Raw genomic sequence first — 47,383 nt, 5'->3', positions numbered from 1 at the left:
GTAGTGTAGTTACAAAGAATGAGCTGGTAGCCGGCAGGAATTATCTCCGGAGGGCATGACCCTGATGAATAGCTAAGCTGGCACCCTGGTTATGGATAGGCAGAACGAAGGAAGTGAGGACTCCCCTTGTTGGGATGATCCTGTTGGACATGAGAGGTGAGCTGCCATATAGGGATGGGTATTACATCGAGGCCATTTAAAATAGTTTAGTGATGACGTTTTATTTGGTATACCCATTAACACTATATATCTGCCCTGTATGAGGTGAAGATCACTCCATAACCTTAGCTTCATTCATTATGAGGACTCAAAGAAGTATTGATTTTACTGAAGAAAACACTTGACTATATGGAGAGGAAATGGCAAAGAAGCAACTTACACTGGAAGAAAAAATACAAAATGCTCTGGTTCCGGAGGAAGAACAGCCTTTTAAAGTACCGGAAAACTGGTGTTGGGCAAGATTGGGAAGCGTTGGCAGCATAATATTGGGACAGTATCCAAAGCGTGAAGATGCCACGGATGATGATACATTTATTCCTGTGATAAGCGGTGTGGCGGAGCTGGATGATAATTCAATTACCGTAAAAAAATACACCAAGACAGCAACCAAGGTATCTCAGACCGGAGATTTGGTTATCTCAATGAAAAATAATATTGGCAAGTCTGTAATTGCTGATAAGGAGTATTGCCTTGGACGTGGTGTAGCAGCTTTTAGAAGCGATTGTGTCGATATATCATACACAAGACAGCTGCTTTCCAATTTCAAGGATTATCTATATGAAAATGCCACTGGGACAGCAACTATTCAAATTGCCGGCAAAGTATTGCAGAATATGCCAATTCCTTTACCACCACTGGAGGAACAAAAGCGTATAGTTTCTGTTTTGGAGTCCTCATGTGCTGATCTGGACAGAGCAGGGGAATTAATAGAAGGTGTACTGGCCGGGACTGAGATACGGAAAAAAGCCATTATCAATGGAGGCGTTAACGGAAAGTTAACCTCTTTTTGGCGAAAGATTAAAGGCATCAGCAGAGATAGCTGGTGTACCAAGCCTTTGGATTCTTCTGATATACATGAGTCCTTTGGACAGTGGCTGAAGCAATCACAGTGTGTAAGTAATCAGAGTGAGAATATGCAGGATGTACAGGTGAGCGTTCCCACCCTTCCGGAGCAGCAGGAAATCGCATCCATAATCCGTAATCTGCTGGCCAAGGAGAACACCGTTATTACAAATTGTCAGAATGTGCTTTCCTCTATTGAAACCATAAAGAAATCCATTCTTGACAGAGCCTTCCGTGGGGAACTGGGAACGAATGATACTACAGAGGAATACACATTAAATATTTTGAAGGAAGAATTACAGAATCAATAATTACTCTAAAAAACGACTGCTGTATAGCTTTTTATACGGCAGTTATTTTTTTGTAAATCTTCATATTGGACAATAAATATGGTATAATCTTAAAGTTAGTGTGAATACTTATATGATTTATATATTCTTGGAGGTAGATTGTTTTGAAGAAAATGACAGGTAATGAGCTTAGAGAAGCTTATCTTACTTTCTTTGCTGAAAAGAAAGGTCACTTGCGTTTGCCAAGTGCTTCTCTGATTCCTGAAAATGACCCTACTTTGTTAATGATTGGTGCCGGCATGGCGCCATTTAAAGCATATTTTACTGGCAAGGTAAAGCCACCTCGCCCTCGTATTACCACCAGCCAGCGTTGTGTGCGTACCGGTGATATTGAAAATGTAGGCCATACTGCCCGTCATCAGACCTACTTCGAGATGCTGGGTAACTTCTCTTTTGGCGATTATTTCAAGAAGGAAGCTATTCCTTGGGCATGGGAGTTCCTTACCGAGGTTTTGGAGATGCCAAAGGACAAGCTGTGGGTTACCATTTATCCAAAGGATGACGAGGCACGGAAGATTTGGGAGGAGCAGCCAGGCTTTGACCCATCTCATATCGTTCCTTTGGAGGACAATTTCTGGGAAATCGGCCCTGGCCCATGTGGTCCTGATACCGAGATTTACTTTGATCTGGGTGAGGAGCGTGGCTGTGGCAAGCCTGATTGTGCAGTAGGCTGTGACTGTGATCGCTATCTGGAAATCTGGAACAACGTATTTACCCAATTTGATCGTACTGAGGATGGCAAGTACAACGATTTGGAAAACAAGAATATTGATACTGGTATGGGCCTGGAGCGTATTGCTTCCGTAATTCAGGGTGTTCCAAGCAATTTTGAGACTGATTTGCTGTTCCCTATCATTGAGTACGCTTCCAAGGTTTCCGGCGTAAAGTATGGTGAGGATGCTGATAAGGATGTTTCCTTGAAGGTTATTGCTGACCATGCCCGTTCCATGAGTATCATGATTATGGATGGTATTCTTCCTTCCAATGAGGGTCGTGGTTATGTACTGCGCCGCATTCTTCGCCGTGCTATCCGTCATGGCCGTATGCTGGGCATCAAGGACAAGTTCCTTGAGGGTGCAGTGGATGCAGTTTGCAAGATTTATGACGGTGCCAGCGACTTTGAGGCACTGGCTCAGAAACAGGACTACATCAAGAAGGTTATTTCTCTGGAGGAGGATCGTTTCTCCGCTACCTTGGAGCAGGGTCTGGAGTTGTTGGATGGCTATATGTCTGAGGCCAAGAAGGCTGGCAAGAAGGTTCTTGACAGTGAGCTGAGCTTCAAGCTTTATGATACCTTTGGCTTCCCTTGGGAGCTTACTGAGGAGATTCTTCAGGAAAATGGTATGAATATCGACAAGGAAGGCTTTGACAAGGAGATGCAGGAGCAGCGTGACCGCGCCCGTGCAGCCCGTGCTGAGAACCAGCGCTTTGCCGTTCCTGATTTAAAGAATATTGATACTGCTGCCTTAAAACACGACGAAAAGGCTACAGAGGCTGAGGTCGTGGCTATCTGGAAGGATGGCGTTCTGGTGGATTCCCTTCAGGACGGTGAGGAAGCTGGTATTATTCTGTCTGTTACCCCGTTCTATGCGGAGGGTGGCGGCCAGGTTGGTGACACTGGTCTGTTCGTTAGTGAATTGGGCCGTATCAAGGCTACTAATGCCAAGAAGCTGCCAGATGGCACTATTTACCATGAGTCCTATGTGGAGGAGGGTCAGCTGAAGGTTGGCGACAAGGTTCAGATTAAGCTGGACAAGGTTGAAAAGCTTTCCTCCGCCCGTAACCATACTGCAACCCATCTTCTTCAGGCTGCTCTGAAGAAGGTTGTTGGTGACCAGATTAATCAGGCTGGTTCCTCTGTAAATGGTGACCGTCTCCGCTTTGACTTCACCAACTTTGAGCCTGTAAGTGCTCAGCAGCTGGCTGATGTTGAGGAGCTGGTCAACGATGAAATTCTTAAGGGCACAGATGTTGTTATTGAGGAGATGTCCAAGGATGCTGCTGTGGAAAAGGGTGCTATGGCTCTCTTCGGCGAGAAGTACGGTGACGTGGTCCGGGTTGTAAGTGTTCCAGGATTTTCCATGGAGCTTTGCGGTGGTTCCCATGTAAAGAATGTGGGGCAGATTGGTCTCTTTAAGATTGTATCTGAAACTGGTGTGGCTGCTGGTGTACGCCGTATTGAGGCCATCACTGGCCGTAAGGCTCTGGAATATGCCAACGCCAAGGCTCAGCAGGTCGCTGATGCTGCTGCTGCCCTGAAGTGCCGTGAGGATGAGCTGGTATCCCATGTTGAGACTCTGGCTGCCCAGGCCAAGGATCTCCAGAAGCAGTTGGATGCTGTTAATGCCGAAAAGGCCAAGGCAGATGCTGCTGCTCTCACCGATCAGGTGAAGACCGTGGGCGAGGTCAGCGTAATTGCTGCTTCTGTCAATGCTGCTGATATGGATGATCTGAGAAGCATTGCAGATATGACCTGTGGCAAGATTACCAACGGCGTTGTGGTTCTTGGTACTGTTAATGGCGACAAGGTTAACCTTGTGGTTAAGGCTTCCAAGGAAGCTGTGGCCAAGGGTGCTCATTCTGGTAAGATTATCAAGGAAGCTGCTGCTGTTGTTGGTGGTGGCGGCGGCGGCCGTCCGGATATGGCCCAGGCTGGCGGCAAGAAGCCTGAAAATCTGGATTCTGCACTGGAAAAGGCTGTGGAGGTTTTGACTGCTCAGGTTGGTTAATTAATAGCATATATGATTTAAAAGGCTGGAAGCTTTGATATTTCAAAGTGTTCCAGCTTTTTGGTTCGCCCAGTATGGGTGATTTAAAATGGGTGAAAGTATTTTCAAAAAAAATAATTATTTAAAGGGTTTACAACTATAATGTCGAAATAAAAAGGAGAAATAATATTTTATTGTCTGTGGCTAAGTTAAATTATTATTACTAGAGAGGTGTTTATCCATGAGACTAAAACAAAAATTTGTATTGTTGGCGGTAGGCTGTGGCTTGCTGATGGCGATTATCTCCATTATTGGTTTAGTTTCTTCCAACAATACTGTAGAGGAGAGTGTAGAAGCAGAGCTGGTGGCTGTTGTTCAGTCAGAAAAAGGCGAGATTGGCGAGTGGGTTGAGGGCCGTAAGTCCATGTCGAAGGCTGCAGGTCAGGTTCTGACAAATGCCGGTGGAACCCATGAGGCAGTTATGACCCGTAGCAACCTTGCTATGGGTGGTGATGATCCTACTATCCTGGGTATGATTGCAGCCCACAAGGATGGCGCATTGATGAGCTTTAAGGATGGCGATAAACCAGCTCACGGATATTGATACCGCCAAGCAAAATGTGGATATGGTATACAGTGATATCAACAGCATGGCCGAAAAGGCAAAGAAGGTTACAGAAGCTACCAATTCTACGGCAGAGGCTGCAGAAAAGGGCGAAAAGCTGATGGAGGATGCTGTATCCAAAATGAACAACATTGAGCAAAGCGTGACCCAGTCTGCATCTGTTGTAGCTCAGTTGGGTGAGAAGTCCCAGCAGATTGGTGAAATCGTAGATGCTATAACTGCTATTTCAGAGCAGACGAACCTTCTGGCACTGAATGCGGCTATAGAGGCTGCCCGTGCCGGCGAGGCAGGACGCGGCTTTGCAGTAGTAGCAGAGGAAGTCCGTAAGTTGGCTGAACAGTCTCAGGAATCTGCGGAGGAAATCAGAACACGTATTGGTGGTATCCAGGGAGAGACAGAAAAGGCTGTTAAGACCATGGAAACTGGTACTAACGATGTTAAGGAAGGTATTGAAGCCATTCGTAATGTTGGTGAGCAGTTCCGGGCTATCATGAGCAAGGTAGGCAACATTAGTGACCAGATGACGGAAATTGATTCTTCTGTTAGTACTGTATCCAGTGGAGCCAATAGCATTGTAGAGGCTGTTGATTCCATTGATAAGGTTAGCCGTGATACCTCCCGTCAGATTCAGACTATTTCGGCTGCTACGGAGGAGCAATCTGCTTCCAACGAAGAAATTGCCGCTGCAGCCCATTCTTTGGCTGAATTGGCAGAGGAGCTGAATGTAGAAGCCCGTAAGTTTAAATATTAATAGTGTATATTTTGATATTTTATACCAGGCTGTGGTTATGGCCTGGTATTTTTTTTACAGGATACAAACTCGCTTTTATCGTAGAATAATTACTTATTTTATTGTAAAATTATACTAAGAGTAAAAGCTGGGGATGATGATTTGCAGAAGTACGTTTTATACGCAGTTATGATAACGTCTTTCATAGGCTCCATGGTGGGCAGTGGAATAAATGTGGCTTTGCCGTCCATAGGGCGGGATTTTGAGGCCATGACAGGTGACCTTAGTTGGGTTGCAGCGGCCTATTTATTTGGTTCCGCCATATTTAATCTGCCTTTGGGCAAGGCTGCTGATATTTTGGGACGTAAGCGTTTATATAAAATTGGTATAGTCATGTTCTCCATTACTCTTTTGATTGCAGGCTTTGCCACCTCTATAGATTTTCTTATGGATATACGATTTATACAGGGAGGGCTAATGGCCATGGTTTTTGGTCCCGGAATGGCAGTGCTGGCCTCTGTCTTTGACAAGAAGGAGCGGGGACGCATTTTGGGGTATCAGACAGCGTCGGTTTATGTGGGACTTACCTGTGGCCCGGCTCTTGGTGGCTTCATTTGTGAATATCTTGGCTGGCGCTGGTTCTTCTTTATTACGGGAATGGTGGCAGCTTCGGGCTTGATTTTTATGCTGAAGGTAAAGGAAGAATGGTATGGAGACAGGGGGGCTCCCTTTGATTACATAGGAAGTCTTTGCTATATGATTACCATCCCCCTTATTTTGTATGGCTTTTCAAAAATTACGGATACCTTTGGGGGTTGTCTCTTTGTCACCGGCTTGGTGTCTTTGGGGGTATTTATATATGTGGAGCGTCAAAATCAGCATCCTATTTTGGATGTAAATATGTTTATTGGAAACCGGGTATTTACGTGCAGTAATCTGGCGGCCATGCTCCATTATGCTGCAACCTTTGCCATCAGCTTTTTGGTGTCCATGTATTTACAGGTTATTTGTGGCCTTAGTGCAGCTGTGGCAGGCAGTATTATTCTTTTGCAGTTCCTTATGATGGCTATATTGTCACCAAAGGCGGGAGCTTTATCTGACAGAATTGATCCGGGGGTAGTTGCCTCCGTGGGTATGGCGATTAACAGTGTGGGGCTGTTTGCCCTGTCGTGGCTTCACAAAGACAGCTCGTTGGTGATTGTAGGATTTATACTGATGATTATTGGCATAGGCTTTGCATTATTTTCATCGCCAAACAATAATGCGATTTTGGGAGCCTGTCAGCCTAAGTATTATGGTACTGCATCTTCATTGCTGGCTACCATGCGGCTTATTGGTCAGGCCTTTTCCATGGCCATAGTAACTATTGTTATGGATGTAAATGCGGTTAAATCGGTAACTGGAGCAGATAATGAGGCCTTGTTGGAGGCCATTCAGATGATATTCAGAATTTTCTCATTGATTTGTGCTTTCGGTATAATGGCCTCGCTGGCCAGAAAAAAGAAGGAGGGGCAAACTTCCTATGAGTAAGATAGCTATGCAACGAAGCAATATAATAATTGTATTGGCCGTTATCACCAGTATGGGGCTTTTTGCTCTCAGCAATTATATGGAATTTCAGCTGATGTCTGTTTTGCCAAAGGCTGAATCACTGGCAATAGCCAATTATTTGAACAAGGGTCTGGTGGCCATATTTTTGCTGGTGGCTATTAGTGCAGGATATTCCATACTGGTGGAGAAAAAGAGAATACATGAATATCATGAGCGTAACATAAAGGATAATGTTACGCAGCTGCCAAGTATAGTTGGGTACAATAAGGACTTTTTGGAGCTTCTTTCTGACAGCAAAAATGAGCAGGATTACATTATGGTGACTCTGGATATTGACAAGTTCAAGGCGGTAAATGATGTTTTTGGCTTTGCCTGCGGAACCAAGATTATCAGGATGGTAGGTGAAATGCTTTCCAATAATCTTAAGGAAGGGGAGCAGTGCTACCGTATAAATGGTGATGTTTTCTATATGCTTTTAAAAAGCCAGGAAAGGAGCAAGGATTACAGACGTATTCGCAACATACTGGACAATGTGTCCATGGAGCTGGTTTCCACAAATGATGAGGACATTCAAAGTAATTTGCATGGCGGAATCTACAACCACATGATTTCCTTCTCTGCCGGTGGTATGCGTATATGTGCCAAGGAGTTGCGTGAGGATTTGGAGGGGTGCACCCCTGACGAGCTTCAGGAAAGGTGCCGGGAACTGGCAGCCAGATTTGCTGACAATGCAAATATTGCCCGAAAAAGAGGCAAATCTGAAAATGTTAATACAGTTTATCTTTTTGATGAGAGTATGCGTCGGGAGATTTTTGAGGAAAAGAAAATTGAGGACGCCTTCCTTATTGGCATAGAACGAGGGGAATTTATGATGTATTATCAGCCTAAGTTCTGTATTGGCGGTGATGAGGCTGTGCATGGAGGAGCTGAGGCTCTGATTCGTTGGAATAGTGATGAAATGGGCTTTATGCCACCAGGGAAATTTATTCCTCTCTTTGAACGGGATGGTAATGCAGTGCGTCTTGATATGCATGTAATGGATTTGGTGTGCCAGAATATTTGCGAATGGCGTTCCAAGGGCTTGGAGATTTATCCTATTTCTGTAAACGTGACCCGTCCAACCATGCAAAATGGTGCCGGGTATCTGCAGTTTGTAAAGGAAAAATTGTTTCTGTACGACATACCTCAGGATTTGATTGAATTTGAAGTTTTGGAAAGCTCAACCGGAACCGATGAGGATGTTGTAATAGATTTCATTAATGAGATACATAAGCTTGGCTTCAAGATAGCCATGGATGATTTTGGAACTGGTTGTTCCTCCTTGGGTCTTCTAAACAGGATTCCGCTGGATATTTTGAAATTTGATAAGAGTTTCTTTGATTCCATGACCATTAATATGTCAAATCAGGATATTGCTGTTGTTCGTTATATGATGATGATGGCAAAGGATTTGGGTATCAAGACTGTGGCCGAGGGTATCGAGGAAAAATTCCAGGTGGATATTTTGAAGGATTTGGGCTGCGATATGATTCAGGGCTACTACTTCAGCCGTCCTCTTTGCGTGGAGGATTACGAGAAGATGTTGAAGCCGGCGCAATGAAAATAAAAATAAGACAAGTGTTGGTCTGTGGTATAGACCCGCACTTGTCTTTTTTATTAGTTGCCTTCCCCTTGAGGGGAAGGTCCCCGCAGGGGGGGTGAGGTGTCTCCGTACATGTAGCTGTAATAGGCCTTTTGCATTTCCTTGCGGTTTTTGGCAGCGGGCCACAGTTCACCTACGGCATTTTCTCTCATGGCAGAGGCCAGATGAGGATAGAGCTGGGGATTGTCCTTGCTCATGGAAGCTATAAGCTCCTTTACGGTTTGGCGGATGGTGTGACCATCATAAGGACAAGGGGAGGTCACAGGCTGGAAGCCATGGTACTCGATGGCATCAATGATTTCCTGCTCCCTAAAATACACCAGAGGACGTATTACAGTAACATCCATCTTGTCCAAGTAGGTCTTTGGCGTAAAGGTATGAATTTGGCCGGAATAAAGCAGGCTCATAAAAAAAGTTTCCACCGCATCGTCATGGTGGTGGGCGTAGGCAACTTTATTACAGCCATGCTCCTTGGCAAAACGGTTCACGGCACCCCTGCGGAAAAAGGCACAGGAATAGCATGGGTCCTTTCCATTTTGAGCTTCAATGGTACCTGCAATATCCACGTCAATTGTATCGAAGGGGATGTCCAGCTCCTTCATAAATGCTCTGATGCGTTCCACACCTTCACCAAAATTCTCGGAAAACATGGGATTTATGGTAATAGCCTTTAAGGAGAAGTCCTTTTTTAAACGCATTTTCATCATAGCCATGGCATAGGCCAGAAAGATGCTGTCCTTGCCACCGGACACACCAATCATTATATTATCCCCGTTTTCAATAAGCTCAAATTCTGTAATGGCTCGCATCAGCTTGCTGAAATACAGCTGGGGAAGATTAATTTTCAAGCTTTACTCCACCTTTCTTTATTAGTAAGTCCTTAAATACATAAAATAGTGTAACTTGAATTGCGTATTTATAGACATATGTATATTGTGAATGGAAAAATACAAAAAATTTCTTGCCAAACAGTATTATTGTATATAAAATAATATGTGATGTCTATATGCGTCAGTAGTGGACAATCATAATTTACGGAGGGGTTTGCGTTGATAAAGGTATTAGTAAACGGCGCTTACGGTCGCATGGGTCAGGCTGTTGTAAAGGCTGTTCTTGAGGATAAGGACCTTGATCTGGTGGGCGCTGTTGATATAGTTGGTGAAGGAGATGCGGGGGAGACTGTAGGCCTTCCTAAATGCGGCGTCAGCTTTACCAGAGATTTACAGACTACTATAGATAGTGTAAAGCCACAGGTAATGGTGGACTTTACTATTCCCGATGTGGTATTTGGCAGTGCCCAGGTGGCTCTGAAGAATAAGGTGGCTCCAGTTATTGGTACCACCGGCCTTTCCGATGATCAGAAGCAGGAGCTGGCTAAATTGGCTGAGGCCAATGACACCCCAGTGTTTATTGCTCCTAATTTTGCTATTGGTGCCGTTTTGATGATGCAGATGGCCAAACAGGCAGCCAAATATATGCCGGAGGTGGAGATTATAGAGCTTCACCACGACAAGAAGCTGGATGCACCATCTGGTACTGCACTTCAGACGGCAGCCCTCATTTCCGAGGTTCGCAAGGCCCATGTTCAGGGTAATCCTAACGAGAAGGAAAAGGTTGCTGGTGCCCGTGGTGCAGATGTGGACGGTATGCACATTCACAGTGTACGCCTGCCGGGCTATGTGGCCCACCAAGAGGTTATTTTCGGAGGTCTTGGTCAGACACTGACTATTCGTCACGATTCACTGAACCGTGAGTCCTTTATGCCAGGTGTATGCCTTGCTGCCAAGAGTATTTTAGGTCACAAGGGCCTTATTATTGGCTTGGATAAGTTCATGGACTAAACTCAGAAGCGTTTATGGATTAAGCCGGAACGAGTTTTATAGACTAAGCTTTGATAATTTATTGACTGTTTATTGATATATTACATTTAAAGGGGAGACAAAACATGAAGAAGTATAATGTTGCCATTCTTGGTGCTACCGGTGCTGTTGGTCAGGAGTTTCTGAATCTTATAGAGGAGCGCAAGTTCCCATTTGCAAATCTTAAATTGCTTGCTTCCAAGCGTTCTGCTGGCAAGAAAATCCAGTTTATGGGCAAGGAGTACACCGTGGAGGAAGCCACTGAAAATTCCTTTAACGACGTGGATATTGCTCTTTTTGCAGGCGGCTCCATCAGTAAGACTCTTGGTCCTGCTGCTGCCAAGGCTGGTGCTGTGGTTATTGATAATTCCAGTACCTTCCGTATGGACCCTGAGGTGCCTCTTATTGTTCCAGAGGTAAATCCAGAGGATATTTCCTGGCATAAGGGCATCATTGCCAACCCTAATTGTTCCACCATTATTATGGTAATGGCCTTAAAGCCTCTTTATGATGTTTCCAAGATTAAGCGCGTGGTTGTTTCCACCTATCAGGCAGTTTCCGGCGGTGGCAAGGAAGCTATGGCTGAGCTGGAGCAGCAGGTGAAGGATATTAATGATGGCAAGGAGGTTGTTGCCAACATTCTCCCTGGTGCAGCCCTTAAGAAGCACTATCAGATTGCCTTTAATCTGATTCCTCAGATTGATGTCTTCAAGGAAAATCTCTACACTAAGGAAGAGATGAAGATGATTGACGAGACCAAGAAAATTATGAACGATCAGGATATGCGCATTACTGCAACCACTATACGCGTTCCTGTATATCGCAGCCATGCTGAGTCCGTAAATGTTGAGTTTGAGGACGAGGTTTCCGTGGAGAAGGCCCGTGAGGTTCTTGCCAAGTTCCCTGGTGTTATTCTGAGAGATAACCCTGATGAGCAGGAATATCCTATGCCTCTTGAGACCTCCGGCAAGGATGATGTAGAGGTTGGACGTATCCGTAAGGATTATTCCATTGACCATGGTCTTAACTTCTGGGTATGTGGTGACCAGATTCGCAAGGGTGCAGCCCTGAATGCTCTCCAGATTGCGGAATACATGATGGAGCATGACATGATCAAGAAATAAAAATGTATAATTGCGTGGCTGTTGCTTGTGGTGTATCATTATGAGCAGCAGCCATTTTGTTTTAAACGCGGAGGGAAACATTTTCGGATTCACAAAACATTTTAAAAATGGCTGATACTCATTGGAGTGTGTGTATCGAATGAAGAGAGAACGATTGATTGTGGTTTTGGGGCCTACTGCCTCAGGCAAGACAGGGCTTTCCATAGAGCTGGCAAAGCAATTTGATACAGAAATTATATCCGGGGATTCCCAGCTGGTATATAAGGGCTTTGATATTGGTTCAGCCAAGCCGGATAAGAAGGAACGGGATGGAGTGGTTCATCACATGATAGATATACTGCCACCGGATGCATCCTTTAATGTGGCTGATTTTATTGATAGAGTAAAGCCCATTATTACGGACCTCAATAACAGAGGAAAGCTGCCAATTTTGGCAGGTGGGACAGGACTCTACATAAAGTCATTGCTGGAGGGCTATCAGTTTAATGATACTGCCGGAGATGATGAATACAGGCTTAAGCTGGAGAAGCTGTCAGAGGAAAAGGGAAAGCAGTACCTTCACGATATGCTGCGGGAAATAAATCCAGAGGCGGCAGAACGGATCCATGTAAATAATTTAAGAAGGGTTATGCGGGCTCTGGAGGTCTATCATTTGGGAGGAGAGCAGATTTCCACACAAAAGGAAAAGGGCCTTGTTTATGATGTGTATGTGGCGGGTCTGATTTGGCACCGTTCGGAGCTTTATGATAGAATAAACAGAAGAGTCCACATGATGCTGCAGCAGGGACTGGCAGAAGAAGTCCGTAATTTGCTAAACAGTGGTGTGTCTCCTGAAAGTCAGTCCATGCGTGGTATTGGCTACAAGGAAATGGTTAATTATGTTCGGGGAACAGGCACCCTGGAGCAGGCAGTGGATGATATAAAAAAGGGAACCAGACACTTTGCCAAACGGCAGCTGACCTGGTATAGAAAAATGCCTTATGTGCATTGGTATCATCCGGCCCTCTATAGGGAACGGGGACTTGTAGATAATGTTTCCTGGAATATAGCTAGATTTTTTAAAGGATAATGGGGGTAATTTTTATGACAGCAAAGGTTATTAATTTGCAGGACAGTATTTTAAATCAGGTTCGTAAGGAAAATATCCAGGTTTCTATTCATTTGGTGAATGGCTTTCAGATAAAAGGCTTTGTAAAGGGCTTTGATAATTTTACGGTTATTATTGATTCCATGGGCAAACAGCAGATGGTATATAAGCATGCCATTTCTACCATTACTATGGGACGTCCTGTGGAAAATATTACTGATGAAAAGAAAGACTGAGTTTTTTACAAATGACAGATAAGATTAGAGGCTTTCAGATTGTAAGTGCCTATGAAGGCAAGGGTATAAAATTGCCTGGCAGAAAAACTGGCTCCAGTGCCGGCTATGATATTGAGGCCGCTGAGAATGTGACTCTGGTGCCCCATAAGGTGGTATTGGTGCCTACGGGCCTCAAAGCATATATGCAAAATGATGAGTATCTGGGGATTCATGTGCGTTCCGGCATTTCCATCAAGAATTCTGTTTCCTGTGTGAACAGCCAGGGGATTATTGACGCGGATTATTATAACAATCCTGAAAATGAGGGGCATATTATGGTGCCTCTCATTAATCATGGGGAAAAGAATTTTTTTATTGCCAAAGGAACCAGAGTAGCCCAGGGAATTTTTTATAAGTATCTCACAGTAGATGGTGATTCTGCCGGCGTGGGGGCTGAAAGAACAGGTGGCTTTGGTTCGACGGGAAAGTAAGTGAACGATATGGATTTAGGTATGGATTTGTTTGCTACGGCAGAAAAAAACGACAGCAAAAAATACGAGCCATTGGCCCAGCGTATGCGTCCCCGGAATTTTGACGAGTTTATAGGTCAGGAGGAGGCCGTAGGCAAGGGCAAGTATCTGAGAAAAATGATTGAGAGGGACCAGCTTCCTTCCATGATTCTTTATGGGCCACCGGGAACGGGAAAGACTACTCTGGCCCAAATGGTGGCATCCCTTACCAACAGCAATTTCAAAAAGCTCAATGCTGTATCTGCTGGTATAGGGGATATCAGAAAAATCGTGGATGAGGCGGCGGAAGCTCGTCGCTTTTATCAGAAACGAACCATTGTGTTTGTTGACGAGATTCATCGATTTAACAAGAGTCAGCAGGATGTGCTTCTTCCCTATGTGGAGGACGGACGCCTTATTTTGATTGGAGCCACCACCGAGAACCCATTTTTTGAGGTTAATCATGCTCTGCTGAGTCGTGTCAGAATCGTACGACTTAGTTCCCTTTCCGATAGGGACTTGATGCGTATGCTTAAGCAGGCCATGGAGGATAAGGAACGGGGACTTGGCTCCAGGAACCTTAACATTACTGATGAGTCTGTGGAGGCCATTGCCCAGTTATCAGGCGGGGATGGGCGTATGGCACTGAATCTTTTGGAACAGGCAGCTGCCATGATTGATGATGGCAGTGAAATTAATATTGAGCTTCTCCATACTATTTTGGGGGAGAGAATCCAGACTTACGATAAAAAGGGAGATAACCATTATGACACGGTGTCCGCCTTTATAAAGAGTATGCGGGGCAGTGATCCGGATGCGGCTATTCATTATTTGGCAAGAATGCTGGCAGCGGGAGAGGACCTTAATTTTATTGCCCGCAGGGTGGCTATTTGCGCCGCTGAGGATGTGGGCAATGCGGATCCCTTCGCCCTGGTAGTAGCCATGGCGGCTGTGCAGGCAGTACAGTTTGTGGGGATGCCGGAGGCCCGGATTCCTTTGGCTGAGGCCGTAACCTATGTGGCTTCAGCTCCTAAGAGCAATGCGGCCTATATGGCTATAGATGCTGCTTTGGCAGATGTGCGTCATCGTAACTGTGGACCAGTGCCGGAACACCTTAGGGATGCACATTACAAGGGGGCAGCCAAGCTTGGGCATGGTATTAATTACAAATATGCCCATGATTTCCCATATCATTTTGTGAAGCAGCAATATCTTCCTAATGCTCTTAAGGGAACCACATATTATCATCCCACTGCTAACGGCAGGGAAGGAAGAATCGGTGAATATCTGAAGGCCTGTTGGCCGGAACGATACAAATAAAAGGCTTATAGGGCGGTCTGAGGGCCGTCCTTTTGAATGTGATAATATTATTCATAAAATGGAAAAAATGGGCTATCTGCGGTATAATATTTTAGTTAGACATTGATGTGAAAAACAGTTTTTTAGATTGGATTGAGATTTTTGAAACGATTAATTGTTAATGCTGACGATTTTGGTCGGCATGAGCTTATAAATAAAGCGGTGGAGCAGGCTGTGGAAAAGGGGATTTTGCGTTCTGCCACCTTGATGCCAGGAGCCAAAGCCTTTGACTCCGCGGTGGAAATAGGTAAAAGCCATCCTCAGCTTGGAGTGGGAATACATTTTACCTTGGTAAATGGATACCCGGTATTGCCACCATCTGAAATCCCTTCTCTGGTAACAGAGGAAGGGGTATTTGTAGAAGACCATACTGCTTTTGTGAAGAAGCTGGTTTCTGGTCATGTCAATATGCAGGAGGTTCGTGCAGAGCTAAGTGCCCAGTTGAGAAAGATGCAAAATACGGGGCTTAATCTGACTCACGTGGATAGTCACCAGCACATGCACACACTGCCCGGCGTGATTAATGTGGTTTTGGATTTGGCTAAGGAAGCTGGCATTAGGGCAGTCCGTATACCTAAGGCACCTCTTTTCAGCGGTGAGTTTGGAGGTATAGGACAGCTTATTGGCCGCGTTGGCCTGGGCACCTTGGCCATGATAGCAGGTGGCAAGGCAAAAAGCAGAAATATTGCTTTTCCTGATTATTTTGCCGGTATTGTGGCCGGTGAAGCAGTATCTGAGGATAACCTTTTGGGAGTGATTAAGAGTCTGAAGCCTGGAACCACCGAGGTAATGATGCACCCGGGTATTGATAATAAGCAGCTGATTCCTGATACTGGCTGGGACCATGATTTTGAGGCGGAATTTGGCGCCATGATTTCACCTGCTGTAATGGAGCTGATTAAAGCCCAGAAGGTGGAAATAACCAATTTTAGTTCACTGGGAACAGAGAATTAAGGAGACAAAGGAACCTATGGATAAAATAACAATCATAGTTCCCTGCTATAATGAGCAGGAGGGCGTGGAACAATTTTATACGGCGGTAACTGATGTCTTAAAGGATATAAAGGACTGTGAGTTTCGTTATCTCTTTATAAATGATGGCAGTACCGATGATACCTTGCTAAAAATCAGGGAACTGGCGGCTGACCATGAGGATGTGTCCTATATTGGCCTTTCCAGAAACTTTGGCAAGGAGCCTGCCATGATGGCGGGACTTGATTATGCAGAGGGTGACGCTGTTATTATTATGGATGCGGATCTACAGCATCCACCACAGCTCATCCCGGAAATGATTGACTGGTGGCGCAAGGGCTATGATGATGTATGTGCCAAGCGTACCGGCCGTGATGATGAGGCGTGGCTTAAAAGAACGGCGGCTAATCTGTTTTATTTGGGAATGGACTCTGTTTCAAAGATTAAGCTTCAGCGGGATGTGGGAGATTTCCGCCTTTTGGACAAGCGTTGCGTGGCAGCTTTGCGCCTTATGCGTGAGAATCAGCGGTTTACCAAGGGAATGTACACTTGGGTGGGCTATAGAAAAAAGGAAATCCCTTTCCATGTTCAACCAAGAGCCTATGGCAAAACCACCTGGAACTATCTGTCATTGTGCAATTTAGCCATAGAGGGTATAACTTCCTTTACTACAGCACCTCTGAGAATGACAACCATGCTGGGTATGGGGGTTTCCGTTTTGGCGTTGGGGTATATGTGCTTTGTGCTGTTTAACGCTCTGTGCTATGGTGACCCGGTGGCAGGATATCCCACCTTGATAACTGTAATGCTGTTTTTAGGGGGCGTGCAGCTTCTGTCCTTGGGAATCATTGGTGAATATCTGGGCAGAGTATTTACTGAGAGCAAGCATCGTCCGGCGTATTTGGTGGATGAATATAACGGGATTAAGGTTATATATGATAGTCCGGTAAAAAAGCCGGAGGTAACTAAAAGTTAAGGAGTGTAAGGTTTTGTCTCAGGATAAAAATAATATTTGGCAGGTTGGCTTAATATTGGCAGGGCTGTTTTTACTGATGCTGATGCTTAATATATTGATGCCTCTCCATCGTGATGATTATGATTATTCAATGATTTATACCACGGCTGAACATATCGTAAATTTTAATGATGTGCTCCGCTCCTGCTATGTGCATTATATGCTGCACGGGGGCCGTATGTTTACTGTATTTTGTCTTGATTTGTTCCTGTGGCTGGGGAAAATCTGGTTTGATATTGCCAATGCCTTGATGTTTGTGGCTTTGGTGGTGCTGATATATTTCCATGCCCGCCGTGAAATCAAGCTCTCCGGGGAGCCGATTATGGTGGCCATTGCCAGCCTTTTGGCGTGGTTGTCCTTCCCACATTTCGGCGAGGTGGCAATCTGGAAAAGTGGTTCCACAGTGTATTTGTGGTCTGCAGTACCAGTGGCCCTGTTCTTGCTTCCGTATAATCTCTCATTAAAAAAGGGAGAGTCTGTACTTAAAGGCTGGATGTTAGTTCCTATGCTTTTGCTGGGAGTGATTGCCGGTTGGTCAGTGGAAAATCTGGCGGTTACTGTGGTGGGTGTCACTGCTCTTATAAGCTGGTGCTTCCACAAAAAGCATAATCTCCTTTGTTGGATGCCTGCTGGCTGCTTTGGTGCCTTGATTGGACTGATCGGCTTGGTGGCAGCTCCAGGAAATTTTGTCCGTTATGATGATCAGGGAAAGGGCAAAGGCATTCTCACCCATATAGGCAATCAGTTTGCCGGCAATGGTGAAATGGTGCTCTACATTTTGCCTATTATATTGGCTCTCCTTATTGCCTGGAGAATTTTTAAAATAGTGTTGGCGGAAAAGAAGGGGGTTACCCTGAAAGCCGTTGACAGCAAGGTAACTGTGGGCCAGTGGATTCTTCTGGGACTCATTGTGCTTTTGGTTATTTCTTATTTCAATGGCAGCTTTGTGGCTTGGGCCATAAGGGATGTGCTCTATTCTCTGGTAATGGTTCCTGCGGGACTTACAGATCCGGGGGTAGTGGATAAGGTGAATAACATCTTCCGTGGTTTTGAGGAAATGGCCATTTACTGGTTTATCATTTTCTTTATTTATGCCATTGCCAAGAAGAAACTGGGGCTTTCCAAGGAGAATATTAAGCTCCTTACTGCAAATGTTAAGGCAAAAGAAATCTGGGATGCCTATGAATCTGTAAGGTATGCAGGAGTAATGCTGGTACTGGCATTGTTAAATAATATGGTAATGATGGCGGCACCAACCTTCCCGGCCAGAGCAACCTTCAGCTCCGTGGTTATGATTATTATTGCGGCCATTGCGGTATTCAGGGAGCCTGTTATTCGTCAGTATTATGAAAAATATACTGCAAAGCTCCTGTACGCCGGTGCCTTTGGTATAGGCCTGTTCACAATTTCTGCGGCAACCATGGTGATGTACACCATGCAGCAGGAGCATGAGGCCCGTATTGCCATTGTGGAAGAAACTGCTGCCAATGGTGAGGCTATTGCCTACATGGAGCCTATCAAGATGACAAACAGAGCACTGCGTCATGTGTTCTTTGTGGATTTTGATAACGGCGTGACCAAGCATGGGCTGTGCATGTTCTATGGTATTGAAGATATTAAGGTCTTAAAGGACGAAAAGAAATAAGGCCGCTTTCATAATTTAGGCATTAACGGTATTTTAAAAGGACAGTTGATTCATCATCATTGATGAATCGGCTGTCCTTTTTAGCATTGAGAATATGTTTTTTACGTTATTCTTTTGCCTGCAGAAGAATTGGAGTAAGAACCTCATCCTCTGGGGTTACATACAGGGTGTTTTGGTTGGTAAAAATTACAAAGCCAGGCTTTGCCCCAGCAGGCTTCTTTACAAAACGGCAACGGGTGTAGTCCACCGGCACCTTTGAAGAATTGGCCGCCTGGGAAAAATGAACTGCCAGATAGGAGGCCAGCAGCAGTGTATCCTCAGATGGCTCATCCCCGTCACAGCGGATAATTACATGGGAGCCTGGAATCTCTTGAGTGTGGAGCCAAATGTCTCCTGGATTGCTTACCTTGAAGGTAAGACGGTCATTCTGGTAATTGTTCTTGCCCACCAGGATAGTGGTACCGTCAGGGGCTGTAAATTTAAATGGCTGGGACTGCTTCACAGAGGCATGCTTCTTTAGATTTTCCCTTAAGATGTTATTGGTGATAAGCTCTGTTTTTATATCATTTATCTCTGCAAGGGAAGTGGATGCCTCAAGGGAGGTTTCAATTGAAGCCAGATACTTGATATCATCAAGACATTTTTCCAGCTGCTTTTCCAAAAGCTCCTTGCCTCGCTTCAGCTTATCGTATTTTTTGTAATAGGCCTGAACATTTTCACTGACGGAAAGACGCTGATCCATGGCGATGGAGATGCTTTCTCCGGATTCGCTGTATATGTTCGTAACCGTAACTGTGGCATCCTCCCGGTCCTTCAGCTGATACTGATATGTCATAAGGTTATCTGCCTTTATGCGGTATTCCTCAGCATTGTCTGCAGCGGCAATATCGTCCTTCAGCTTATCTACCTTGTGCTGGGCACGGCTCAGCTCATTTTTTATGAGTTTTTTGAAACGGTCCCGATCTGGTAGCTGGAAGCTGCCGGCAATACTGGAGGCCTTGGCCAGCATTTCACTTATAGTTGGAAATTTTACAACTGTGTCGTTAATGTAGTAGTGCAGCGGGAAGGAGGCAGTGGCCAACAGCTTCTGATTGGCGTCCACCACAAGACAGGCTTCACCACAGGGCTCCTTGAAGGCAACACTAATTTCCGCCAAAGCACTTTTTAGGGAAGAAAAATCACTATCATCCAGCTCGCTTACCAATTGGTTGTGGGGAAGTCCTGCCAAATAGGCGGCTTCCTTTGCTGTAACAGGGCCAAAGCCAAGGCAGGTGTCGAGAATAGCCTTGCTGAGCTTCAGTTCCCCCTTGGATTTAATGGATGCAACCACATCATCCATAGAACACTCTAAAATATCCATTTTATTCTGTATTGGTGGCAGAATATATGGGTCTCCCGGCAAAACCGTTCTGATGCGGCTGGAGTTGGCTCCAACTCTGCGCAGTACATCAATGATGTTCTCATCCTGCACCAGAATAATGTTGCTGTACTTGCCCATAAGCTCAACCACCAGGGATTTTGTAACGATTTGTCCCCCGGCAGCCAGCACATCCATGTCCAGTATGATGATACGGTCAAGACTATGCTGATATACCCGGGCTATACGGGCGGTTTCTATATGCTTGCGGAGAACCATGCAGAACATAGGTGGCTCCGGTGGATTATCTGGTGCCTTTTCGATAATATGAACCGCAGGGTTCTGGGGATTTATTGAAATATGAACCAAATAATTTTTGCCTGGCTGTCTAACGGAAAGAATTACAGACTGCTTATTTGGTTGATTTATCTTGTCTATGCGTCCGCCTGTAATGGCCCTGTCCAACTCGATAGCCAGTGGATGCATTGAAATACCATCTAAACTCATACGAGAATACCTCCATAGAAAACTAAGTAAAGAATATCATCTCAGCCTAGCATGGTCAAATGGGGGGCATTAATCAATAAAAATATACTAAAATATATATAAAATTTTAAAAGAAATTTTTACATCAAAATTGTAGACGAATAAAACCATTTAACGTTTACCTATTGATTGATACTGAAAACAAGTAAAACATACCCAATACATACCCAAAAAGCGGGTAAATAATAAAAAATCATGCGTAATTTACTAAAATTTTATTGAAAAATTTATATACTCAATGCTATAATGAGAATGTAATAAAAGAGATCGTTGTACAGGGTTAGGAAGATACCCATAAGGTGAAAACTAAAATTTTATATTATAAATGATGTGTTATTTTATTTAGGGGGAAATGACATGGTTAAAATCAAGTTGGGCTACGCGCCTACCAGACGCAGTATCTTCAGTGCTCCAGATGCAGTTAAGTATCGTGGATTAACCCGTCAGCGCCTTGAGGAGTTGGGCGTTGAATTCGTTGATATTGATGATATTAACGAGGAGGGGCTTCTCTACGATGAGAACGATCGCTTAAAGATTGTAGAGAAATTTAAGAAAGAAAAGATCGACGGACTATTTTTGCCTCATTGCAATTTTGGTACTGAGTATTTATGTGCACGTCTTGCCAAGGACATGGGGGTACCGGTTCTTCTTTGGGGACCTCTTGATGAGCGTCCTGAGCCAAACGGCGTAAGACTTCGTGATACCCAGTGCGGTTTGTTTGCAACAGGCAAGGTGCTCCGTCGTTTTCAGGTGCCATTTACTTATATGACCAACTGCCGCCTCAGTGATCCTGTTTTTGAGCGGGGCATCAGAGATTTCCTGGCAGTATGTAATATAGTAAAGACCTTTAGACATATCCGTATTCTCCAGATTGCACCGCGTCCATATGATTTCTGGACCACCATGTGCAACGAGGGCGAGCTTTTGGAGAAGTTCAATATTCAGCTTTCTCCAATCCCAATGCCTGAACTGATGGATGCCGTGAAGGCTGCCAAGGAAGAGGGCACAGAGGTTCAGAAGGTAGTAGCTTACTGCCGTGAGAAAATGGAAATCAAGGTTAAGGACGATGAGCTTGAGAATGTGGCAGCTCTCAAGGTGGGTATGTCCAACCTTATTAAGAAATACGGCTGTAATGCAGCAGCAATTCAGTGCTGGAACGCTCTCCAGTCTGAGCTGGGCATTATGCCATGTGCAGCCAATGCACTGTTGAATGATGAGGGTATTCCTGTAGTTTGCGAAACTGATATCCATGGTGCCATTACCGCACTTCTGGTGGAGGCAGCTGGCATGGGTGAGACCCGTTCCTTCTTCGCTGACTGGACTATCCGTCATCCTGATATTGAAAATGGCGAGCTTTTACAGCATTGTGGCCCTTGGCCAATTTCCATTGCCAAGGAAAAAGCTCAGCTCACATATCCATTAGCATTTGACCATCCGGGTTCCCTTACTGCTGAGGCGCGTCATGGTGATGTTACACTTTGCCGCTTCGACGGCGACAACGGCGAATACTCCATGCTTCTTGGCAATGCCAAGGGCGTTGAGGGGCCACGCTGCATGGGAACTTATCTCTGGATTGAGGTTGAAAACATTAAACGCTTGGAGGCTAAAGTGGTTGAAGGACCATATATCCACCATTGCGTAGGTATTCACAAGAATGTTGTGCCTGTACTTTACGAGGCATGTAAATATATTGGGGTAAAGCCGGATCTTTACGACCCAATAGAGGAAGAGGTTAAGGCGTATTTGAGAGGTGAGTAAGCTATGAATCTTGAAGCAAAGGCTTTGGATATCCGCAAGGATATTATCGAGCTGATTTATAGCGCAGGATGCGGCCATATTGGTGGCGACCTTAGTGTTACTGACATTTTGGTAGACCTGTACTATAAGCAGATGAATGTGGCTCCGGACAAGATGGACGATCCAAACAGGGACCGTTTTGTTCTGAGCAAAGGACATTCTGTGGAGGCCCTTTACTGTGTACTGGCTGACAGGGGATTCTTCGACAAGAAGGAGCTTTTTGATACTTATTCCAAGTATCTGTCAAAGTATATTGGCCATCCAAACAACAAGATTAACGGTGTTGAAATGAATACTGGTTCTCTGGGACACGGATTGTCCGTGGCTGTGGGAATGGCTTTGGCCGGCAAGATGGACAAGCGTGATTATCGTGTTTATGCCGTAATGGGCGATGGTGAAATGGCAGAGGGCTCCAACTGGGAGGCTGTTACTGCCGGTGCGCACTACGGACTGGATAATCTGACTGCCTTTGTTGACCGCAACAGACTTCAGATCTCCGGCACTACCGAGGAAGTTATGACCGCAGATGATCAGGAGGAGCGTTGGGCCGCATTTGGCTGGAATGTAATTTCCATTCCTGGTAACAATATGGAAGCAATTGACGATGCAGTGGAGGAGGCAAAAAAGACCAAGGGCAAGCCTACGGTTATTATTGCCAACACCACAAAGGGCTGTGGCGTTTCCTTCATTGAAAACAAGGCAGCATGGCATCACAAGGTTCCTACTGAGGCTGAATATCAGCAGGCCCTTAAGGAGCTTGATGAAAGGAGGGCCCAGTTATGAACAAGATAGCTAATAAGCAGGTTATTAATGATGTTCTTTTGGAAGAATCTGCAAAGGATAAGGATATTATTGTTCTGTGCAGTGACTCCAGAGGCTCTGCAGGAATGAAATCCTACGCTGAGCAGCGTCCGGAGCAGTTCGTGGAAGTAGGTATTGCCGAGCAGAATCTGGTGGGCATCTCAGCTGGCTTGGCGGCATGTGGCAAGAAGCCTTTTGCTGTATCGCCAGCCAGCTTCCTTTCTACAAGAAGTATGGAACAGGCCAAGGTGGATGTGGCTTATTCCAATACCAATGTTAAGCTGATTGGCATCAGTGGCGGCGTAAGCTACGGAGCGTTGGGAATGACCCATCATTCCGCAACTGATATTGCAACTATGGGCTCCATGCCTAATATGCGTGTATATCTTCCAAGCGACCGCTTCCAGACTGAGGCTTTGATAAGAAGCGTATTGAAGGATGAAAAGCCTGCATACATCCGCATTGGCCGTAATGCTGTTGAGGATGTATACGAAGAAGGCAATGTTCCTTTTGAACTGGATAAGGCTACCCTGGTCAAGGACGGTACAGATGTTACCATTATAGCCTGCGGTGAACTGGTGGGGGATGCCAAGGCTGCAGCTGAGGAGTTGGCAGGCAAGGGCATTTCCGTGAGAGTTCTTGATATGTACTGCGTAAAGCCAATAGATAAGGAGGCAATTATCAAGGCTGCCAAGGAAACCAAGCTGATAGTTACTGTGGAGGAGCACACCATGTATGGTGGCATGGGTTCCATGGTGGCACAGATTACTGCAGCCAATGCTCCTGTTAAGGTTATAAATCTGACTTTGCCGGATGCCCCGGTGGTAACTGGTAAATCAAGAGAAATATTTAAGTATTATGGCCTTGATGCAGAAGGTATTGTTAAAACAGTAACGGAGCAGCTGTGATATGGCCAAATACATTTTAGGAATAGATCAGAGTACCCAGGGCACCAAGGTTCTGCTCTTTGATGAGAAGGGCAAGGCTGTATGCCGTGTGGACAAGGGCCATCGTCAGATAGTAGATGAACGGGGCTGGGTAGAGCATGATCCTGAAGAAATATGGAAAAATCTTTTGGAGGTTACCAAAGAGCTGTTGACCGAAACCAAGGTGGACAGCAAGGATATCGCTGCTGTTGGTATCAGTAATCAGCGGGAAACCTCCGTGGCCTGGAATAAGGAAAGCGGTAAACCGGTGTACAACGCCATCGTGTGGCAGTGTGCCAGAGGTGCTGCTATCTGCCAGCGACTGGATAAGGATGGCTTTGGTGAAAAGGTTAAGGCCCATACGGGTCTTGCCTTATCCCCATATTTTTCGGCGGCCAAGCTGGCCTGGATTATAGAAAATGTAGGCGAGGCAAAATCCTTAATGGATGAGGATAAATTGGCAGTGGGAACCATGGACAGCTGGCTGGTGTACAAGCTGACTGGCGGTAAGATGCACAAAACAGATTTTTCCAATGCTTCCCGTACGGAGCTGTTCAACATTAACAGTTTAAAATGGGATGAGGAAATATGTAATGCCTTTGGGATTAAGGCTTCGGCGTTGCCTGAGGTTTGTGATTCCAATGCTTTATATGGAACCACGGATTTCGGGGGACTTTTTGAAACGGCGGTGCCAATTCACGGCGTATTTGGTGATTCCCATGCGGCCTTATATGGACAAGGATGCCATTTGCCAGGCATGATTAAGGCCACCTATGGTACTGGTTCCTCTGTAATGATGAATATTGGTGAAAAGCCAATAAGCAGTCAAAAGGGACTGGTTACTTCCCTGGCCTGGAGCCTTGATGGCAAGCCGGAGTATGTGCTTGAAGGTAATATCAATTATACTGGAGCCTCCATTACATGGCTCAAGGATAATGTTGAGCTTATCGAAAGTGCGGCGGAAACAGCGGCTTTGGCCAAGAAGGCAAATCCAGTGGATAAAACATATTTCGTTCCGGCTTTTTCCGGCCTGGGAGCCCCTTATTGGGACAGCGAGGCCACGGGCCTGTTTACGGGCATTACCCGTGTAACAGGGAAAGCAGAGCTGGTAAGGGCTGTGGTGGATTCCATAGCTTATCAGATTTCCGATATAGCCACCCTTATGGAGGAAGAATCGGGTAAGACATTGAAGGGACTTCGTGTTGATGGAGGTCCTACCCGAAATGATTATCTGATGCAATTCCAGGCTGATATCCTTGATAGGCCGGTGGAGGTTCCAGATTCTGAGGAGCTTTCTGCCATGGGAGCAGCCTATGCGGCGGGAATATCTGTAGGAATTTATGAAAATAAGAAGGTTTTTGACGGAATATCTCGAATTAGTTATGTGTCGGGTATGAGTCAGGACCGTAGAGACCAACTGAAATCGGGTTGGGAGAGTTCAATAAGGAGAACATTGGCTCGTACATAACATTATTGGATTTAGCAGGGAGCCTAAACCTGATAAATCATAAACGTTTTCCAATTATATCTTAAAGGAGGAAAAAAACAAGATGGGTAAGTTCAAGAAAGTTTTGGCATTAGTAGCATCTCTCTGCATGATGATGATGCTGATTGCCGGCTGCGGTGCAGACAAGAAAGCTGCTGATGGAGGGGATAAGGCTGCTCTTAAGGGAGGCGGCTCCAATATTATTTATATCATCACTCCATCTCATTCCAATCCATTCTTCAAGACTGAGGCTGATGCAGCAGCTGCCAAGGCAAAGGCTCTTGGTTATGAAGTAAAGATGGTATCTCATGATGACGACGCAACTAAGCAGTCTGAGCTGTTCGAGAATGCAATTTCCGATAAGGCTGCAGCAATCATCTGCGACAACGCAGGTGCTGATGCAACTGTAGCTGCTGTAAAGAAGGCTCGTGAGGCTGGTATCCCTACTTTCCTGATTGACCGCGAGATCAATGCTAGCGGTGTTGCAATCTCCCAGATTGTAGCAAACAACTATCAGGGTGCAAAGGCTATTGCTGAAGCATTCGTTGAGAAGATGGGTGAGAAGGGCGAATATGCTGAGTTACTCGGTAAGGAGTCCGATACTAACGCAGGTGTTCGTTCCAAGGCATTCCATGAAGTTATTGACCAGTATAAAGACATGAAGATGGTTGCTCAGCAGACTGCAAACTGGGAGCAGACTGAAGGCTTCCAGAAGACTGAGACCATTCTCCAGTCCAACCCTAACATTAAGGGTATCATCTGCGGTAACGACACCATGGCTGTTGGTGCTGTAGCTGCTGTTAAGAACGCAGGTCTCCAGGGCAAGATCGCTATCATCGGCGTTGACGGTTCTGACGAGGCTGCTGCTGCAATCAAGGCTGGCGATATGACCGGTACTGCACTGCAGCAGGCTGCAAAGATTGCTGAAATGGCAGTTGAGCAGGCTGATAAGTATCTGAAGACTGGTTCCACTGGCCTCGATGAGAAGCAGCTTGTAGACTGCATTGCTATCACTGCAAAGAATGTTGACAAGCTCAAGGCTTTCGTATACAAAGAGTAATTCTTAAGGTATAAAGAGCAAAGGTGAGGGTGGACAATAGGCGGTTCACCCTCTTTCCTTAGAAAATTGGAAAACGAGGAGTACACAATTATGAAGAAGAGAATTAGTTTAATTTTAATGATCTGTCTGGTAATGGTATTTTCTCTTACTGGCTGCGTAAAGGTTGTGCAGATCGGTCATGAGGATGAAGTTACCGGCAACAAGGCATTTAACGCTGCTGAGTCTGTTGAGGCTATTTGGGAGTCCCAGGCTGTTCCAGAGTTGAAGGAAAAGGCAGTAGAGCTGCCAAAGCTTCTTACTGAGGCAAATGGCACTTTGAAGTCCGTAGCAAGCAAGTACGGCAAATATTCCATGGGTGATTCCGGTGAGCTGAGCTTTGTTGTAAAGGGCAAGGGACAGGTTACTGAAGTAAACACCGAAAAGAAAGCTGGTTATATGACTGTTCAGTTGGATGGATACAACGGTCCTATGGTGGTTAAAATCCAGATCGGCAGTGTATTCAAGGGCGCAGCTATCCGTGACAGCCTCAGCTTTATTAAATATGAAGATTACACCAATCAGGTAGATTGGGCTAAGATATCCCAGAGCATCCATGATGTTGTGGCAAAGGATGTAATTGCCCCTGCAAAGGTTACTGAGCTTAAGGGCAAGAACATCGAATTCACTGGTGCATTCACTGTTGATAAGCCAGATGAAATTCTCGTTACCCCAGCAGAATTAATTGTTAAGTAAAGGAGGCAACTGCAAATGGCAGTCAATATAACAAATGGGCCTGATGTTTGCCTTCACGCTGAAAAAATCAGCAAGATTTATCCTGGTACCAAAGCCTTGGATGAGGTTTCCTTCAATGTGTACAAGGGCAAGGTAAATGTACTTATTGGCGAGAATGGTGCTGGTAAATCCACCCTTATGAAAATCATAGCCGGAATTGAGCAAGAGTCTGAAGGCGAGCTGTTCATGGGTGAGGAGAAGGTTCATTTTGATGATGTAACTGAGGCCAGAGAGCATGGTATCGGCATTATTCATCAGGAGCTGAATCTGTTCCCTAACCTTGCGGTATATCAGAATATTTTCATGGCCAAGGAGCGCAAAAAGGGCACTGTTGGTCTGGATAATGAATATCACATTAAGGAAACAAAACGGATAATGGAAAAGCTCCAGCATCCGCTTGATCCTCATACTATCGTAGGTGACCTGCGTGTAGGTCAGCAGCAGATGATCGAGATTGCCCGTAATCTGATCCAGGATGATCTGAAGATTTTGATTATGGACGAGCCTACCTCCTCTCTTAGTGAGCAGGAGGTACAGGTACTTTTCAAGATTATGCGTGAGCTGACAGCCGAAGGTATTTCCATCGTTTATATCTCCCATCGTCTGGAAGAAATCATGCAGATCGGTGACTATGTAACCGTTCTCCGTGATGGTAAGCTGGTAGACAGCGCAGCCGTTGAGGATATTGATATTTCCTGGATCGTACAGAAGATGGTTGGTAAAGGCAAGAGCTACCCTAAGCGTGCTGGCAATATTGATTGGTCCGCCAGAGAAACAGTTCTGGAGGTTAAGGATTTGTCACTGCCTAAGAAGGGCGGCGGCTGGCTCCTTGATAAGGTCAGCTTCCAGCTTAAGAAGGGCGAAATCCTTGGTATTTACGGACTTATGGGTGCCGGCCGTACTGAGATATTTGAGTGCATTATGGGCCTTCGTCCAGAGCACACCGGTGAGGTTATCCTTAACGGTGAAACCTTGAATATCAAGAGTATCACCGAGCAGATTGACCGCGGCTTTGCTCTTATCCCAGAGGACAGACAGCGTGAAGGTCTGGTTCAGACCATGGATATTGGTAAGAATCTGTCCTTGTCCAGCTTGAAAAATTATGCCAAGGGCATTTTCCTCAAGAGTAAAGAGGAAGAGGCCAACATTGACGAGATTATCGATGAAATCCACATTAAGGTTGCTGATAAGCGCCTGCCAATCCTTTCCCTGTCTGGTGGTAACCAGCAGAAGGTAGTTATTGGTAAGGGTATCATGACTAATCCAAAGATTCTTCTTCTGGATGAGCCATCCCGTGGTATCGATATCGGTGCCAAGACCGATGTATTTGAAATAATGAATCATTTCGCTGATGCAGGTCTTTCACTGCTGGTTGTTTCCTCTGAGCTGGAGGAGATCAAATCCATTGCAGACCGCATCATTGTCCTCTCCAACGGTATCAAGACTGCAGAGCTTGCAGGAGATGAAATCACTGAGGACAGACTGGTTATGGCTTCCTATGAGGGGCATAACTCTGGGAAGAAGAATTAAAGAAGGGTGGATAACTTAAAATGTTTAAAGATAAAACATCATTGATGATGACCCTCCTGAAGGGCCGTACCTTGATTGTATTGGTGCTCCTGCTGATTTTCTTCAGCGTTGCAAATGATAATTTCCTGTCTACTAATACCTTGCTGCTGCTTGCAAAGCACGTAGCGCTTTATGGTATTCTGGCTATCGGCATGACCTATGTAATTATTACGGGCGGTATCGATTTGTCGGTGGGTGCCGTGGTTGGTCTGGCCGGCATGATTGCCGGCGGTATGATTCAGAATGGTGTAACTCTCCAGTTCGCCGGAGTAACCCTTTACTTCAGCGTTCCTATGGTAGTTATTCTCACCATCATCGTTGGTGCCTTTATTGGTTGGCTCAACGGTATCATCATTACCAAGTTTGGCGTAGCTCCATTTATCGCAACTCTGGGTACAATGTACATGGCCCGTGGTTGGGCAATGCTTCATTCCAACGGTGCAACTTATTCCAGCTTGGCTGGTAATGAGGCTCTGGGAAATACTGGCTTCAGCTTCTTCGGCAGCCGTATTGCTGAGATTCCTGTTGGTGCTTTGATTTTGGTGGTAATTGCCATTATCGCCCATATCCTTTTGAAGAAGACCGTATTTGGCTGGCACATCTTTGCCATCGGTGGTAACGAGAAGGCTGCAAAGCTTTCTGGTGTAAAGGTTGATAAGGTTAAAATTTTGGTATACATTTTCTCCGCAGTATGCGCCGCTATCGTAGGTCTTATTACTGCATCCCAGCTGGAGGCAGCACATCCTGCCACTGGTGAGACGTGGGAAATGAACGCCATCGCTGCGGCTGTACTTGGTGGTACTTCCATGGCCGGTGGTATTGGTACTATTGGCGGAACCATCGTCGGTGCTTTCGTTATCGGTGTTATTTCCGATGGTATGGTTATGTGCGGTGTATCCGAGTTCTGGCAGATGATTATCAAGGGCCTTGTTATTATTTTGGCCGTAATCATTGACCAGTTCCAGCGCAACATGGAGGCTAAGATGGCTCTCCAGGCCCGCAACGAGTCCAAGGACTAATTTGACAGCAGAAAGCTACGAGGCGATTATTATGAAAAAGACTGGTATTTTAAATGCTGACCTTTCCTATCTTGTTGCAGGCTTAGGTCATAAGGATTTGGTTATGATTGGTGATGCCGGAATGCCTATTCCAGAGGGCGTTACCATTGTAGATATGGCACTGGTTCCTGGTATTCCAACCTTTAAGCAGACCCTTGATGCTCTGCTTACTGAGATGGAAGTAGAATACTATTTTCTTGCTGACGAAATGGATGACAAAAATCCTCAGCTTAAGGCTTATGTGGGAGAGAAGCTTCCTGGCATTGAGCATGAATCCATGCCTCACGATGCTTTAAAGGATTTTTCCGCACAGGTGAAGTTTGCCATTCGTACTGGTGAGTTTAGTCCATATGCCAATGTTATTTTGAGGGCTGGAGTAGTATTTTAAAGGGGACCGCTATGAAGGTAAATATAAAGAAAATCAGTGAATTATCTGGGTTTTCTGTAGCAACGGTTTCCAACGCCCTTAGTAACAAGCGGGGAGTAAATAAGGATACGGCTGAGAAAATCATTAAAATAGCCCGGGAAAACGGCTATATCAAGGATGAAAAAATCAAGCGTATCAAAATGGTTACTTACCGTGACAGTGGAGAGGTTTTTAACGAATCACCATTTTTTTCCACCCTGCTGGACAGCATTGAGGCTGAAAGCAGGCGCTCGGGCTACGATGTTTCTATTGTCAATCTTTACCGACATCATAGCGATTTTGAGGACAATGTCCGTGAACTTTTAAATGACACAGCATCGGCGGTATTGCTGGTGGGCACCGAAATGAGCGAGGAGGATGCCCGTATCTTCCAGGATGCTAGCATACCACTGGTAATGGTGGATAATTATTTTGAATCCCTGAAATTTGATACTGTTCTCATGGATAATGAGGATTCTGTAGCAAAGGCAGTAAAGTATCTTTTGGAGAATGGTCACACAAAGATTGGCTATCTCCAGGGGGATACCCGGATTAGAAACTTCGTTGCCAGAGGTCGAAGCTTTAATCGGACATTGTGGGAAAATGGTTTTACTGTGGACAAGAATCTGGTGTTCAACGTAAAACCCAATGTGGTGGGAGCCTTTGAGGGGCTAAACCGTTACATTGCAGAAGGCAGAGAAATGCCAACCGCTTTTTTTGCCGATAATGATATGATTGCTTTGGGGGCCATGCAGGCATTACAGAAAAATGGGTTTTCCATCCCCGAAGACGTATCAATAATCGGCTTCGATGATATTACATTGGGAGAGGCCTTCTCTCCTGGACTGACTACCATAAGTGTGGATATTAAGGCCATGGGACGCCTTGCTGTTCGCCGCTTGGTGGAGCAGATCCAAAACCGCGACGAGGCCCATTCCTGTACCAGGCTATATAATAATTTGGTTATCAGGGGCAGCGTGGGTAAATTGAAAAAATAAGGTGATTATATGAAGATTGCAGTTATTGGTTCAACTAATATGGATGTTGTATCCTACACTGATAAAATTCCCGAGGCTGGCGAAACCAGGGAAGCCACTGGCTTTCATACTGCTTGCGGCGGCAAGGGGGCCAATCAGGCTGTGGCTGCCGGCAAATTAGGTGCTGATGTTATGATGGTTACCGCCATTGGCGATGATCTCTTCGGTGAAAAGTCCATGGACAACTTCCTGGAGAATAACATCAATACTGATTATGTGTGGACTGCCACTGGTGTGGCCAATGGTGTAGCCACTATTTTGGTGGATGAGTCTTCCCAGAACCGTATCCTCATTCATAAGGGGGCAAATGCCTGCCTTACTCCTGAGGTTATTGAGGATGCTGAGGATGCCTTGAAGGAATGTGGACTCATTGTACTGCAGCTGGAGGTTCCACTGGAAACTGTTTATGCTGCCATTGATATGGGCAAGAAGCATAATGTGCCGGTTCTCTTAAATCCGGCTCCTGCCAGCAAGGAGCTGTCCATTGAGAAGGCTTGCCTGTGCGATTTCTTCGTACCAAACGAGACTGAGCTTTCCATTCTTACCGGTATGCCAACAAATTCCCTTGAGGAGATTAAGGCTGCTGCCCAGACTTTGGTGGACAAGGGCTTGAAGAATGTAATTGTTACTATGGGTTCCAAGGGCTCTATGTGGCTTACCAAGGATGACTATCTGGTAGTTCCTGCGGTAAAGGTGGATGCTGTTGACACCACTGGTGCCGGGGATTCCTTTATTGGCTGCTTCGTGGAGAACTACTCCCGTACTCAGAATATCCCAGAAGCAATGAAAGAGGCTTCCCAGTACGCTTCCTTAAGCGTAACTCGTAAGGGTACCCAGGATTCCTATCTCACCAGAGAAGAATTCGATAAGCTGAAGAAATAACATAATATACGCAGACTCCCGGATGGTTGTAAATCATCTGGGAGTTTTTTAAATTTTATATGCAGCTGAAGCAGGCTTGGACTTTTGAAGTGAGAAAAACTCAGTGATAATAAATGTAGATAAATTATCGAAAAGAACTAAAAAACTTGGAAAATATAATATTTTTTTTATAATATTAGGAAGGGCTTTTATATAAAAAAAGACTGTAGACACTTAATAGCGTTCACAGTCCTTTATTAATGTTTTTGCCAATTTATTCAAAATGGATTACAAAGTTTTTTTCGTAATTATATGATTCATTGGATTATGACCGCCAGCGGCTGCTAATTCATCCAGCTCTTCCCAAGATAGTTCCCTCTTTTGCTTGCGCATTTCATGGAGATGGGCCTTGAGACTGGTCTTAACATTGCTGAGGTGTGAAAAATCCGTATTCAATAATTCATCTTGGATACTCATAATATTCACTCCCATCTTTTTAGTAGTTCTTATTTTACCATAACATACGGCTTATTAGCAGGAGTATTACAAAAAAAATAAAAATTGTGGGGATTTACAATGAAAATTTACTTCTACTTAGGGGTAGGCATTATTATTACGTTGATTGTGACATTATTTGGCTATAGTGCTTATTTAAATAGCCGCGGTGAAAACCAGATTGCTGAGCGTATGTCAAACCACCATTTGCCACTGACTGGTGTTAAAGTTCAGGAACGAAGTTTAATGCCTGTTGTTGAATTGGATTTGGTGAATCTGTACTCAAAGAATATGACAGATGTGGTGGCTTTGGAAAATGGCCGGGTCATACAGCTATTTGTTGAAAAAAATAGTCATGTTGATAGGGGAAATCCCATCATAAAGCTGCTTGATGAGGATATACCACTTAAAATACGACAGACTGACAGTGATATTTTTGAAGCAGAAGCCCAGCTTGTAAAGGCGAGAAATACCTATAACCGTTATAGTCAATTACTTGAAAACAATGCCATTTCCCTTGAGAGATTCGACGAGGCGGAGGCTGCATACAAGGCCGCTCAGGCACGACTGGCCAATTTTGAGGCCCAACGGGAGCAGCTTTTGATAAGACAGTCACGGGAAATCATAAATTCTCCTATTGAAGGAGAAGTATTAAGTCTTTATCAGACGGTGGGGGCCTATGTTAAGGCTGGTACCCCTGTAGCTCTGGTGGGTGATTTCTCAAATCTTAATTTTACATCTACACTGAAGGATATTTATACCCAGCGTCTCTATGTGGGAAGGGAATTTGATCTGACCATAAGCGAAGGGGAGGGTATTCAAAAATCTTATGGAGCTAATTTTTCCTCGGGAAATTTAGGCGATGACCAGATTTTCCGTGCAAAGGTTGAAAAAATTACCCCTGATTTAAGTGAACCTGCCTCAATGCGACAGGTGGTATGGAGTATAGATAACAGGGTGGGTTTACTGGAGCCGGGAGCATACAGCAAATTGCGTCTCCATTCAAATTTGCTACATAAATGTCTGGCTGTACCAGTGGATGCCTTTATAAATGAAAATAAAACCCAAGTGGCTGTTATGGTTGATGGCCGTTTGGCTATACGGAACGTTGAAACTGGTATAACTGACGGAAAATATATTGAAGTAAAATCGGGACTTCAGGCTGGAGATATAGTTATTACTTCAGATACAGAGGGGATAGAGGAAGGAACACAGATTGATATTGTATTGGAGGATAACTAATCATGGCAGATGGTAGCAAATTATTTAGCCGGGCGGCTTTAGATAAGCTCCGTTCCCCGGACAGACTGGACACCCTTTTGCCCATAACCACCCCCATTGGATGGATGGGATTGTTGGCTGTGGGCTTATTGCTGTTGTCCATTGTAATATGGTCGATTTTTGGTTCTCTTACTGTCAGAGCTGATGGTATGGGTATGATTCTTGATTATGGCGGCGTTGCCAATGTTACCCATGTAGCCGGGGGCAAAGTGTCCAATGTTTATGTGCGGGAAGGTTCCCAGATTAAGAAGGGGGATTTGATTGCCCGTTTGGAGCAGTCAGATCAGTCTGCAGATACCAATATTGCAAAATTTGAATCAGAGTTGGCCAGCAATATGCGTGATACGTCCAGTCAGGTATATCAATATCGGGCTAAGCTTTACAAACAGCAAATGGCTCGGGATGTGACCAGTGATTATGACGGTATAGTAGATGAAGTTATGGTTCGCAAGGGAAGTATTATTGGCAGCGGCAGTCCTATCTGTACTGTTCGGCTTACCCAAAAAAATGCTGATTTAATGGGAGTGCTCTATGTTCCAGTGGACAAGGGCAAACGTATAGAAACCGGCCAGACTATTCAGATAGTACCAAGTGGCGTTGATGCACAGGAATCTGGCAGTTTGGTAGGCGTAGTGCGTACTGTATCCAGTTATCCTGTATCTTTAAAGTCCGTTGAACAGCAGGTTGGCAATCCGGAATTATCTCAGCGTCTTATGACCAGTGGTCAGGGGGCAGTAATGGAGGTGCGCTTTATATTGGTAAGGGATGAAAATTCCCCATCAGGGTATTTGTGGACCTCTGTGGTGGGACCTCACAAACCAGTTTCTGCAGGTAGTTTTTGCACAGGTTCTATTATTATTGAGCGTCGTCCTCCTATTGAAAAAGTATTTTATAAAATCAGCCAATGGCTGCGGAACAGGTGAGTCATATGGCTTTTGAATTCTTAAATAAACTTCATATTGGACAGGGAAATCGGGTAAAGGTTCCTACCATATTGCAGATGGAGGCCACCGAGTGTGGGGCTGCATGCTTGGCCATGGTATTGGCTCATTATGGTTTATGGATTCCCCTTGAAAAGCTGCGTGCGGAATGTGGCGTAAATCGTGATGGCAGTAAGGCCAGCAATATGTTACGGGCGGCAAAGAGACGTAATTGCGAGGTTCACGGTTATAGTTGGGACGCGGAAAACATACGGGAAGAGCCGGAGTATCCCCTGATTATTCATTGGGAATTTAATCATTTTGTGGTTCTGGAGGGAATCATTAATGACAGGGTATATTTGAATGACCCTGCCCTGGGGCGCCGTACTGTAGATTGGGAGGAATTTCTTTACTCGTATACAGGTGTTGCCCTTACCGTTAGACCAGGTCCGGATTTTAAGCCAGAGGGCCATAGATACAATGTATTTAAGGCTGTGGGGGAAAAGCTGTGGCAGGATAAATGGGGAATGTGCTTCCTCATTTTGCTGGGACTATTTATGATTATTCCGGGCCTGGCATCTCCAGTTTTCAGTCAGATATTTTTGGATGAGATTTTAACTAACAAACACCCTGATTGGATGCCTAATTTGTGCTTGGCCATGACCATATCCTTTGTGGTGTCGGCGGTATTGACATGGCTTCGCTCCGTGCTTTTGACTCGTTGGCAGCGGAAATTGACCTTGGCAGATTCATCCAGCTTTTTCTGGCATTTATTGAGATTGCCTATGCAGTTCTTTCATCAGCGATATGCTGCGGAGGTGGCAGGGCGCATCAGTATGAATGAGTCTGTGGCAGGTGTTTTGTCCGGCAGTGCAGCTACTGCTGTATTGGATGGATTTGTAGCCCTGTTCTTTTTGCTGTTGCTATTGCAATACAACTTTACTCTTACTCTTATTGGTATTGCCTTTCTGATGATGAATATTGGTGTCCTTCTGTTGACACGGCGCCACTTAACGGATTTGAGTATGCGTATACAGCAGGATGCGGGCAAGGAGTATGGTGTAAGTATAAATGGCCTCACCATGATTGACAGTATCAAGGCCAATGGCAATGAGGGCGATTTCTTCATGAAATGGGCCGGATACAGGGCAAAGGTGCTGACCGGTATGCAGGAGACCCAAATCTGGATGCTGTCTGTGACTATGCTGCCAACTCTGTTATCCGGGCTGAATGGTGCTCTTATAATGACCTTTGGTGGCTTTTCCATTATGGATGGAGCCATGACGGCAGGTATGTTTGTGGCCTTCCAGCATTTAATGACGAATTTCCAGGCTCCTGTCAATAATCTGACGAGCCTTTTTACCAGCCTTCAGACTACTGAAATGCAGATGCAGCGACTTAATGATGTGCGGTGCTATGGCGTTGATACTCTAAACTATCCGGAGGAAGCATCAGATAATGTTCCTCAAAAGCGGTTGTCCGGTGAACTGACCATGGAGCATGTATCCTTTGGTTATAGCCCGTTGGAGCCTCCTTTGTTACAGGATTTTAACCTTCATTTAAAGCCGGGGCACTGGGTGGCTATAGTAGGCTCCTCCGGCAGTGGTAAATCTACGGTGGCCAAGATTATTACGGGACTGTATGAAGAATGGGATGGGAAAGTGCTGTTTGATGGCAAGCCTCGTCGCCAGATTCCTCGTAGTGTAATAACCTCATCTCTGGCTGCTGTGGATCAGGACATTTTTCAGATAACCGGGACAGTGTCCCAGAATATATCTCTGTTTGATGATTCTCTGCGGCAGATCGACATTATTCATGGAGCTATGGATGCCTGCATTCATGATGATATTCTCCAGTTGGATGGAGGCTATGACGCCAAGGTGGCAGAGAGTGGACTGAATTTCAGCGGTGGACAGCGTCAGCGTTTGGAAATAGCCCGTGCATTGGCAGTTAATCCATCTTTGATTATATTAGATGAAGCCACCAGCGCTCTGGACCCAGTTGTTGAGGAGCAGGTGCTTACCAATATCCGGCATCGGGGCTGTGCCTGTGTAATTATTGCCCATCGTCTTTCCACCATTAGGGATGCAGATGAAATTATTGTTTTGGAAAATGGTAAAGTGGTGGAGCGGGGACGGCATCGTGACATGATGAAGCATGATGGTCCTTATAGTAGGCTGATTGAAGAACGAGACAGTAAATAGTATTTTTAGTGAGTTGTGATGGTATGGAACTACAAGCGGGAAAACGCTGGCGATTGAAAAATGCAGATGAATACTTGCTGGTGCAGCAGGGCATGATAGAAGTCTATGCCGTTACTGCAAGGCAGGAATCCTATCGCCAGGAATACCTTTTTTCATTAAAGGTGGGACAGGCAGTATTTCCAGCATTTGATGAATTTGGTGAAATAGATATACTCATATATGCTCTGGAGGACTGTCAGCTTCAAGTAGAGAAATTAGCTAACTCTTCCAAGGAAAATTTGTACCCTCAAATGCAGGAATGGTTTAAGCAGCTTTCCTGTATTAGATGGGTAAAAAGCCTGGCTGATTTAGGCGATAACAGTCTGGATCAGAATGGCATGATGCTGGATGAGGATATTGCTTCTTGCAGCGATTTATTAAAATGTTTTGAAGAAAAGCAGCGAATTTTTTCAATGCTTCAAGGTATTCGCTTCTTGTCTGCTGACAAGCGGCTGGAGCGGCGACAGGCTATTATTAACCAACAAAAAAAGAGGTTGGTTGATGATGCTATTGATAACCTGTTGGGGGAAGAAGAAATATTTTATGAGGAACGGAATACAGAGCAGCGCACCAAAAATTTGGAGGAAGCCACCTTTATAATTCATTTGGTGCAAAAATCCCTGCGTATGGGACAGTCTGATATAAGTATTCCAAGTGAAAGAGTGAAGAAGCTGGATAGTATCGGTCTTATTCGCCGGGTGGCCCAAAAGGCCAATATTCAGTTACGCCTCATAAAGCTGGAGAGAGACTGGTATGCCAAGGATTGTGGCACCATGATTGGATATTATGGTGAACAAAAGGAAATGGCGGCTATACTACCCCAGGCACCTGGCACTTACAGACTGATTACCAGATCTATGCCGGAGGGGATTGAACTAACTGCAGAAGAAGCAAATAAGCTGGATATGGATGCATTTTTGTGCTATGCCGGTTTTCCAAGGCGCAAGCTGCGTCTTAGGGATTTGTTTAGGTTTATGTTCCGTCAGTGCTGGCGTGTAGACTATCGGATCATCGTTATGGTGAGCTTTTTCGCTGGCATTGTTCCATTGATAACTCCTGTTATAACGGAAACAGTTTTCCAAAATATTATCCCCATAATGGACAGAGAGGGACTGGTATCCGTTACCCAGGTCCTTATGGTAAGCAGCTTTACCTTGGCGGCACTGAGTATGATTCGGGCTGTATCAGTAATACGCATTGGTTCACGGCTGGATATGTCCGTGGAGGCTGCCTTGTGGGGACGGCTTTTGGATATGCCGGAGAAATTTTTCCGCAGATTTACCACTGGTGAGCTGGCCAGTCGTATGCGAGGCTTTGAATCCATCAAGGAAGTTCTCAGCGGAACTTTTGTGGCCACAGTTTTCAATACATTGTTCTCCTTTTGGAGCCTTTTGTTAATGTGCTGGTACAGCATGAAGCTAACGGCTGTGGCTGTTGTGATTTGGCTCATTTGGTGCGTTATTACTGTGGCGATTTACTGGCGTGTATTGAGCTATCAGCGTAAGCTGATTTCTGCCACAAATGCTGAGGCTGGACTGGTTCAGCAGATATTTGCAGGATTGAGCAAATTCCGCGTTCATGGAGCAGAGGAACAGGCCTATAACCTTTGGAGCAAAGTTTTTGGTGAGACTTGGCGTTGGAATCTAGCTTTAAGATGGCAGAACAATTATAATAGTATCATAGGTGCAGCCCAGCCTTTTATCCTTACCATGGTCTTGTATTATTTCGCAGTTTATGGACTTCAGGATTCATCCCATGCTGCTGTAGATACTGAGAAAGTGATCATTGGCATTGGGTATGCCCAGTTTTTGGCCTTTGAGGCTGCCTTTACGGCGTTTAATGCCACATTAAATTCTGTGATTCCACTAATAGGAACATTTTTCTCCATACAGCCTCATATAGAAAATTTGCGGCCTATATTGGAGGAAGTTCCGGAAAATACCACTGACAAGGTGGAGGCTGATCCATTATCAGGGGCTATCGATGTAAGCCATTTATCCTTTGCCTACGGGGAGGATAAGAATGATGTACTCCACGATATAAGCTTCCAGATTGCAGCAGGTGAAAATGTGGCCATTGTGGGCCATTCCGGCTGTGGAAAATCAACATTGGTCCGTTTGCTGCTTGGCTTTGAGAAGCCTAGAAGCGGTGCCATATATTATGATGGTCAGTCCTTGGCAGAGTTGTCACTGACTTCTGTTCGTTCCCAAATGGGTGTGGTATTGCAAAATGGTCAGCTTATGTCCGGAGATATTTTCACGAATATTGTGGGGCAAGCAGCCCTTACTCAGGATGATGCCTGGGCAGCTGCGGAAGCGGCGGGTATAGCCGATGATATTCGTGCTATGCCTATGGGGATGCAGACAGTGATCAGTGAAGGCTCCGATAATATTTCCGGAGGACAGCGCCAACGAATTATGATTGCCAGAGCTTTGGCGGCCAAGCCTGCCATATTAATATTTGATGAAGCCACCAGTGCTTTGGACAACCGCACTCAGGCCATTGTTACGGACAGTCTGAATAAACTGAAAACCACACGGCTGGTAATTGCTCATCGCCTGTCCACCATTAAAGAGTGTGACCGAATTCTGGTAATGGATAAGGGCTCTTTGGTGGAAAGTGGCACTTATGAGGAATTGGTAGCCAAAAATGGAATTTTTGCTCAGCTGGTAAGACGGCAAGTGGCGTAGGAGAAAGATAGTATGGAAGAAAAGGATTGGAATATAATAGCCCAGGAAGCTCTGCATGATGATGGGGCTTTTGATGAGCTATATGAACATTTTTTTCCCCGGATATATAATTTAATATATGCTCGGGTAAAGAATGTTGCCACTGCCGATGATATTGTCAGTGATGTTTTTGAAAAGATGGTAACTCATTTGGATACCTTTGACAGCACCAAGGCTTCCTTTGCCACTTGGTTGAGTCGCATTGCCACCCGTACCTTGACGGATTATTACCGTTGGCAGAGCCATCGGCAAAATGTGGAGTGGGATGATGTATTCTCCCCAAAGGTGGATGACAAGGAACATCCAGATGGACAGCTATTGGAGCAGGAAGGAAAAAAAGAGCTGTTGCTGGCCCTTGGAAAGCTTTCTGAAAGGGAGCAGCAAATTATTGAGTTAAAATTTTGGGGAGACATGAATAATAAGGAAATAGCTGAAACTATTGGAATATCTTCGGCTAATGTAGGTGTCATTCTTTTTAGGGCAATGGGCACCCTGCGACAGATTTTGGGGCGTGAATAATTGTCACGAATTTTACGATATTATAGAAAACTGTAATAGATACAATGCTCAATCGTATATATAAATGTAGTAGGGGTTGTATGGAAAGGTAATTTCCATAGTTAATTTGTCGTTTATTTTTTATATATATAGGGAGGAAAAAACATGAGGGTATTAAATGTATTAAAGGTTTTCTTGGTAGCTGTAGTTATGGCAGTTGGTATTCAGGGGACAGCCTTTGCCGGGAGTCAGGATTTTACTCTGATAAATGGCACTGGTAGGGTTATAACCTACATTTATTTGAGTCCAACTCATGAAAACGAATGGATTTATCAGGATGAGCTGGGACCTAACAGCGTTCTCTATCCAGGTCAGGACATCTTTATTGGCTTCAGCCCAAGAGACGGTGTACAGTATTGGGATGTAAAGGTAGTGTATGACAACAATGCTGAGGACTACTGGATTGGTTTAGACCTCTTTAGGGTATACTCATTAACCATTCGCCCTGGCGGAGCTTCCAGTATTGAAATGATATAATATGGTTTGATTGTTATTGACCCACACCTCCGACTAATTTATAATTGAACTATAAATTAGTCGGAGGTGTTTGTTTTGTCCTATATAAAACGCCATATTGAGCAAAGTCTTTTAAAAGCAAATAAATCATTCAAGGCTTTATTAGTTACAGGCTCACGACAGGTCGGAAAATCAACTCTACTAAAGGAAGTTTTTCCAGACCAAAATTACATAACTTTTGATAATCCATTGCTTTTATCTCAAGCTCAGAATGAGCCGGGGATGTTTTTTCTTAATCATCGTTGTCCTATTACTTTGGATGAAGTGCAATATATACAGGAGCTATTTCCTTATATCAAAATAGAATGTGACAAAAGCAATGAAAAGGGATTATTTGCCTTGACTGGCTCTCAGTCGTTCCAACTGATGAAGCATGTATCAGAATCATTAGCTGGACGGATTGCCATTTTCGAGCTTTCTGGACTATCTCTCCGGGAAATAGATGGAATAGATTTTAATCAACCTTTTATACCTAATAAGGAATATATTTCTAGTCGCAGCCATTCACGGAAAAGTCATTCCAATATATGGCAGCTAATACACAGAGGGAGTTATCCTGCTCTTTATGAAAATGATGTGGATTGGCAGATGTTCTATTCTTCTTATGTACAAACTTATCTTAGCCGTGATGTCAATGATTTAACTAAAATTAAGGATCACATGAAATTTATGAGGTTTTTGACTGCCATGGCAGCACGTACTGGTCAAATGCTTAATTACAGCAAGGTTGCTGAACAAGCTGATATCACTGCTGCTACTGCCAAAGAATGGACATCAATTCTCGAAGCATCTGGACTTATATACATATTGCAACCATTCTCTAATTCTGCTTTGAGAAGAGCTATTAAAACACCTAAGCTCTATTTCCGTGACACAGGACTGGTATGCTTCCTCACCAAATATCAAAGTCCGGAAACAGCCATGAATGGAGCTATGGCAGGAGAACTGTTTGAAACCTTCGTGGTATCGGAAATCCTAAAATCATTTACTAATAGCGGTCTGGACTATCGGATGCAAGTTACCTATTATCGTGGTAAAGACAAATCAGCCAGCCGTGAATCCGAAATTGATCTGTTGATTGAGGATGGGGATGTTATATATCCTATAGAGATAAAAATGTCTGCAAACCCAAAACTAAGTATGACCAACATCTTTGATGTTATTGATAAAATAAAAGGTCGCCAACGCGGCTTGGGAACAATCCTCTGTATGTATGAACAGCCCTTATGGCTAAATGAACGAACCATAGCTTTGCCTATTGATTACATATAATTATTCATAGGCGTTTTATGGATCTTGATGAATAAACAGCCACCATCCTAGCGGGGGGCTGTTTTTTTATCCTCAGTACCTTTATGTGCAAAATTTTGGACATCAAAATTTGATATATTATTTTCAAGGAACGATAATTAGTACAAGAAATGAAGTTTTGATGTGGCATCAAATGACGACTCAGAATAATAAAAGTAGGTGATAATATGTATGGCAGCAAGAAAAAAGTGAATATGTGTATCCTCAATATATTGCGGGAATATACGGATAAAGATCATGCCCTGACTCAAAAAGGAATAATTGAAAAATTGGAACGGGATTATAGCATTACTTGTGACCGGCGCACTGTTAAGTCATATATTGATGATTTAATTGATATGGGCTGGGAAATTGACTATAAAAAAGGTTACAAGCTTGTAAAAAGGGAATTTGATGATGCGGAATTGCGCATTTTGATTGACAGTATACTCTTTTCCAAAATAATACCCACCAAAAGGGCAAAGAGGCTGATTAACAAGTTTAAGGACTTTGGCAGCAATTATTTTAAGAAAAAGATTAAGCATATATGCAATTTGCCGAAGCTTAACCATACCATAAATGAACAGGTAATGGAGTCATTGGATGTGATACTTGATGCTATAGCCACGGAAAAGAAAATTCAGTGTGTCTATAATGAAGTGGGGACTGATTTTAAATTACACCCTAAAAATGATGGTAATCCATATACCATAAATCCCTACCAGATGGTGGAAAATAACGGGAAATTTTATCTTGTGGGAAACATGGATCAATTTAATTATGTGATACATTTACGCATAGACAAAATGACCGATGTTAAACTTTTGGATGAAAGACGCAAGGATTCAAAGGAGCTGGAGGAATTTGACGCCAATGGCTTTTATTTGCCCCAGTACATGGCGGAGCATATATCAATGTTCAGCGGGAAAAGTGATTGGGTTGAAATTAAGACAAGTACTAAAATGATGACAACTTTGGTGGACTGGTTTGGGAAAGAATTCACCATAGAACAGAAGGATAAGGACTATGTTGTAATCAGGGTTAAATGCAATCTAAAGGCCGTGAAGTACTGGGCAATCCAATACGGTCCCAAGGTGGAGCTGCTGAAACCTGAGAAGTTGCGTAAGGAAATAAAAATAGAAATAGACAGAATGTGGAGGAAGTATAAGGATTAGCATTATCTGAAACAGCTGAAGTTAAAAAGCATAAGATTTGAGGAAATCTCTGGTGGTTAAAAACATCACCAGAGATTTTTTATTATGTACAAAATTGTGCACATCGATTTTGTTATGCTTTATTCAATCCTAAAAGAATCTGTTTTATGTTTGGGAGGAGGGCATTATGGATTTAAAAGATTTCCATGTTCAGGTAAAAAAGGTGCGCCTGCGGCTTTTAAAGAATGCTCCTTATTTTGGCATGGCTTTAATAAAGCTGGCTAGAGTAAGAGAGTCATCAATACAGGACACTGCCTGGACAGATGGCAGGAGCATAGTTTTTTCAGAAGAGTTTATTAAAGAAATAACCCCGGAGCAATGTAATTTTGTTTTGCTCCATGAGCTGTATCATATTATTCTTCTTCATGTCTTTAGATTAAAGGACAGGGATCCGTTTTTCTGGAATTTGGCTGCGGATTTAAAGGTAAACAGAATTTTGGAAATAGATTCGGATTATTACGAGAAAATTGGTATACCACTGGATTTAAAGAAGGAATTTGGAATATTTGAACTGCCTGATATCTATAATGTTGAGGATTTCTCAGTGGAAGAAATATATTCCCTGTTGGAAAATAACCCCAATATATCAAAATTCTTAAGGGATGATAAAGACGCTTATTATCAGGATATTAAAAAGTTTAAAGGAACATTGAAGGAATGGCAGATAAAAGAAGGACTGCGGGGGCTGGAGTCATATAAAGGTCACTCTCCTATTGGTCAGTATATGTTTGAAGAGGTATCAGCCTTGTTATCCACCAAAGTACCCTGGTACAAGCTGGTTAAAAGATTTCTGTCTTCTGCAATATCAGATGATACATCCTTTGCATCTCCCCTGCGGACCACTCTTTACAGAAAAATGATCCTTCCTGGGGAATATTTGGAAGAATGCAGGCTGGCGGATGTGGTAGTGGCAGTTGATACATCGGGTTCAATATCTAAGGCGGATTTGGCAGATTTCTTTGGTCATATCAATAAAATGATAAAGGATTTTGAGATGACAGGAGTGATTATACAATGGTCACATGAAGTATATCCACCAATACCTATAAAAGAGTATAAGAACATAAAAATATCAGGCAGAGGTGGGACCTCACCGGACAGGGCTCAGTACTATATAAGAAATAATTACAGCAATGCTAAATTAGTTATTTATCTCACAGATGGGGATTTTGAAAAGATAAAGGCTGAGAAAAATTCAATTTGGGTAATAACCCCTAATGGAACTACTGAAAATATTATCAACGGAATCGTTTCTCAAATGAAAAGGATTTAAAGGTTTGTATATGTGAATAGTGTTGCTGACGGAGGAGGAATTTGTTATGGATTTAAATATTCATGATTTTGCTGAGGTAATCAACTTCAATATAGATAATGGGATAAAGCGTTCTATTTTGGGCCTTGGTCCTTCTGGTATTGGTAAGTCAGCCATTGCCTATGATATAGCGCAGTCAAGAAATATGGGATTTATTGATTTAAGACTTCTTCTTTTTACGGAAACGGAGCTGAAGGGTATACCATTTCCTTCTGAGGATAATTTGCATACTATGTGGCTGCATAATGACATTCTTCCAAGGGAAGATAGGGATGGGGAAAGGGGAATTCTCTTGATTGAGGAAATTACCTCTGCTTCAAAGAGAGTGCAGGCCGCGGCTTATCAGCTGATCCATGACAGAAAGCTGGGCTCATATACCCTGCCTGAGGGCTGGTATATTGTGGCTTTGGGAAACAGGCTGGATGACAACGGTGTTTATACTGAAATGCCGGCCCCTTTGGCCAACAGATTTGAAATTCATAATATTTCCTATGATCTGGACCAGTGGAAAAAGGATTTTGCATATCCAAATAAGATTAATGAGGCCGTAATAGCCTATCTTAATTTCAAGCCTGTGGCGTTTCATAATTTTGACCCCGAGGGTGAATCATTGCGATTTGCTTCCCCAAGAACCTGGGAGGCGGTTTCGGATATTATGAATACTGGAAAGTTGGATATAGGTAGCAAACTTCTAAGGGCCAAGATTGAAGCAAATATCGGGGAGATGGAGGCGGTGCCTTTTTTGGCATTTCTGAAGGAACGGGAAGCTGTGGATGTTGTTGATCAGATAATGGACGGGACCTACAAGGAGGTTCCGGAAAGGGATGATATAAAATATATCCTTATTTCATCATTGGTCTACAAACTTACAGAGGCAGGCTTACCAAAAGATAAATTTGTCAATGTAATCAATTATATGCTGTTAATGGATGCGGAATTTACAGCCTTGGCTATAGAAGATTTGAAGGCAGCAAATTCACCAACAGAGATTAACAGACTTCTGCTTATGGAGGTGGATTCTCCGGAACTGGAGCTATTTATAAGCAATAATAAGTCTCTCCTTGAATAATAAAGTGTTATAGGACAGTAAATATTGAGCAACCTGGTAATAAGTCAACAGGTTTTCTCAAAAGGTTTTGAAGCAAAATCTTAAATTATCGTGCACTTAACAAGCCTCCGCGATTTTCCTAAAAAATCCGAAGGTGAAATCGTAAATGTTAAGCTTGGCCTACTCTGTTTCCGGAGTAGAGTTGGTTTTTGGCCAGCAATCCAAAAATCAACTTTATGGCTTTACGAGCTGTGAGAGCGAGTGCACGTTTGTGCTGATGGGTTTTAACCTCAGCGTATTTCTTGGAGTAATATTCACTGTACTCAGGACAGTGAAGCCTTATATGACTGGTGGCCTCAAGCAGATAGTATCTAAGATAAGAGTTACCAGCCTTGCTCATGGAAGTGTCATCGGCCTTGAACTGGCCTGACTGGTTTTCACGCCAAACCAGACCAGCATATTTGGCCAATGATTCCTGAGATTTAAATACCGATATATCCCCGATTTCGGCCATGATTCCGGCAGCCATTACCGGTCCTAAACCAGGTATTGACTGCAATGAAAGGAAAGCATTTGGATTGAGTCCTTTAATGGTTGTTTCGATCGCTTGGTTAACCTTTTTGATTTCAGCATAATATGTTGAGATCATGGTAAACGAAGAGGCAATAGCGACTGTTATCGGCTCATACAAACACTTATCCAGTCTGTAGGAATTTCTTGCAGCAGCCTGCAAGAGTTTGGCTGTTTTCTGAGGATCTGGGAATCTATTGCGGCCCTTTTCACAGATGAATTCAACAAGCTTTTCCATAGGCATGTCAACAATCTCCTCAGTGGAGAGAAATTCGGTAAGTACCGCAGATGCCGTAGCTCCAAATTCATTGGAAAATGGCTGCTCCTCAGCATCCAGCGTGTTAAATTCGCTGAATTTGAGGAAGATGTTAGAGAGCATATAGGTCTTCTCCCTTGTAAGGGCTTTGACCAGATGTAGGCGGTGGCGTGTAAGACGCTGTAAAGCGAGATATTGACACCCACGCCATGGTTTGGTAGTAATCCTGCCAACCCGGGCATAGTCAGCAATAACGAAAGCATCAATGCAGTCGTTCTTGCTGAGCCCGATGTAAGATTTTTTATAGTTGGCAATGGATTTGGGATTTAAACAGTACACTTCGGTATGGTATGGCATAAGCATAGGGCTGGTGGACAGATAATTGGCAATATGTACACCATAAAATGATGTGGATTCCAAACCAATTACCAGTCTTTTTAGACTAGATTCAGTATTAAGAAATTCTAAAATATGCTTAGCCATTTCTTCGGCACCAGGTTCATTGTTGGGCACAGCGAAAGTCGCAATTGGTTTGGTGGATTCAAAGTCCATGACAGCCACAACATTTTCCCTTGAACTGATGTCGATACCGACAAAAAAGAGTAGAAAGAAGATCCGCCTTCTTCAAAGTAAACACCACCTTTCCGGCTAATGATGGAAGATGGGTAAAGGATTATCCTGATCTTAATCGCTGACTGCACCCTCGCTAATAAGCAGTCACCTATGAGAGGAATACTTGCTGGTAGTGCTCTCGCCTAGGGCTGCAACACCTGTGTAAGCAGTATTTGACGATTAAGGCAGGCATCAAGCTCTTCAAGCAGTC

40 protein-coding genes are annotated in these 47,383 nt (G+C 44.2%); 36 read left to right on the top strand and 4 right to left on the bottom strand.

Annotation, left to right across the window (positions count from 1 at the left end; all coding sequences use genetic code 11):
* Window positions 1-359 precede the first annotated feature (359 nt).
* From B6K08_RS11400 to B6K08_RS11375, 6 genes are all read left to right on the top strand, one after another.
* Window positions 360-1,373 (top strand): restriction endonuclease subunit S, encoded by a 1,014-nt coding sequence (locus tag B6K08_RS11400; protein WP_039205614.1) that lies wholly within the window; start codon window positions 360-362, stop codon window positions 1,371-1,373.
* 152 nt (window positions 1,374-1,525) lie between these two features.
* Window positions 1,526-4,141, top strand: a complete 2,616-nt coding sequence (gene alaS / locus B6K08_RS11395) for an alanine--tRNA ligase (protein ID WP_200810427.1) — start codon at window positions 1,526-1,528, stop codon at window positions 4,139-4,141.
* A gap of 220 nt (window positions 4,142-4,361) precedes the next feature.
* Window positions 4,362-4,724, top strand: coding sequence for a hypothetical protein (locus B6K08_RS11390; protein ID WP_039205611.1), 363 nt, complete (start codon window positions 4,362-4,364; stop codon window positions 4,722-4,724).
* A complete protein-coding gene (locus tag B6K08_RS11385; protein ID WP_052211663.1) occupies window positions 4,696-5,496 on the top strand; it encodes a methyl-accepting chemotaxis protein in 801 nt (266 codons plus the stop codon). The genes B6K08_RS11390 and B6K08_RS11385 overlap by 29 nt, the downstream gene beginning before the upstream one ends.
* 168 nt (window positions 5,497-5,664) lie before the next feature.
* The gene (locus B6K08_RS11380) at window positions 5,665-7,005 is read left to right on the top strand and encodes an MFS transporter (RefSeq protein WP_039205629.1); all 1,341 of its coding nucleotides are present in this window, start codon (window positions 5,665-5,667) and stop codon (window positions 7,003-7,005) included.
* A complete protein-coding gene (locus B6K08_RS11375; protein ID WP_039205610.1) occupies window positions 6,998-8,626 on the top strand; it encodes a putative bifunctional diguanylate cyclase/phosphodiesterase in 1,629 nt (542 codons plus the stop codon). Before B6K08_RS11380 ends, B6K08_RS11375 begins: the two co-directional genes overlap by 8 nt.
* Before the next feature lie 56 nt (window positions 8,627-8,682).
* Here B6K08_RS11375 and B6K08_RS11370 read toward each other — a convergent pair whose 3' ends face one another.
* A complete protein-coding gene (locus B6K08_RS11370) occupies window positions 8,683-9,516 on the bottom strand; it encodes a tRNA 2-thiocytidine biosynthesis TtcA family protein (protein ID WP_039205608.1) in 834 nt (277 codons plus the stop codon).
* A 201-nt stretch (window positions 9,517-9,717) separates the two neighbouring features.
* Between B6K08_RS11370 and dapB the strand changes: the two genes are divergently transcribed.
* The 9 genes from dapB to B6K08_RS11325 all read left to right on the top strand — a co-directional run bounded on the left by dapB (window position 9,718) and on the right by B6K08_RS11325 (window position 18,453).
* A complete protein-coding gene (gene dapB, locus B6K08_RS11365) occupies window positions 9,718-10,509 on the top strand; it encodes a 4-hydroxy-tetrahydrodipicolinate reductase (protein WP_039205607.1) in 792 nt (263 codons plus the stop codon).
* 104 nt (window positions 10,510-10,613) lie between these two features.
* Window positions 10,614-11,651 carry an aspartate-semialdehyde dehydrogenase gene (locus tag B6K08_RS11360; RefSeq protein ID WP_039205606.1) on the top strand — a complete coding sequence of 346 codons (1,038 nt, stop codon included), beginning with the start codon at window positions 10,614-10,616 and terminating at the stop codon, window positions 11,649-11,651.
* A gap of 139 nt (window positions 11,652-11,790) precedes the next feature.
* Window positions 11,791-12,720: a tRNA (adenosine(37)-N6)-dimethylallyltransferase MiaA gene (gene miaA, locus B6K08_RS11355; RefSeq protein WP_039205603.1), complete on the top strand. Its 930-nt coding sequence runs from the start codon at window positions 11,791-11,793 to the stop codon at window positions 12,718-12,720.
* Window positions 12,721-12,734: 14 nt separating this feature from the next.
* Window positions 12,735-12,974: an RNA chaperone Hfq gene (gene hfq / locus B6K08_RS11350; RefSeq protein ID WP_027396119.1), complete on the top strand. Its 240-nt coding sequence runs from the start codon at window positions 12,735-12,737 to the stop codon at window positions 12,972-12,974.
* An 11-nt stretch (window positions 12,975-12,985) separates the two neighbouring features.
* Window positions 12,986-13,444 (top strand): dUTP diphosphatase, encoded by a 459-nt coding sequence (gene dut, locus B6K08_RS11345; protein WP_039205599.1) that lies wholly within the window; start codon window positions 12,986-12,988, stop codon window positions 13,442-13,444.
* A gap of 21 nt (window positions 13,445-13,465) precedes the next feature.
* On the top strand, window positions 13,466-14,782 hold the full coding sequence (locus tag B6K08_RS11340; protein ID WP_039205628.1) for a replication-associated recombination protein A: 1,317 nt from the start codon (window positions 13,466-13,468) through the stop codon (window positions 14,780-14,782).
* A 141-nt stretch (window positions 14,783-14,923) separates the two neighbouring features.
* Window positions 14,924-15,775, top strand: coding sequence for a ChbG/HpnK family deacetylase (locus B6K08_RS11335; RefSeq protein ID WP_039205597.1), 852 nt, complete (start codon window positions 14,924-14,926; stop codon window positions 15,773-15,775).
* A gap of 16 nt (window positions 15,776-15,791) precedes the next feature.
* Window positions 15,792-16,769, top strand: a complete 978-nt coding sequence (locus B6K08_RS11330) for a glycosyltransferase family 2 protein (protein ID WP_039205596.1) — start codon at window positions 15,792-15,794, stop codon at window positions 16,767-16,769.
* Between the two features lie 13 nt (window positions 16,770-16,782).
* Window positions 16,783-18,453, top strand: coding sequence for a DUF3329 domain-containing protein (locus B6K08_RS11325; protein ID WP_268761950.1), 1,671 nt, complete (start codon window positions 16,783-16,785; stop codon window positions 18,451-18,453).
* A gap of 106 nt (window positions 18,454-18,559) precedes the next feature.
* On the opposite strand, the gene B6K08_RS11320 is transcribed toward B6K08_RS11325, so the two are convergent.
* Complete coding sequence (locus tag B6K08_RS11320) at window positions 18,560-20,317, bottom strand: Rqc2 family fibronectin-binding protein (RefSeq protein WP_039205594.1); 1,758 nt, start codon at window positions 20,315-20,317, stop codon at window positions 18,560-18,562.
* A gap of 396 nt (window positions 20,318-20,713) precedes the next feature.
* Here B6K08_RS11320 and B6K08_RS11315 point away from each other — a divergent pair, with 396 nt between their 5' ends.
* From B6K08_RS11315 to rbsK, 11 genes are all read left to right on the top strand, one after another.
* Window positions 20,714-22,114 (top strand): L-fucose/L-arabinose isomerase family protein, encoded by a 1,401-nt coding sequence (locus B6K08_RS11315; protein WP_039205593.1) that lies wholly within the window; start codon window positions 20,714-20,716, stop codon window positions 22,112-22,114.
* A 3-nt stretch (window positions 22,115-22,117) separates the two neighbouring features.
* Entirely contained in the window at window positions 22,118-22,936 is an 819-nt protein-coding gene (locus B6K08_RS11310) for a transketolase (RefSeq protein WP_039205591.1), read from the top strand.
* Entirely contained in the window at window positions 22,933-23,862 is a 930-nt protein-coding gene (locus B6K08_RS11305) for a transketolase family protein (RefSeq protein WP_039205589.1), read from the top strand. The genes B6K08_RS11310 and B6K08_RS11305 overlap by 4 nt, the downstream gene beginning before the upstream one ends.
* A 1-nt stretch (window position 23,863) precedes the next feature.
* Window positions 23,864-25,348, top strand: coding sequence for a glycerol kinase GlpK (gene glpK / locus B6K08_RS11300; RefSeq protein ID WP_039205588.1), 1,485 nt, complete (start codon window positions 23,864-23,866; stop codon window positions 25,346-25,348).
* An 82-nt stretch (window positions 25,349-25,430) separates the two neighbouring features.
* Complete coding sequence (locus B6K08_RS11295) at window positions 25,431-26,426, top strand: D-ribose ABC transporter substrate-binding protein (RefSeq protein ID WP_039205586.1); 996 nt, start codon at window positions 25,431-25,433, stop codon at window positions 26,424-26,426.
* 90 nt (window positions 26,427-26,516) lie between these two features.
* Entirely contained in the window at window positions 26,517-27,158 is a 642-nt protein-coding gene (locus tag B6K08_RS11290) for a DUF2291 domain-containing protein (protein ID WP_039205585.1), read from the top strand.
* A 15-nt stretch (window positions 27,159-27,173) separates the two neighbouring features.
* A complete protein-coding gene (locus B6K08_RS11285) occupies window positions 27,174-28,727 on the top strand; it encodes a sugar ABC transporter ATP-binding protein (protein WP_039205584.1) in 1,554 nt (517 codons plus the stop codon).
* A gap of 20 nt (window positions 28,728-28,747) precedes the next feature.
* On the top strand, window positions 28,748-29,785 hold the full coding sequence (locus tag B6K08_RS11280; protein WP_039205582.1) for an ABC transporter permease: 1,038 nt from the start codon (window positions 28,748-28,750) through the stop codon (window positions 29,783-29,785).
* Window positions 29,786-29,816: 31 nt separating this feature from the next.
* Window positions 29,817-30,212: a D-ribose pyranase gene (gene rbsD, locus B6K08_RS11275; protein WP_039205580.1), complete on the top strand. Its 396-nt coding sequence runs from the start codon at window positions 29,817-29,819 to the stop codon at window positions 30,210-30,212.
* Between the two features lie 11 nt (window positions 30,213-30,223).
* Window positions 30,224-31,228 (top strand): substrate-binding domain-containing protein, encoded by a 1,005-nt coding sequence (locus B6K08_RS11270; RefSeq protein WP_039205578.1) that lies wholly within the window; start codon window positions 30,224-30,226, stop codon window positions 31,226-31,228.
* Window positions 31,229-31,237: 9 nt separating this feature from the next.
* The gene (gene rbsK, locus B6K08_RS11265) at window positions 31,238-32,149 is read left to right on the top strand and encodes a ribokinase (protein WP_080326175.1); all 912 of its coding nucleotides are present in this window, start codon (window positions 31,238-31,240) and stop codon (window positions 32,147-32,149) included.
* A 267-nt stretch (window positions 32,150-32,416) separates the two neighbouring features.
* Here the strand turns inward: rbsK and B6K08_RS11260 are convergent, their stop codons facing one another.
* Window positions 32,417-32,605 (bottom strand): hypothetical protein, encoded by a 189-nt coding sequence (locus tag B6K08_RS11260; protein WP_039205575.1) that lies wholly within the window; start codon window positions 32,603-32,605, stop codon window positions 32,417-32,419.
* Between the two features lie 99 nt (window positions 32,606-32,704).
* Between B6K08_RS11260 and B6K08_RS11255 the strand changes: the two genes are divergently transcribed.
* The 10 genes from B6K08_RS11255 to B6K08_RS11210 all read left to right on the top strand — a co-directional run bounded on the left by B6K08_RS11255 (window position 32,705) and on the right by B6K08_RS11210 (window position 45,755).
* Window positions 32,705-33,865, top strand: a complete 1,161-nt coding sequence (locus tag B6K08_RS11255) for an efflux RND transporter periplasmic adaptor subunit (RefSeq protein ID WP_080326174.1) — start codon at window positions 32,705-32,707, stop codon at window positions 33,863-33,865.
* A 2-nt stretch (window positions 33,866-33,867) separates the two neighbouring features.
* Window positions 33,868-34,827, top strand: coding sequence for a biotin/lipoyl-binding protein (locus B6K08_RS11250; RefSeq protein WP_080326173.1), 960 nt, complete (start codon window positions 33,868-33,870; stop codon window positions 34,825-34,827).
* 5 nt (window positions 34,828-34,832) lie between these two features.
* Window positions 34,833-37,028, top strand: coding sequence for an NHLP family bacteriocin export ABC transporter peptidase/permease/ATPase subunit (locus B6K08_RS11245; protein WP_080326172.1), 2,196 nt, complete (start codon window positions 34,833-34,835; stop codon window positions 37,026-37,028).
* Between the two features lie 23 nt (window positions 37,029-37,051).
* Entirely contained in the window at window positions 37,052-39,757 is a 2,706-nt protein-coding gene (locus B6K08_RS11240) for an NHLP bacteriocin export ABC transporter permease/ATPase subunit (protein WP_080326171.1), read from the top strand.
* 12 nt (window positions 39,758-39,769) lie between these two features.
* Window positions 39,770-40,315 (top strand): RNA polymerase sigma factor, encoded by a 546-nt coding sequence (locus B6K08_RS11235; protein ID WP_080326170.1) that lies wholly within the window; start codon window positions 39,770-39,772, stop codon window positions 40,313-40,315.
* A 144-nt stretch (window positions 40,316-40,459) separates the two neighbouring features.
* Complete coding sequence (locus tag B6K08_RS11230; protein ID WP_080326169.1) at window positions 40,460-40,831, top strand: hypothetical protein; 372 nt, start codon at window positions 40,460-40,462, stop codon at window positions 40,829-40,831.
* 75 nt (window positions 40,832-40,906) lie between these two features.
* Window positions 40,907-42,142 (top strand): ATP-binding protein, encoded by a 1,236-nt coding sequence (locus tag B6K08_RS11225; protein ID WP_080326168.1) that lies wholly within the window; start codon window positions 40,907-40,909, stop codon window positions 42,140-42,142.
* Window positions 42,143-42,375: 233 nt separating this feature from the next.
* On the top strand, window positions 42,376-43,335 hold the full coding sequence (locus B6K08_RS11220) for a helix-turn-helix transcriptional regulator (RefSeq protein ID WP_234985357.1): 960 nt from the start codon (window positions 42,376-42,378) through the stop codon (window positions 43,333-43,335).
* A gap of 166 nt (window positions 43,336-43,501) precedes the next feature.
* On the top strand, window positions 43,502-44,647 hold the full coding sequence (locus B6K08_RS11215; RefSeq protein ID WP_080326166.1) for a vWA domain-containing protein: 1,146 nt from the start codon (window positions 43,502-43,504) through the stop codon (window positions 44,645-44,647).
* Window positions 44,648-44,693: 46 nt separating this feature from the next.
* The gene (locus B6K08_RS11210) at window positions 44,694-45,755 is read left to right on the top strand and encodes a P-loop NTPase family protein (protein WP_080326165.1); all 1,062 of its coding nucleotides are present in this window, start codon (window positions 44,694-44,696) and stop codon (window positions 45,753-45,755) included.
* A 148-nt stretch (window positions 45,756-45,903) separates the two neighbouring features.
* On the opposite strand, the gene B6K08_RS11205 is transcribed toward B6K08_RS11210, so the two are convergent.
* Window positions 45,904-47,112 carry an IS110 family RNA-guided transposase gene (locus tag B6K08_RS11205; protein WP_234985356.1) on the bottom strand — a complete coding sequence of 403 codons (1,209 nt, stop codon included), beginning with the start codon at window positions 47,110-47,112 and terminating at the stop codon, window positions 45,904-45,906.
* Window positions 47,113-47,383 lie beyond the last annotated feature (271 nt).

It is taken from the genome of Anaerovibrio lipolyticus DSM 3074 (assembly GCF_900141865.1).
GTDB lineage: Bacteria > Bacillota > Negativicutes > Selenomonadales > Selenomonadaceae > Anaerovibrio > Anaerovibrio lipolyticus.
This window is presented reverse-complemented; position numbering and strand designations above follow the sequence as displayed.

What these genes read in the sequence shown, in the direction of transcription:
- B6K08_RS11320 (WP_039205594.1), bottom strand. Translation starts at nt 20,317, where the DNA reads ATGAGTTTAGATGGTATTTCAATGCATCCACTGGCTATCGAGTTGGAC.
- B6K08_RS11270 (WP_039205578.1), top strand. Translation starts at nt 30,224, where the DNA reads ATGAAGGTAAATATAAAGAAAATCAGTGAATTATCTGGGTTTTCTGTA.
- B6K08_RS11380 (WP_039205629.1), top strand. Translation starts at nt 5,665, where the DNA reads ATGATAACGTCTTTCATAGGCTCCATGGTGGGCAGTGGAATAAATGTG.
- hfq (WP_027396119.1), top strand. Translation starts at nt 12,735, where the DNA reads ATGACAGCAAAGGTTATTAATTTGCAGGACAGTATTTTAAATCAGGTT.
- B6K08_RS11290 (WP_039205585.1), top strand. Translation starts at nt 26,517, where the DNA reads ATGAAGAAGAGAATTAGTTTAATTTTAATGATCTGTCTGGTAATGGTA.
- B6K08_RS11205 (WP_234985356.1), bottom strand. Translation starts at nt 47,112, where the DNA reads ATGGACTTTGAATCCACCAAACCAATTGCGACTTTCGCTGTGCCCAAC.
- B6K08_RS11375 (WP_039205610.1), top strand. Translation starts at nt 6,998, where the DNA reads ATGAGTAAGATAGCTATGCAACGAAGCAATATAATAATTGTATTGGCC.
- B6K08_RS11280 (WP_039205582.1), top strand. Translation starts at nt 28,748, where the DNA reads ATGTTTAAAGATAAAACATCATTGATGATGACCCTCCTGAAGGGCCGT.
- B6K08_RS11340 (WP_039205628.1), top strand. Translation starts at nt 13,466, where the DNA reads ATGGATTTGTTTGCTACGGCAGAAAAAAACGACAGCAAAAAATACGAG.
- B6K08_RS11215 (WP_080326166.1), top strand. Translation starts at nt 43,502, where the DNA reads ATGGATTTAAAAGATTTCCATGTTCAGGTAAAAAAGGTGCGCCTGCGG.
- B6K08_RS11310 (WP_039205591.1), top strand. Translation starts at nt 22,118, where the DNA reads ATGAATCTTGAAGCAAAGGCTTTGGATATCCGCAAGGATATTATCGAG.
- B6K08_RS11305 (WP_039205589.1), top strand. Translation starts at nt 22,933, where the DNA reads ATGAACAAGATAGCTAATAAGCAGGTTATTAATGATGTTCTTTTGGAA.
- B6K08_RS11260 (WP_039205575.1), bottom strand. Translation starts at nt 32,605, where the DNA reads ATGAGTATCCAAGATGAATTATTGAATACGGATTTTTCACACCTCAGC.
- rbsD (WP_039205580.1), top strand. Translation starts at nt 29,817, where the DNA reads ATGAAAAAGACTGGTATTTTAAATGCTGACCTTTCCTATCTTGTTGCA.
- B6K08_RS11295 (WP_039205586.1), top strand. Translation starts at nt 25,431, where the DNA reads ATGGGTAAGTTCAAGAAAGTTTTGGCATTAGTAGCATCTCTCTGCATG.
- B6K08_RS11245 (WP_080326172.1), top strand. Translation starts at nt 34,833, where the DNA reads ATGGCTTTTGAATTCTTAAATAAACTTCATATTGGACAGGGAAATCGG.
- B6K08_RS11210 (WP_080326165.1), top strand. Translation starts at nt 44,694, where the DNA reads ATGGATTTAAATATTCATGATTTTGCTGAGGTAATCAACTTCAATATA.
- B6K08_RS11255 (WP_080326174.1), top strand. Translation starts at nt 32,705, where the DNA reads ATGAAAATTTACTTCTACTTAGGGGTAGGCATTATTATTACGTTGATT.
- B6K08_RS11330 (WP_039205596.1), top strand. Translation starts at nt 15,792, where the DNA reads ATGGATAAAATAACAATCATAGTTCCCTGCTATAATGAGCAGGAGGGC.
- B6K08_RS11235 (WP_080326170.1), top strand. Translation starts at nt 39,770, where the DNA reads ATGGAAGAAAAGGATTGGAATATAATAGCCCAGGAAGCTCTGCATGAT.
- B6K08_RS11315 (WP_039205593.1), top strand. Translation starts at nt 20,714, where the DNA reads ATGGTTAAAATCAAGTTGGGCTACGCGCCTACCAGACGCAGTATCTTC.
- B6K08_RS11220 (WP_234985357.1), top strand. Translation starts at nt 42,376, where the DNA reads ATGTGTATCCTCAATATATTGCGGGAATATACGGATAAAGATCATGCC.
- rbsK (WP_080326175.1), top strand. Translation starts at nt 31,238, where the DNA reads ATGAAGATTGCAGTTATTGGTTCAACTAATATGGATGTTGTATCCTAC.
- dut (WP_039205599.1), top strand. Translation starts at nt 12,986, where the DNA reads ATGACAGATAAGATTAGAGGCTTTCAGATTGTAAGTGCCTATGAAGGC.
- B6K08_RS11400 (WP_039205614.1), top strand. Translation starts at nt 360, where the DNA reads ATGGCAAAGAAGCAACTTACACTGGAAGAAAAAATACAAAATGCTCTG.
- B6K08_RS11360 (WP_039205606.1), top strand. Translation starts at nt 10,614, where the DNA reads ATGAAGAAGTATAATGTTGCCATTCTTGGTGCTACCGGTGCTGTTGGT.
- miaA (WP_039205603.1), top strand. Translation starts at nt 11,791, where the DNA reads ATGAAGAGAGAACGATTGATTGTGGTTTTGGGGCCTACTGCCTCAGGC.
- B6K08_RS11250 (WP_080326173.1), top strand. Translation starts at nt 33,868, where the DNA reads ATGGCAGATGGTAGCAAATTATTTAGCCGGGCGGCTTTAGATAAGCTC.
- B6K08_RS11285 (WP_039205584.1), top strand. Translation starts at nt 27,174, where the DNA reads ATGGCAGTCAATATAACAAATGGGCCTGATGTTTGCCTTCACGCTGAA.
- glpK (WP_039205588.1), top strand. Translation starts at nt 23,864, where the DNA reads ATGGCCAAATACATTTTAGGAATAGATCAGAGTACCCAGGGCACCAAG.
- B6K08_RS11390 (WP_039205611.1), top strand. Translation starts at nt 4,362, where the DNA reads ATGAGACTAAAACAAAAATTTGTATTGTTGGCGGTAGGCTGTGGCTTG.
- B6K08_RS11240 (WP_080326171.1), top strand. Translation starts at nt 37,052, where the DNA reads ATGGAACTACAAGCGGGAAAACGCTGGCGATTGAAAAATGCAGATGAA.
- alaS (WP_200810427.1), top strand. Translation starts at nt 1,526, where the DNA reads ATGACAGGTAATGAGCTTAGAGAAGCTTATCTTACTTTCTTTGCTGAA.
- B6K08_RS11230 (WP_080326169.1), top strand. Translation starts at nt 40,460, where the DNA reads ATGAGGGTATTAAATGTATTAAAGGTTTTCTTGGTAGCTGTAGTTATG.
- B6K08_RS11385 (WP_052211663.1), top strand. Translation starts at nt 4,696, where the DNA reads ATGGCGATAAACCAGCTCACGGATATTGATACCGCCAAGCAAAATGTG.